This is a genomic window from Anabaena azotica FACHB-119, from assembly GCF_014697625.1.
In the GTDB taxonomy this organism is placed as follows: domain Bacteria; phylum Cyanobacteriota; class Cyanobacteriia; order Cyanobacteriales; family Nostocaceae; genus Trichormus; species Trichormus azoticus_A.
This window is the reverse complement of the sequence record NZ_JACJSG010000026.1, coordinates 1-57,305: the sequence shown is the minus strand read 5'-3', so window position 1 is coordinate 57,305 and position 57,305 is coordinate 1. Positions and strand designations below refer to the sequence as shown.

At 40.2% G+C, this 57,305-nt stretch carries 58 protein-coding genes and 3 pseudogenes (1 of these 61 running past the window's edge); 35 read left to right on the top strand and 26 right to left on the bottom strand.

Translation table 11 applies throughout. The features are described 5' to 3' along the window. On the bottom strand, window positions 1–260 hold the 5' portion of the coding sequence (locus H6G83_RS18990) for an RNA-guided endonuclease InsQ/TnpB family protein (protein ID WP_190475141.1). 952 nt of this gene lie to the left of the window's left edge; 260 of the gene's 1,212 nt are visible here — the first part of the coding sequence; the start codon lies at window positions 258–260; its stop codon lies off the left edge, out of view. Between the two features lie 59 nt (window positions 261–319). Here H6G83_RS18990 and tnpA point away from each other — a divergent pair, with 59 nt between their 5' ends. The 3 genes from tnpA to H6G83_RS18975 all read left to right on the top strand — a co-directional run bounded on the left by tnpA (window position 320) and on the right by H6G83_RS18975 (window position 3,187). Next, entirely contained in the window at window positions 320–712 is a 393-nt protein-coding gene (gene tnpA, locus H6G83_RS18985) for an IS200/IS605 family transposase (protein ID WP_190475139.1), read from the top strand. Window positions 713–1,068: 356 nt separating this feature from the next. Continuing rightward, window positions 1,069–1,362: a PepSY domain-containing protein gene (locus H6G83_RS18980; protein WP_190475138.1), complete on the top strand. Its 294-nt coding sequence runs from the start codon at window positions 1,069–1,071 to the stop codon at window positions 1,360–1,362. A gap of 187 nt (window positions 1,363–1,549) precedes the next feature. Next, window positions 1,550–3,187: an alpha/beta hydrolase gene (locus H6G83_RS18975; protein ID WP_190475136.1), complete on the top strand. Its 1,638-nt coding sequence runs from the start codon at window positions 1,550–1,552 to the stop codon at window positions 3,185–3,187. 212 nt (window positions 3,188–3,399) lie between these two features. Here the strand turns inward: H6G83_RS18975 and H6G83_RS18970 are convergent, their stop codons facing one another. Continuing rightward, window positions 3,400–3,837, bottom strand: coding sequence for a response regulator (locus H6G83_RS18970; protein WP_190475133.1), 438 nt, complete (start codon window positions 3,835–3,837; stop codon window positions 3,400–3,402). 1,005 nt (window positions 3,838–4,842) lie between these two features. Next, on the bottom strand, window positions 4,843–6,294 hold the full coding sequence (locus H6G83_RS18965; RefSeq protein WP_190475131.1) for a deoxyribodipyrimidine photo-lyase, 8-HDF type: 1,452 nt from the start codon (window positions 6,292–6,294) through the stop codon (window positions 4,843–4,845). A gap of 245 nt (window positions 6,295–6,539) precedes the next feature. Here H6G83_RS18965 and H6G83_RS18960 point away from each other — a divergent pair, with 245 nt between their 5' ends. After that, window positions 6,540–7,097 (top strand): 1,2-dihydroxy-3-keto-5-methylthiopentene dioxygenase, encoded by a 558-nt coding sequence (locus H6G83_RS18960; RefSeq protein WP_190475129.1) that lies wholly within the window; start codon window positions 6,540–6,542, stop codon window positions 7,095–7,097. A 65-nt stretch (window positions 7,098–7,162) separates the two neighbouring features. On the opposite strand, the gene H6G83_RS18955 is transcribed toward H6G83_RS18960, so the two are convergent. From H6G83_RS18955 to H6G83_RS18935, 5 genes are all read right to left on the bottom strand, one after another. Then, entirely contained in the window at window positions 7,163–8,482 is a 1,320-nt protein-coding gene (locus H6G83_RS18955; protein WP_190475127.1) for an ABC transporter substrate-binding protein, read from the bottom strand. Between the two features lie 168 nt (window positions 8,483–8,650). After that, the gene (locus tag H6G83_RS18950; protein WP_190475125.1) at window positions 8,651–10,099 is read right to left on the bottom strand and encodes a class I SAM-dependent methyltransferase; all 1,449 of its coding nucleotides are present in this window, start codon (window positions 10,097–10,099) and stop codon (window positions 8,651–8,653) included. Window positions 10,100–10,141: 42 nt separating this feature from the next. Then, on the bottom strand, window positions 10,142–11,107 hold the full coding sequence (locus H6G83_RS18945; RefSeq protein WP_190475122.1) for a glycosyltransferase family 4 protein: 966 nt from the start codon (window positions 11,105–11,107) through the stop codon (window positions 10,142–10,144). A gap of 532 nt (window positions 11,108–11,639) precedes the next feature. Continuing rightward, complete coding sequence (locus H6G83_RS18940) at window positions 11,640–12,548, bottom strand: S66 peptidase family protein (protein WP_190475120.1); 909 nt, start codon at window positions 12,546–12,548, stop codon at window positions 11,640–11,642. A 205-nt stretch (window positions 12,549–12,753) separates the two neighbouring features. Then, window positions 12,754–12,909, bottom strand: a complete 156-nt coding sequence (locus H6G83_RS18935) for a hypothetical protein (RefSeq protein WP_190475118.1) — start codon at window positions 12,907–12,909, stop codon at window positions 12,754–12,756. 344 nt (window positions 12,910–13,253) lie between these two features. Between H6G83_RS18935 and H6G83_RS18930 the strand changes: the two genes are divergently transcribed. From H6G83_RS18930 to H6G83_RS18915, 4 genes are all read left to right on the top strand, one after another. Continuing rightward, window positions 13,254–13,997, top strand: coding sequence for a class I SAM-dependent methyltransferase (locus H6G83_RS18930; protein WP_190475116.1), 744 nt, complete (start codon window positions 13,254–13,256; stop codon window positions 13,995–13,997). 541 nt (window positions 13,998–14,538) lie between these two features. Beyond that, window positions 14,539–14,826, top strand: a complete 288-nt coding sequence (locus H6G83_RS18925) for a hypothetical protein (RefSeq protein ID WP_190475114.1) — start codon at window positions 14,539–14,541, stop codon at window positions 14,824–14,826. A 389-nt stretch (window positions 14,827–15,215) separates the two neighbouring features. After that, entirely contained in the window at window positions 15,216–15,872 is a 657-nt protein-coding gene (locus tag H6G83_RS18920) for a class I SAM-dependent methyltransferase family protein (RefSeq protein WP_190475112.1), read from the top strand. 2 nt (window positions 15,873–15,874) lie between these two features. Continuing rightward, window positions 15,875–17,095: a glutathione S-transferase family protein gene (locus tag H6G83_RS18915; protein ID WP_190475110.1), complete on the top strand. Its 1,221-nt coding sequence runs from the start codon at window positions 15,875–15,877 to the stop codon at window positions 17,093–17,095. A gap of 88 nt (window positions 17,096–17,183) precedes the next feature. Here H6G83_RS18915 and H6G83_RS18910 read toward each other — a convergent pair whose 3' ends face one another. Then, entirely contained in the window at window positions 17,184–18,221 is a 1,038-nt protein-coding gene (locus H6G83_RS18910) for an isopenicillin N synthase family dioxygenase (protein ID WP_190475108.1), read from the bottom strand. A 197-nt stretch (window positions 18,222–18,418) separates the two neighbouring features. Here H6G83_RS18910 and H6G83_RS18905 point away from each other — a divergent pair, with 197 nt between their 5' ends. The 3 genes from H6G83_RS18905 (at window position 18,419) to H6G83_RS18895 (ending at window position 21,956) form a co-directional block, all read left to right on the top strand. Next, window positions 18,419–20,059 (top strand): FAD-binding protein, encoded by a 1,641-nt coding sequence (locus H6G83_RS18905; RefSeq protein ID WP_190475106.1) that lies wholly within the window; start codon window positions 18,419–18,421, stop codon window positions 20,057–20,059. Continuing rightward, a complete protein-coding gene (locus tag H6G83_RS18900; protein WP_190475104.1) occupies window positions 20,056–20,397 on the top strand; it encodes a 4Fe-4S dicluster domain-containing protein in 342 nt (113 codons plus the stop codon). Before H6G83_RS18905 ends, H6G83_RS18900 begins: the two co-directional genes overlap by 4 nt. 749 nt (window positions 20,398–21,146) lie before the next feature. Continuing rightward, window positions 21,147–21,956 carry an SDR family oxidoreductase gene (locus H6G83_RS18895; RefSeq protein WP_190475102.1) on the top strand — a complete coding sequence of 270 codons (810 nt, stop codon included), beginning with the start codon at window positions 21,147–21,149 and terminating at the stop codon, window positions 21,954–21,956. Window positions 21,957–22,584: 628 nt separating this feature from the next. On the opposite strand, the gene H6G83_RS18890 is transcribed toward H6G83_RS18895, so the two are convergent. Both H6G83_RS18890 and H6G83_RS18885 read right to left on the bottom strand, forming a co-directional pair. Then, window positions 22,585–23,058: a hypothetical protein gene (locus tag H6G83_RS18890; RefSeq protein ID WP_190475100.1), complete on the bottom strand. Its 474-nt coding sequence runs from the start codon at window positions 23,056–23,058 to the stop codon at window positions 22,585–22,587. Continuing rightward, window positions 23,036–23,287 carry a hypothetical protein gene (locus tag H6G83_RS18885; RefSeq protein ID WP_190475098.1) on the bottom strand — a complete coding sequence of 84 codons (252 nt, stop codon included), beginning with the start codon at window positions 23,285–23,287 and terminating at the stop codon, window positions 23,036–23,038. The genes H6G83_RS18890 and H6G83_RS18885 overlap by 23 nt, the downstream gene beginning before the upstream one ends. Before the next feature lie 86 nt (window positions 23,288–23,373). Between H6G83_RS18885 and H6G83_RS18880 the strand changes: the two genes are divergently transcribed. Then, a complete protein-coding gene (locus H6G83_RS18880; protein ID WP_190475095.1) occupies window positions 23,374–23,619 on the top strand; it encodes a hypothetical protein in 246 nt (81 codons plus the stop codon). A gap of 580 nt (window positions 23,620–24,199) precedes the next feature. On the opposite strand, the gene H6G83_RS18870 is transcribed toward H6G83_RS18880, so the two are convergent. Then, entirely contained in the window at window positions 24,200–24,715 is a 516-nt protein-coding gene (locus tag H6G83_RS18870) for a DUF1634 domain-containing protein (RefSeq protein WP_190475093.1), read from the bottom strand. A gap of 1 nt (window position 24,716) precedes the next feature. Further along, window positions 24,717–25,553 carry a sulfite exporter TauE/SafE family protein gene (locus H6G83_RS18865; RefSeq protein ID WP_190475091.1) on the bottom strand — a complete coding sequence of 279 codons (837 nt, stop codon included), beginning with the start codon at window positions 25,551–25,553 and terminating at the stop codon, window positions 24,717–24,719. A gap of 747 nt (window positions 25,554–26,300) precedes the next feature. Here H6G83_RS18865 and H6G83_RS18860 point away from each other — a divergent pair. Beyond that, entirely contained in the window at window positions 26,301–26,957 is a 657-nt protein-coding gene (locus H6G83_RS18860) for a hypothetical protein (protein WP_190475089.1), read from the top strand. A 295-nt stretch (window positions 26,958–27,252) separates the two neighbouring features. Beyond that, window positions 27,253–27,867: pseudogene (locus H6G83_RS18855) on the top strand (Uma2 family endonuclease). Between the two features lie 366 nt (window positions 27,868–28,233). On the opposite strand, the gene H6G83_RS18850 reads toward H6G83_RS18855, so the two are convergent. Together H6G83_RS18850 and topA are read right to left on the bottom strand one after the other, a co-directional pair. Next, complete coding sequence (locus H6G83_RS18850; RefSeq protein ID WP_190475087.1) at window positions 28,234–28,965, bottom strand: phosphatase PAP2 family protein; 732 nt, start codon at window positions 28,963–28,965, stop codon at window positions 28,234–28,236. Between the two features lie 322 nt (window positions 28,966–29,287). Continuing rightward, complete coding sequence (topA, locus tag H6G83_RS18845; RefSeq protein ID WP_190475086.1) at window positions 29,288–31,459, bottom strand: type I DNA topoisomerase; 2,172 nt, start codon at window positions 31,457–31,459, stop codon at window positions 29,288–29,290. A gap of 411 nt (window positions 31,460–31,870) precedes the next feature. On the opposite strand from topA, the gene H6G83_RS18840 reads away from it, so the two are divergent. From H6G83_RS18840 to H6G83_RS18815, 6 genes are all read left to right on the top strand, one after another. After that, entirely contained in the window at window positions 31,871–32,236 is a 366-nt protein-coding gene (locus tag H6G83_RS18840; RefSeq protein WP_190475084.1) for a hypothetical protein, read from the top strand. A gap of 27 nt (window positions 32,237–32,263) precedes the next feature. After that, window positions 32,264–32,437 carry a hypothetical protein gene (locus H6G83_RS18835; RefSeq protein WP_190475082.1) on the top strand — a complete coding sequence of 58 codons (174 nt, stop codon included), beginning with the start codon at window positions 32,264–32,266 and terminating at the stop codon, window positions 32,435–32,437. Between the two features lie 120 nt (window positions 32,438–32,557). Continuing rightward, entirely contained in the window at window positions 32,558–33,766 is a 1,209-nt protein-coding gene (locus tag H6G83_RS18830) for an RNA-guided endonuclease InsQ/TnpB family protein (protein WP_190475080.1), read from the top strand. A gap of 626 nt (window positions 33,767–34,392) precedes the next feature. Next, a complete protein-coding gene (gene rsmA, locus H6G83_RS18825) occupies window positions 34,393–35,268 on the top strand; it encodes a 16S rRNA (adenine(1518)-N(6)/adenine(1519)-N(6))-dimethyltransferase RsmA (RefSeq protein ID WP_190475078.1) in 876 nt (291 codons plus the stop codon). Window positions 35,269–35,328: 60 nt separating this feature from the next. Then, window positions 35,329–36,267: a 4-(cytidine 5'-diphospho)-2-C-methyl-D-erythritol kinase gene (gene ispE / locus H6G83_RS18820; RefSeq protein ID WP_190475077.1), complete on the top strand. Its 939-nt coding sequence runs from the start codon at window positions 35,329–35,331 to the stop codon at window positions 36,265–36,267. 121 nt (window positions 36,268–36,388) lie between these two features. Further along, on the top strand, window positions 36,389–36,703 hold the full coding sequence (locus H6G83_RS18815) for a DUF3082 domain-containing protein (RefSeq protein WP_190475075.1): 315 nt from the start codon (window positions 36,389–36,391) through the stop codon (window positions 36,701–36,703). Window positions 36,704–36,810: 107 nt separating this feature from the next. Here H6G83_RS18815 and H6G83_RS18810 read toward each other — a convergent pair whose 3' ends face one another. Further along, a complete protein-coding gene (locus tag H6G83_RS18810) occupies window positions 36,811–37,677 on the bottom strand; it encodes a response regulator transcription factor (RefSeq protein ID WP_190475251.1) in 867 nt (288 codons plus the stop codon). A 1,942-nt stretch (window positions 37,678–39,619) separates the two neighbouring features. On the opposite strand from H6G83_RS18810, the gene H6G83_RS36275 reads away from it, so the two are divergent. The 3 genes from H6G83_RS36275 to H6G83_RS18795 all read left to right on the top strand — a co-directional run bounded on the left by H6G83_RS36275 (window position 39,620) and on the right by H6G83_RS18795 (window position 41,264). Next, on the top strand, window positions 39,620–39,751 hold the full coding sequence (locus H6G83_RS36275; RefSeq protein WP_313936451.1) for a hypothetical protein: 132 nt from the start codon (window positions 39,620–39,622) through the stop codon (window positions 39,749–39,751). Window positions 39,752–39,798: 47 nt separating this feature from the next. Then, window positions 39,799–40,044: a HetP family heterocyst commitment protein gene (locus H6G83_RS18800; RefSeq protein ID WP_190475073.1), complete on the top strand. Its 246-nt coding sequence runs from the start codon at window positions 39,799–39,801 to the stop codon at window positions 40,042–40,044. Between the two features lie 371 nt (window positions 40,045–40,415). After that, the gene (locus tag H6G83_RS18795) at window positions 40,416–41,264 is read left to right on the top strand and encodes an indole-3-glycerol phosphate synthase TrpC (protein WP_190475071.1); all 849 of its coding nucleotides are present in this window, start codon (window positions 40,416–40,418) and stop codon (window positions 41,262–41,264) included. Between the two features lie 819 nt (window positions 41,265–42,083). Here the strand turns inward: H6G83_RS18795 and H6G83_RS18790 are convergent. The 3 genes from H6G83_RS18790 to H6G83_RS18780 form a co-directional block, all read right to left on the bottom strand. After that, entirely contained in the window at window positions 42,084–42,275 is a 192-nt protein-coding gene (locus H6G83_RS18790) for a hypothetical protein (protein ID WP_190475069.1), read from the bottom strand. Window positions 42,276–42,282: 7 nt separating this feature from the next. Further along, the gene (locus H6G83_RS35415) at window positions 42,283–42,612 is read right to left on the bottom strand and encodes an ABC transporter substrate-binding protein (protein WP_242044679.1); all 330 of its coding nucleotides are present in this window, start codon (window positions 42,610–42,612) and stop codon (window positions 42,283–42,285) included. Window positions 42,613–42,901: 289 nt separating this feature from the next. Further along, window positions 42,902–43,372, bottom strand: a complete 471-nt coding sequence (locus tag H6G83_RS18780) for a tetratricopeptide repeat protein (protein ID WP_190475067.1) — start codon at window positions 43,370–43,372, stop codon at window positions 42,902–42,904. 199 nt (window positions 43,373–43,571) lie between these two features. On the opposite strand from H6G83_RS18780, the gene H6G83_RS35965 reads away from it, so the two are divergent. Then, on the top strand, window positions 43,572–43,697 hold the full coding sequence (locus H6G83_RS35965) for a hypothetical protein (RefSeq protein ID WP_277876370.1): 126 nt from the start codon (window positions 43,572–43,574) through the stop codon (window positions 43,695–43,697). Between the two features lie 434 nt (window positions 43,698–44,131). Next, on the top strand, window positions 44,132–44,536 hold the full coding sequence (locus tag H6G83_RS18775) for a DUF2294 domain-containing protein (protein WP_190475065.1): 405 nt from the start codon (window positions 44,132–44,134) through the stop codon (window positions 44,534–44,536). Here the strand turns inward: H6G83_RS18775 and H6G83_RS18770 are convergent. After that, window positions 44,511–44,897, bottom strand: a complete 387-nt coding sequence (locus H6G83_RS18770; protein WP_190475063.1) for a response regulator — start codon at window positions 44,895–44,897, stop codon at window positions 44,511–44,513. The genes H6G83_RS18775 and H6G83_RS18770 overlap by 26 nt on opposite strands. A 485-nt stretch (window positions 44,898–45,382) precedes the next feature. Here H6G83_RS18770 and H6G83_RS18765 point away from each other — a divergent pair, with 485 nt between their 5' ends. Together H6G83_RS18765 and H6G83_RS18760 are read left to right on the top strand one after the other, a co-directional pair. Then, window positions 45,383–46,420: a FecCD family ABC transporter permease gene (locus H6G83_RS18765; protein ID WP_190475061.1), complete on the top strand. Its 1,038-nt coding sequence runs from the start codon at window positions 45,383–45,385 to the stop codon at window positions 46,418–46,420. Between the two features lie 24 nt (window positions 46,421–46,444). Next, on the top strand, window positions 46,445–47,224 hold the full coding sequence (locus H6G83_RS18760) for an ABC transporter ATP-binding protein (protein WP_190475248.1): 780 nt from the start codon (window positions 46,445–46,447) through the stop codon (window positions 47,222–47,224). A 110-nt stretch (window positions 47,225–47,334) separates the two neighbouring features. Here the strand turns inward: H6G83_RS18760 and H6G83_RS18755 are convergent, their stop codons facing one another. After that, on the bottom strand, window positions 47,335–49,884 hold the full coding sequence (locus H6G83_RS18755) for a PAS domain-containing sensor histidine kinase (RefSeq protein ID WP_190475059.1): 2,550 nt from the start codon (window positions 49,882–49,884) through the stop codon (window positions 47,335–47,337). 111 nt (window positions 49,885–49,995) lie between these two features. Beyond that, a complete protein-coding gene (locus H6G83_RS18750) occupies window positions 49,996–51,450 on the bottom strand; it encodes a site-specific integrase (protein WP_190475056.1) in 1,455 nt (484 codons plus the stop codon). Between the two features lie 165 nt (window positions 51,451–51,615). Between H6G83_RS18750 and H6G83_RS18745 the strand changes: the two genes are divergently transcribed. The 3 genes from H6G83_RS18745 (at window position 51,616) to H6G83_RS18740 (ending at window position 52,739) form a co-directional block, all read left to right on the top strand. Beyond that, the gene (locus tag H6G83_RS18745; protein ID WP_242044677.1) at window positions 51,616–51,951 is read left to right on the top strand and encodes an SLOG cluster 4 domain-containing protein; all 336 of its coding nucleotides are present in this window, start codon (window positions 51,616–51,618) and stop codon (window positions 51,949–51,951) included. After that, entirely contained in the window at window positions 51,932–52,111 is a 180-nt protein-coding gene (locus H6G83_RS35410) for a hypothetical protein (protein WP_242044675.1), read from the top strand. The genes H6G83_RS18745 and H6G83_RS35410 overlap by 20 nt, the downstream gene beginning before the upstream one ends. Window positions 52,112–52,220: 109 nt before the next feature. Further along, window positions 52,221–52,739 (top strand): GerMN domain-containing protein, encoded by a 519-nt coding sequence (locus H6G83_RS18740; protein WP_242044674.1) that lies wholly within the window; start codon window positions 52,221–52,223, stop codon window positions 52,737–52,739. Window positions 52,740–52,877: 138 nt separating this feature from the next. Here H6G83_RS18740 and H6G83_RS18735 read toward each other — a convergent pair whose 3' ends face one another. From H6G83_RS18735 to H6G83_RS35960, 3 genes are all read right to left on the bottom strand, one after another. Further along, window positions 52,878–53,144 (bottom strand): CopG family transcriptional regulator, encoded by a 267-nt coding sequence (locus tag H6G83_RS18735; protein ID WP_190475054.1) that lies wholly within the window; start codon window positions 53,142–53,144, stop codon window positions 52,878–52,880. 225 nt (window positions 53,145–53,369) lie between these two features. After that, the gene (locus tag H6G83_RS18730; protein WP_190475052.1) at window positions 53,370–53,960 is read right to left on the bottom strand and encodes a ParA family protein; all 591 of its coding nucleotides are present in this window, start codon (window positions 53,958–53,960) and stop codon (window positions 53,370–53,372) included. 204 nt (window positions 53,961–54,164) lie between these two features. Continuing rightward, window positions 54,165–54,293 carry a hypothetical protein gene (locus H6G83_RS35960; protein ID WP_277876368.1) on the bottom strand — a complete coding sequence of 43 codons (129 nt, stop codon included), beginning with the start codon at window positions 54,291–54,293 and terminating at the stop codon, window positions 54,165–54,167. 46 nt (window positions 54,294–54,339) lie between these two features. Here H6G83_RS35960 and H6G83_RS18725 point away from each other — a divergent pair, with 46 nt between their 5' ends. Together H6G83_RS18725 and H6G83_RS18720 are read left to right on the top strand one after the other, a co-directional pair. Further along, window positions 54,340–54,657: a hypothetical protein gene (locus tag H6G83_RS18725; RefSeq protein ID WP_190475050.1), complete on the top strand. Its 318-nt coding sequence runs from the start codon at window positions 54,340–54,342 to the stop codon at window positions 54,655–54,657. Next, window positions 54,654–55,022 (top strand): aspartyl protease, encoded by a 369-nt coding sequence (locus tag H6G83_RS18720; protein ID WP_190475048.1) that lies wholly within the window; start codon window positions 54,654–54,656, stop codon window positions 55,020–55,022. Before H6G83_RS18725 ends, H6G83_RS18720 begins: the two co-directional genes overlap by 4 nt. A 185-nt stretch (window positions 55,023–55,207) precedes the next feature. Here the strand turns inward: H6G83_RS18720 and H6G83_RS18715 are convergent, their stop codons facing one another. Then, window positions 55,208–56,329, bottom strand: coding sequence for a DUF6236 family protein (locus H6G83_RS18715; protein ID WP_190475047.1), 1,122 nt, complete (start codon window positions 56,327–56,329; stop codon window positions 55,208–55,210). A gap of 144 nt (window positions 56,330–56,473) precedes the next feature. Between H6G83_RS18715 and H6G83_RS18710 the strand changes: the two genes are divergently transcribed. The 3 genes and pseudogenes from H6G83_RS18710 to H6G83_RS36530 all read left to right on the top strand — a co-directional run. Beyond that, window positions 56,474–56,785, top strand: a complete 312-nt coding sequence (locus H6G83_RS18710; protein ID WP_190475045.1) for a hypothetical protein — start codon at window positions 56,474–56,476, stop codon at window positions 56,783–56,785. A 246-nt stretch (window positions 56,786–57,031) separates the two neighbouring features. After that, window positions 57,032–57,133 (top strand): annotated as a pseudogene (locus H6G83_RS18705) (orange carotenoid protein N-terminal domain-containing protein); the annotation flags it as partial. Between the two features lie 99 nt (window positions 57,134–57,232). Beyond that, a pseudogene (locus H6G83_RS36530) lies at window positions 57,233–57,305 on the top strand (IS200/IS605 family transposase); the annotation flags it as partial.

The window sequence follows — 57,305 nt, the reverse complement described above, 5'->3', positions numbered from 1 at the left end:
GCAGATTCTAAATTCTTGAGTGACTGTTGCAGAACGGCAGCAGTTGGTTCTTGCAACCATTCATAATCAGCCAGTTTCTTCAACTGGGTAAGGTCTTTAGCCATCTGGCAATAAGTCATGCCCTTACCTGTTTCTTCATATTGAGCATTAGTTTTATTGAGGTAGAAATTCCAAACAAAGCGGGAGCATCCAAAGCTTTTGACTAGGGATATTTCTTGCTCTTTATTTGGATAAATTCTGACCTTCAGTACATCTAACATCAATATAATTTTGAGAAACTTATGGTAATATACTACTTACCGCTATCTCTTGTCAATATATGTACCATCATGGTTTTAGGTCTATTTACAGACTTAACGCTCATATCGTTTTGGTTGTAAAGTACCGCAAAAAAGCTATTAATACAGAAATCCTAAACAGGTTAAAAGAAATAATCACGGATACTCTTAAAAAATGGGATTGTGAACTGTTAGAGTTTAACGGTGAATCAGATCACGTTCACATATTAATTGACTACAAACCTGATAAACCTCTCTCAACTCTGATTGGAAATATCAAAACAGTGAGCAGCAGGTTAATACGTAAAGAGTTTCCCTGGTTGGCTAAAAAATACTTTTACAACAAGCCTTACTTTTGGACTGGTGCGTATTTTGTGGCTAGTTGTGGAGGTGTCACAGTTGAGCAATTAAAGAATTACGTTGAGAACCTTTGAACTTCCAAAACATTGATTCGCGCTTGCCAGTTTTATATTGGTCGCAATTCATCATCCCGTTAAGTCTTCGACTGTAACGGGATGATGAATTGCTCCATTAAGATAGGGGTTAAAGATGAGAGGATAGTGATTTTTTAGGTACACACAAGATAGTATAAAAATCTTGTTCCTCAAGATTGATTTGCTTAATCTAACTCAAGGTTATGTTGATGTAAGTAAAAATAGTTTATAAACATTTTAGCTTTTATTTCTGAGAAAGGTGTTTTTATACAAACCTAGAAAAAACTTCCTCAAGTTGAAGCAAACGATTATTTTACACTAAGTTTTTTGTTTACTGTGGCGTAAGTCCTAACAATATGAAAAAGTTAATTTATTTAGGAGTCCAGTGCTTGTCTGGAGGCTTTGTGCTTTCCCTATGTCTGGGAGGAATTGCATTGGCTGATAATGATCGAGACGCTACCCCTAATGAACAAAACAAGATAGCAGAGGTTTTGAAAAAAGAAGGTTGTTCTTCCTTTGATGATGTTGATTTTATCTTCAAAACCAATCTCTATAAGGTTGACGATGCTATCTGTAATGATGGTAAGAAATATGAAATATATCTTGACAGAAACTACAAGATTGTCTCTAAAAAGGAAGACAGCGACTAATGGTTTTGGTGGGTATTGCCCACCCTACATATACTTTGCTTATAATTACACAACAAAATGATAAAAATATTTCTTGTATAGCCTCTAGCCTCTAACCCCTATTTTTACTTTTCTTAGACAAAAGTGGCTAAATACATTGATATTAGCTATATTCCCGGAAGTATAACTTGAAAAAATAGATACTTATATGAGAATCAGTTGGAAAAGTATTAAAGTTTTGACAGGTATTTTCTGTACACTCACCTTTACACAGCTTTTGACTACAAATACTCCTGTACAAGCAGCCGAGACAATTGTCGTGCGGTTTGGGTTGTTTGCCGAATCAATTCCTGTAGCTGACTTACAAAAGGCGGCGCAGACTGGGGAATTTCCTCAAAGTTTAAACCTGTTTACCAGCAGATTATCTCAAGGACAACGCCGTAGGCTCATCAGAGCGCTGAGGACAAGAGTACCTTTAAATGTAGTTACCATCAATAGATTATTAAATACTCAAATTGGTACAACTGTTCTCAATGATATCGCTACAGCTGTGGCGCGGAAAGACCAAGCAGGTGCAACAGCTTTAAGAGCTAGTTTAGTTTTGGGTGCTAATGCACCAGAGGGACTTTCTGTTCTCAGCGTTCTTAAAGCTTACCCTAGTAAAAATTTAGAAATCAACCTACCCCAAGCTTTACAAGTGGTGGGGAGTTTAAATAATAGTTTCTGGCGGACACAACAATATTTGCTGTCAATCAATACTATACTTGACACCAGAAAACCGCAGATTTCCTTACCTTTTGACCCTAGCGAACCGGGAAATGCACAAGTACAGGTACTCAACTTGAATTTGCGTGATCAAAAACGCAACCGTCAAATTCCCGTTGATATATACTGGTCAACGGCTGCAACTCAGGAAAAACCCGTCATTGTCTATACGCATGGTATGGGTTCAGTCCGCACAGATTTGCGTTATCTAGCCGAACATCTAGCCTCTCACGGTTATGTATTTGTCGCTTTAGAACATCCAGGTAGTAATCAAACACATACCGATTTAGCTATCAAGGGTAAAACTCGGTTTTTACAACCCCAAGAATTTTTAGATCGTCCTAGAGATGTGAGTTTTGTTTTGGATGAATTGGAAAAACTCAACCAAACAACGGGTAATCCTCTACAAGGGAAACTGGCAACTAGTAATACAATGGTTATAGGTTATTCTTTTGGTGGCGGTACAGCTTTATCACTGGCTGGAGGCGAGTTACAAATCACCGCCATCAAAGAACGTTGTCAGAAGAAATTAGCCTCTTTGAGCTTAGGAGAAACTCTGCAATGCGTTGCACAAGAATTACCAGAGAAAAGTTATCAATTACGGGATAACAGAATTAAACAGGCGATCGCTTTAAATCCTACCACTTCAATTATGTTTGGCGAAACTGGTTTAACTAAAGTGCAAATCCCGACTTTAGTTGTCGCCGCTTCCGCCGATAAAACTACCCCAGCCTTAACAGAACAAATCGCCGCATTTAGTAAAATCCCCTCACCAAAATGGTTAGTAGGTATCATTGGTGGTACACATTTGAGTGTCAAAGACCCCAGTACTACCTTAGACCAAGTAAACCAACCCAATACACCCTTTAGTGGTGGGGAAATTGTTGGCGAACAAGCAGCCGATGTTCGCAGATTTATGAAAGCGATCGCCTTAGCAATGGCTGCACAACTCACACCAGAAGCCCAAAAATACGCTATCTTCCTCACCCCAGACTACGCTCAATTAGCCTCAACCAAAGCCTTCCCCTTCCGCATAGTGACAGAACTCCCGCGTCAAGCCGTTCCCGTCGGGACGCGGTAGCTTTGGGGGAGTGGGGGAGTGGGGGAGATGAGGGAGTGGGGGGAGATGGGGGAGATGGGGGAGTGGGGGGAGATGGGGGAGTAACCCACCCCTAGCCTTTCCCTGGAGGGGAACGGGGAGATGGGGGAGTAGGGGGAGAAAAATTAATATCAACTGTCAACTGACAACTGACAACTGACAACTGATAACTGATAACTGATAACTGATAACTGTCAACTGTCAACTGTCAACTTGAGAATTTCTGCTATGAGCATATTAGGATCTAAAGGTTTATTAACATAGCCTTGAAAACCTGATTTCAACGCCATTTTTAAATCTTCTTCTGAACCTAGCGCAGTGAGAGCGATCGCTGGAATATTCCTATTTTCTGTAAGTTCATTATTTCTAATTTGCTTTAATAATGTAAATCCATCCATATCTGGCATAGCAATGTCAAAAATTAACATATCAAACTTGAATTTTTCAACTATCTCTAGCGCTTCTGCTCCTGATGTTGCTGTTGTTACTTGCACATCATAACTTTCTAAAACGCAGGTAGTTAAAAATAGACTATCGGCATTATCATCTACTACTAAAATATGCAACCCATCTAAAGAATTATCTGAATTTGTAACGTTTTGTGGATGCTGTTCTTCCGAGTTATTTGACACGCTATAGTGGCCTCCCTAGTTGCCCAAATCAATTACGGAGGAAGTTGTACCAACAGCTAGTAGCCCCTAGCTGTTTGGTAAACATCTGTAAATCAAACTATCACAACCTGAAGGACAGATCATGTCAATTTTCACACTTATAATTTTGTGGGGGTAGGTAATTGCTAGTTGATCATATAGGAATCCGATTTGATTTGTGAAAAACTCTTAGTACCTGTACGGTCGGCAATGCAGCGCCTTATCAAGGTTTTGTAAGGCAGAGCCGCTACCTACGTATATTTCAAGAATTAAGTATAAATCCTATATTAAAATAATATTACTAATTAGCAATCATTCATCAGCAATCAAAATCTTGATTAATTAGCCGAACTTTTTATTAATTCTATTTAGATAAAAATAATTTAACTAAAAACCTCGGTTTATAACCGGAGTGTAGAAATATAAGCTAAACCTCTTTTAACCACACAGTGAACAAAACATTGATGCTTGGGGTAATATAACTTGCATCAATAGAAGTTCTTTTCTGCCTTTTTGTATATAACTTTATCTATCAAAAGTCAGAAATGCTTCAATAATATTGATATAAACAAGTTTTAGCTAGTTGGATGCTCTTAACTTGCACTTTGTCAAGAAAAAGGTGGCTCCCTGCGCTCCCCACCCTATTAACTAGCCTCTAGCCTCTAATTTTTATAGGACTTACGCAACTGGCAGATTTTTTCTGTAGGGTGTGTGAGGAGCGATAATATTTGAACGTAGTCATGAGACTTGTAGCGTCACGCACCAACCACCAATTGTGACACTTGCGTAAGTCCTGTTTTATTTTTGATCTGCCAAGAAACTTAGATATAGCACTGACTTTTCACGGGATCTGGAAAACCTGGCTTTGCACCTGTTACCCTCCGGGTTCGCCAGTTCCCAGGGCGCGGGAAACCCCTCCGGGTTCGGCAGTTGCCTGCGGAGGGAAACCCTCCCGCAGCACTGCACTCACCGCCTACAGGACTGGACTCACCTGTCCCCTGCTATGGTAGTAACTTTTTGCTGTTGATAGCGTAGTTTAAATTGCTGTTGCTGCTTTTTATGATCCACAATTGGTTGAGGATAACCAACAGCACGACGCTCTAGAGGCGTAATCTTACCAGTTACTAAATACTCTGTATCTATTGACCTCAATTCAGGTAGCCATCGACGAATATACTCTGCATCAGGGTCAAATTTTTGTGATTGGCTAGCGGGGTTAAAAATTCGCACGGGTTTAGGGTCCATACCACTAGAAGCACTCCATTGCCAGCCGCCATTGTTGGCAGATAAATCACCATCAATTAGCTTCTGCATAAAATACTTCTCTCCCAATTGGGGATTAATTAACAAGTCTTTGGTAAGGAAACTAGCAACAATCATGCGACATCGGTTGTGCATCCAGCCGCTTTCATTCATCTGCCGCATAGCTGCATCAACAATAGGATAACCTGTTCTGCCCTCACACCAAGCCTGAAAATGTTCTTCGTTGGTTTCCCAAGGAAAGCTTTTAAAAGCTTCGCGGTAAGCGCCGTCAGCTAATGCGGGGAAATTATACATAGCTTGTTGATAAAATTCCCGCCATGCTATTTCTTGTTGCCATGTGCGGATACTGGCGGTAGTTTCTTCGCTACGACTATTTTCTAATGCTTCTAGAGTTGCTTGCCAAACGGTGCGAATGCCAATTACACCAAATTTCAATGCCGCACTCAGTTGTGATGTGCCGTCAACGGCGGGGAAATTACGCTGTTGTTGATATTCAGTGATGGCTTTGGCGGTAAATTCTTCTAACTTGGCTTGGGCTGCGGCTTCCCCAGGTGCAATTACCAAACCACCATCCCAAAAAAATCCTAAATCTTTGGCAGTGGGTAAAGGTTTGACTCCAGCTTTTTGGGCAATCTCTTGTTCAGTATCTGTTAGTCCCTCGACGTTTTGCAAGGTTTCCACTGGTTTAGCCTTGGGTTTGCTACTCCAATTTTTCCAAAAGGGGCTATAGACAGTGTAGGGGGTATTGCTACCCGAACGGATTTCTTCTGGGGAATGGAGTATCTGATCCCAATTGTGGGTGAGAAATTCGATGCCTTTGGTTTTTAGGGTATCAATAATGGTGCGATCGCGTATCTGCGAATATGGTTCTACATCCCAATTCCAAAACACAGCTTTAGCATTCAACGCCTGGGCTAAATTCGGGATAGCTTGCACCGGATTGTCATGTAATATTAACAATTCGCTCCCCGCTTCTCGATATCGCTGTTGCAATGCTTGCAAACTGCCAATCATATAAGTTACTCTAGCAGGCGCAACATCATCCCTTTCTAAAATATTCGGGTCTAAACAAAATACACCCACTACTTTAGAACTTCGCCCTCTAGCCGCCGCCAGCCCTAAATTGTCAGCAATACGTAAATCGCGGCGATGCCAAAATAAAACTAAGTCAGACATTTGCTAATTTATATAGTTCCTTTGTACTAGACTAAACTCTAGTACTACCATTGAACAACATTCTGGGGACTGGGTATTGGGGACTGGGTATTGGGGACTGGGGAGATGAAGAGAATAAGTCTTGACTATGGACTAATGACTAATGACTAATTACTCCACTATGTCTATCGGAAAAAGTGGATTATTGACTTATTATGGGTTAAAGTTAAGTATACTCTTCTTAATACATAATTACTTATTTTGTCATGGCGACCTTGTTACTGGACGACGGCACAATTGAGAGCAATCTAGATGAGATAGCCCGTGAACTTGCCCCGCTTGGTATTCACATAAAGCACTATGATCCAGGTACAGCGCTGTTATTTCCCCATCTCTTAACACAAGATGTTTTAACAGACGGTGAAAAGCGCCACATTGTAGATTTGCACAATAGTGTCTTTGAATTTATCCAGCAGGAAAACCGCTATCTTTGGTGTGATTTGCTGAACGTGCATCCAGGTTCGCCTAATCTGCAAACTTTAATTACTACCTACAGCCAGTATCACACTCATACTGCACCTGAACCATTGTATGTTTTAGCGGGCGAGATAATTTTTGGTTTTATCAAGCCAGATGGTAGCCAAGTACAGCTTTTAGTCCAGTCCCAAGATTATCTGCATATCCCCGCCGGCGTAGAACATTGGTGTAGTCTCACTGCATCGTTAAATTTCAAAGCAGTACGCTATTTCACAGCAGCAGATGGCTGGGTTCCCAACTATACAGGTACACAGTTGAATGATCAAGACTGGGGACTGGGGAATTAGTTAACACTTAATCTGTCAACTGTCAACTGTCAACTGATAACTGATAACTGATAACTGTGAACTGACTAATTACCATTCCAAATTAGTTCTAAACGTTCTTGTGCTGATTTGAGAGCTTTTTTGGGAGACTCACCTAACAACGTAGCCTCAATTGCTCTGCCAAGACTGTCAGATAGACGACTATATCCAGCAATAATTGGTCGAGAACCAGCCTCAGACATCTGTTCCATAAACACTTTTAATACTGGCTGCTTGCTGATGAATTGCTGATAAGCTTCACTCTCAAGAGATTTTCTATTAACTGGTAAAAAACCCGTTCCTATACTCCATTCTGTTTGGAATTCTTCACTCAAAACATACTCTAAAAATTTGAGTGCAGCTTTTTCTCTAGCAGGTGTTGTCTTCATCAAATACATAACACCCGTGGCGGTAACTGTAGCAGGCTTAATCTTTGCTGGTATGGGAAACACCTGATAGTCAACATTTGACTTCATGATATAAGTCCAAGGCCCTGTAATTTGCATCGCCACTCGACCTGAGACAAAACCATCCTCCTCATAACCACGTTCTGGAGGCGAAAGAGTTGCTGAACCATCTTTGATCAAGTTCTGCCAAAACTGTAAAGCATCAATAGCAGCCTGATTCGTCAAATTTGGTCTATTATTGTCTACGATGTCGCCACCAGCGCTTAGTAAAAAAGGGAACCAACTAAAAACTGTCCATTCTTGCTTGCCTAAAGGCAGTAACATCCCATACTGTTCAGGTACTTTATCACCATTACGGTCAATAGTTAACTTTTTTGCTACTTGCCTTAATTCTTCCCAAGTTTTAGGTGTTTCCGTAATTCCCGCAGCTTGAAAAAGTTTTGGTCGATAGAAAATACCAAGATTAGCAGTGTATAAGGGTATTGACCAGATATGGTCATTTAATCGTAATTCTGTAAATAAATTGGGTAATACTTCCGACTTTATCGGTAATTGTTCTAGCCACTCATCTAAAGGTTGAATTGCCCCTAATTCGGCAAACTGACCTGTATTTTGTGGGTCATAGGCCAAAATATCTGGAGGTACATTTCCCACAACTGCTGTTAAGATTTTTGGCAATTGTGGCTGACCAACAAAAATAGATTCTACTTGAATATCAGGATGAGTTTGATTAAATTTCTTTACTAGTTTTTCAAACACTTCTCGATTTGCCGGAGGATTAATTGATTGCCATAAGCTTATACGAATTACTCCGTCAGTCTCAGCAACTGTTCCTTGACAACCGGATAAAAGTATTAAACATAGACTCAGCATAATTAACAGCAATGAAAATTGCCAAGCTGATTTTCTCCAGTTGCGAGATAAAGTATTTATCTGGGATTGAAAATAAATAAAACTCATGACCAGTGTTTAAACAACTGCGCCCCTACCCAAATATTGTCGCATTCTTTTGTTTTAAATTGGTAAGCTAATCGTCATTAATTTTTCAAGGCTTTAGTTCTGGGTTTATGCAACTTAAATGTTCATTAGCTGATTGACGTGGGGTGGGAAATGCCCACCCTATAAATGCTATATTAATTCGCCCTTTTTAAACCACACCCCAGTATAATCAATGCGATTGAGGGTAAACTGCTCTCCTCTCAAACGTTCAAAATCATGTAATGCTTTTCTACAACCATCCCAATGACCATAGTCATCGACTTGAATGCTAGCATTAGGAGCAACGTTGTCATAGAGGTTATTGAAGATATCCATTGTTGATTCATACCAGTCGCCATCAGCATGGAGAAAGGCAATAGTACCTATTGCTGATTTATATTTGGGTAAGGTTTCTGCAAATAAACCCTTCACAGGGATAACAATATCTTCGACATTTAATATTTGAGAAATCTTTTGGATATTTTCTGTAATTGGAGCTTTTAAAGTACCAACTCCAAATCCTGTATCATTTGCTGGTATGCCATTGTGTATATCTATTTCTGTTGGGTCGGGCATTCCTTCAAAAGTATCACAGGCGTAAACTAAGCGTGGACGGCGGCTATACTTCTTAACTATTGCGCCTAATAATGCTGCTGATCCTCCTTGACAACTGCCACATTCAACAAAGTTACCTGGAATATCATCTAAACAAACTTTCCTCGCTAGATTGTAGAGGGAAAATAACCGTGCTTCACCTAATAAAGTGTAAGGTTGAATAGTATTCACTAGTTCCTGAAAGTCATTGAAGACATCAGTTGATAATTGACTCACTTGATAGTCTTGCAAATGTTCTGGTAAATACCAATCCATTTGAGGGTCTGGGTGATGTTGCACTGGTTGAATATTTCCCCGCCAAGCAACTCCCATAATTTGCATTGTTTGATAAATCATTGTGTTCCAACCCTGATTTTTTAAGTAATCTAAACCTTGGACAACATCAGGGCAAGTTAAATCATGGAACAAAATTAAAGCATCGTTCTCGGCAAATTTTTCGCAAACTATCGCATCGTTTAATGGGCAGGGCGCATCATGAGAACCATCAATGAAAAAGAATGACCATTTGCGCTGTAATTGTTCTGCTAATTCTTCTACTTTTTGAGGGCTATAACCGCTTACTAAATTAACTGTTTCCAGAACACCTGCATCTCGCAAAGAATTAGCGACACTTTCGTAAATATCTGCTTGATCTAACAGAGGATCAATCACATCTAACTCTACACCTGCCAAGGCTATATGACAAGCAGACCAACCATACCAACAGCCAATTTCTAGAGCTTTTTTATCTCTAAACTTGAGGGCAGTATTATAGAGAATATGAGCTTCATCTCGACTAACAAATCCTATGTATTTGTGTCTTTTATCTACATACCAGTTATGGGATATATCGTGCCTGAGATAAGGCCAATTAGATATAGTGGTATCTTCTACAATCATATTGGGGAAGCATTTGTCAGGCTTAATAACTTCCAATCCAGGGGAAACATAATCTTCGGCTGGCAATAATTCTCTACTAATAATTTCTACCATTTCTTTATTCATGGTTGATGCCCTCAATCTTCTGGTATTAACAACTAAATAGAATTAAGCAAAATTTCTAAATTCATCAATAATTTGAATATAGTTCTTCATAAGATAACTATAATCAAAGTTATGTTTGGCATATTCTACAATTTCCTGACGATAAGATTGATTCTTTTCTATCATCTCCAAAATTGTCTCAGTAATAATTTGTTGATTTTCTGGAGAGGCTTTGCTTAAGATGTTATCTGGCAAAACTTGAATAAATTCTTTGGTATGTAAGTTGGCACTTGCTGATTCAGAAACCACAACACATAAACCTGCGGCTAAAGCTTCGAGTACAACTAGGGGTGCAACTTCACCATCACTAATTAAAACTAAACAATTATAATCTGTCAGGTTGTGATAAACCTGTTGTAAGTTCCAAATGCCTAAATATTTGCTTGTAGTACCTTCTCGAAAATCAGGATCATCTAAAGGTCCGACGAAATCTAGAGGTACTTTTCCATCTATACTTTCTGCTAATAATCGCTGTTGTTTTCTTGGTTGAATCCAACCTAAACAAATGGCTTTATTATTTCCTGTTGCTTGGACACGAACTTTATTTGTATTTACACCGTTTGGTTGGACTTTAATAAATCCTGAATATCCTTTGCTAATAAAAAAATCTTTTGTAGGGTAGGATGCGGCAATTATACCAGGTGCATCTAGATAAAATTTAAACGCTTCTTGGAAATCTTTTTCCCATTTATTTTCTTTGAATAGATAGCCATAATGACTTGTGAAACAATATTTTTGTTTGAGTTTTTTATTAAATTCGTTGACAAAGTGATAGGCGTGTAAATGCACAAAGTCATAATTGCTGTTGTTGATATATTCTATGGATTGATCAACATCTTTCTCATTGATGATATCTACTTCATAACCAAGTTGATTTAAACAACATTGGTAGTCATACATCAAGGTATAAATAGAATTTGATAAGGGTGGTTGAGGATTATAGCCCCAAGCTACGATCGCAATTTTCATAGTAATTCTTAATCAGCAAAAAATTCCTCCTCAAGATAGCACTAATTTATTTGAATGGCAATTTTTTCGGCAACTTATCGTAGTTAAGTGCCAATATAGCCAAATGTTTTGGTTTTCATAATTATCTACATTAACAAACTATCCCAATTGGCTATTATTGAGAAGGTGCAGATATTAGATTAAGTGATTTTTTTCAGAGACATTTCAGAGTATACAGCAAAAGGCTTGAACTTCTGCATCAGCATATTCTCAACGAAATTATCTGAGCGCACAATATATATTTATCTTTGAATAAATAATTTTGTCATCCTGATCAGCACTGTAATTTAGGCTGGAGATGATTCACGTCGCAGAACAATTTATGATGTTTGGGTGAATGTTGTGAGTGTTGTAAATATTTATTGAAAATCTACTTATATATACCCAATTAATGTAATATGAACATAACAAAAAAGGTAGTCCCTGCGGCTTTTAGCTTAGGGATAGCGGGCAAAAGCAGTTTGCCCTTCTCGGATTACTCCGGGTAAAGTAGCTATTTAGGATATTTGTCCATAAATCTACTAACTGTACCCTGATCTGCATCTAAAGTTACGACTACACCAACAGGTAAGGCGGCATTGGGATGGTCATGACCAAATGGTAAATTGGAGACAATGGGAATACCCAAATCAGCCAAGCGATCGCCCAAAACTTCCTCTACAGTAAAACTAGGGATATTGGCTGGCGCTTCGCATTTGGTGAAGCCACCCAAAGCAATACCTTTGACTTTGGTGAATAACCCACTCAAACGCCACTGTGTCAGCATTCTATCAATGCGGTATGGTGCTTCTGTCACATCTTCTATGGCTAAAATTACGTCATCAAAGTTAGGTAAAATTGGTGTACTTAAAAGATGGGTAGCCACCGTCAAATTACCGGGAAGCAAAATACCCCTAGCCACACCACCACCCCAACCACAACCTTTCAAGGGTGCAAGCGGTCTTCCTTCCACCAAATCGAACAGACGTTGAATTGACCATTCTGGTTCATCAGCTAACGTCGTCAGCACAGGGCCATGAACGCCGGATATACCTGCGTTATAAAGACTCCACAACAAAGCAGTGATATCAGAAAAGCCAATCAACCATTTTGGTGTGGTATTTGGCCAGTGCCAATTTTCTAAGATGCGTGTGCTACCAAAACCGCCTCTAGAGCAGAGAATACCACGGCAGTCTGGGTCTTGCCAAGCAGAGGCTAGCTGATGACGACGAATTTCATCTTTGTTAGCTAAGTATCCCCAACGCTGGTCAAGATCATGACTAATTTCTACAAGATAACCGCGCGATCGCCAAATTTCCACACTCTGCTGCAAAGCCGCAAATTCTCGCAAAGCACCACTAGGCGCAATAACTCGCAGTAAATCTCCTCTTTTGAGAGGTTCAGGTAAGATTGCCGATTTCATCAATGTTGTTGCAAAAGTCAAAATTTAGGATAGCCCATAGCTAGGGTTTATACCAAGGTGTGAATTAAATGAGGTTGGGGAGTGGGGGGAGATGGGGGAGCAACCCACCCCTAACCCCTCCCAGGAGGGGTTAGGAGCAGGGGAGAATAACAAGTGTCACCTGTCACCTGATAACTGATAACTGATAACTGATAACTGTTAACTGTCAACTGATAACTGTTATGAGGTATACTGCGAGGAGCTTTTTACCGAGATAATCCGAGCGATCGCCTATGGTATACCATAAGCTATGCCAGATTGACACTCCTCGCTCTAAAGAGACGTTCGCGTTAGCGTCCCGGAGGGAGGATTCTTGCTTCATCCGTCCTCTCTAGAAATCTGAATACTAGTATTCAACTTTCTCCGTTTGGATACGTCCACAAGCTCACACGGACTGCCCGACCGCGTTTGAAAAGGTTTTTAATTTCTGCGTTTACTCCCACATTTGTCAGCCACTGCGTTGGACGGGTTTCCCGGCATAAAGCAAGTGGCGGTACAAGATGCGCGGATTTATACTACCTGTCTTTCCGGATCAGGAGCAGTCCGCTTGACCTACTTCGTCTTTTATTTGTGCGCTTTACCGCTATTAGTTATACTACCACAAAAGCCGCCCTTCTAGGGCGGGGCTTTAAACCCAGTTTTTCGGTAAAAAATAATTCAACTTTTATGAGTACAATATCAGCTCCATCTTTCCTAAAACCTTATTTGGATAGTTCATTTAATTTAAAACAACATCTACAAGGATTTCTGCATCTAGATGCAGAAACTCTAGAGATGAAATTAGCAACTGGTCAAACACAACTAACCCAGTTGGGTCAAGAAAATTTTGATTGGGAACAGGCTACTGCTTTTTATCGTGACAGAGTAGGGGAGCTTTATTTATTTGAGTTGGGAGCGTGGCATTTAAGAAGTTCTGACTACATTGAAGATACAATCAGATTAATTGCTGACCATGCTCAAGGTGTGGTGTTAGATTTTGGCGGTGGTATTGGCACTCATACTATCGCTGCTGCTCTTTGTCCTCAAGTCGAACAAGTTATTTATTGTGATCTTAATCCTGTAAGTCGTGATTTTGTACGTTATCGCTCAGAGCAACTAGGACTGAGCAACAAAATTGTGATTACTCAGGAAATTCCCCCAAATCAGAGTTTTGATACTATTGTATCTTTTGATGTTTTAGAGCATTTGCCTGACCCTAGTCAGCAACTTTTACAATTCTATCAAATTCTACAACCAGAGGGGAAAATGATTCTTAACTGGTATTTCTTTAAAGGGTTTAATCAAGAGCATCCCTTTCATCTAGATGAGCCTGAAGTAGTTAATACTTTCTTCAAGACCATTCAGAGTAATTTTTTAGAAGTTTTTCACCCCTACTTTATCACAGCTCGTTGCTATGGTAAATGGGTTTGAAGATAGTTATTAGTCATTAGTTCATAGGAAGGGGAAAGGGTAAAGGCTGCTCTGACTTTTCACGGTATCTGAAAGACCTCTCTGTTTTTAGCAAAGAGGCTTTGATTACTCCCCCTTCCCTTGAACCTAGTATAAAATTTATTATAATCATAGTTTTTAATAATGATGGTAATGTTCTTATGTGCTGTTAATTGTGCCACTTTAATTATCAGCATACCCTGAGCTATGACATCGCTAATTCTGCGCCTAATACCAATTCTTTATGAAGCTGCACCCAATAAATAATGTAGAGACGTTGCACGCAACGTCTCTACGGTGCAGAATAAAGTGCATCTTCATGAAGAAACGGTATAAGCTTTTCAAGCTTCTTATATGGTATGTCTGAGACTTTAAGCATCTGAAGTTATCTGCAAGGTCTATTTCTTTAAAAATAATTTGTATTTGCTGTAAATTTTTGATTTTTTGCTATTAAATCAGTTGTGTAATTAATTGGATCAAGTTATTTTGGGGTAATAATTAATGTAACTTATGAGGCATGGTCATGAATCAAATACAATTAACTTTACTTATTAGCTATTTACTGATGACTTGCTATTTTTTTACTAACTGGGTAAGCTTTGCTCTGCGTCATCCTACTTCCTCTCCCGAAGATAAGTTTTTAAGCTTTGTAATGTGTTTAATCACAACTGTTTTCTGGCCTTTGATTGTGCCAATGTCTCTAATTGAAATCTTTAAACAGCGTAAATTAGAGGTTAGTACTATAATTCCTGTTCTGTTAGTGATGTTTGCTGTAACTCTTTCTTACGTAATATCAGAATTATCTGCCTAAGTTAAAAGTTTGCTTATTTTTGATTGCTGGCAGTAGGCTTTTAGCTGTGATGGGTAATAGTCGGATTTTGCCACCTGGGAAATGGGCGATCAGCTACGCTGGGCGCTTGCGCCATCGCACTAGCTATGGTAGATGACCTGAATTATACAGTACTTTGCCATTAAAAACTACATATTTAATATAATAAATTTTATAGGGTAGGTATCTTGCCTACCCTATAAATATAAGAGACGCTGCAAACCTGTTCTGCATCTGGGCGAAAAACTCAGTAGCCTTGATTTTATGCAAATATCTGTGATACTCTGCCTTTATCCACAAAATACTGTTAATCGACTGATTAACCGTAGTTTATAAATACACAGTGTGCATCAAATTGGAAATCACCGCTTATGCCAAAAGATTGGTATGAATGGCACGAACTCTATAACACTGAGCCAACATTGCAGCAGCGTCTAGAAATCGTGCGGGAATTTATTGCTTATAGCTTGAATGCGTCCCCAAATGGCAATATTCGGGTGGTGAGTGTTTGCGCTGGTGATGGCAGAGATTTGCTGGGAACCTTAAAAAATCACCCCCGCAAGCAAGATGTTTCTGCAAGACTGGTGGAACTCAACCCCCAATTAGTTGAACGTGGACGAGCAACTATAGAAACTTTAGGTTTAGCCAAGCAAATTGAGTTTATTAATGGTGATGCTGCGATCGCCAATAACTACATCGGTGCAGTACCAGCAGATATTGTGATTGTTTGCGGTGTCTTAGGTCATCTAGCTGATGATAGAGAACTCAAGCGCTTAATAGATAACTTAAGTTATCTGAGTAAAACAGGTGCTTTTTTCATCTGGACTCGTGGACATACTAACGGTATTCCTTACTCTGATAATGTGCGAAAAATTCTCTTTGCATCTCAATTTGAGGAAGTAAATTTTCAACTCACAGCTACAGGAGATATGGCTGTAGGTCTTCATCAATACATAGGTGAAAACTTACCTCAACCCAAAGAGCAACAATTATTTGTGTTTTCTGGCGTTCCTAGTAAAGCGAGGTAAAAATGTCTATTCATACAATATCCAGTTGGGAAGAACTATTAGAAACTGCGAGAAAAAATACCCCAGCGCGTAGAGTTAAAAGACCTGGACAATCTCCTTCCACTGCACCAGTTCCCAGCAGCTTACATAAACTTCCTCCAAACACAGAACCACCAGTTCTGCTATATCGAGATACTAACTCTTGGTGTCCTTTTTGTGAGCGAGTTTGGTTTGCATTAGAAGAAAAAGAAATTCCCTTTGCTACCGAGTTTATTGATTTAAGTAATAAACCCAAATGGTACACAGACCTAGTTCCCACAACCCTTGTCCCGGCTGCAAAAATCGAGGGAAAGTTAATATATGAATCCAAAGATATTCTGTTAGCTTTAGAAGCAAGATTTCCCACTCCTGCATTATTACCAGAAAATCCCGAAGAAAACGCTGCTGCAAGACAGTTAGTAGAAGAAGCCGAGACTAACGGGTTTAGAGATATTGCCTATAAATTCTTGCGAGAAGCACCAAGCGATGCTGATGAATTGGCAAAGTTACAAACAGCATTTGAAACTAAATTAGATGAACTTGAGCAAACTTTAGCTAAATATCCCGGCCCCTTCTTCGTCAGTACATTTAGCTTAGTAGATATTATGTATAGCCCGCATTTAGATAGATTAGCGGCTAATTTACCTGTGTATCGAGGCTATCACCTCAAAGGAAATCCGCGCTTTCCTCGAATTAATGCTTGGTTTGCAGCACTCAATCAACGTCCTGCATATCACAGAGTCAAGTCAGATAATATCACCAACAATTTACTGTTGCGTCGTCGATGGGGAGTGGAACCAATTGGAAATCCTTTACCTCTGGATGCAGCCGATAGCGAGAAGATTGAATATCGAGCCGAAGCAGCCGAGAGACTGAGCGATAATCGAGAAGTGGCGATCGCAGATATTATCAAAAACTCTGGAGTTCAAGCATTAGCCGCAGATGGTGATTTTACCACAGTCAAGGAAGCCGTTGATTTTCACCTGCGACAACTGGCTGATTATCTCATTCATAGCAATGGGCAAAATTTACCGGGTGGTCGGACTGGTGGTAAAAATAGCAATATTGATCCTGTCTTCGCTGCTGTGGGGGCGATTACTTTAGCGTATCTCAGAAATCGCATCTGTGCGCCTCGTGATATGAGTGCTGGTGCAGCCACAGCATTCCGCGCCGCGATAGATAAGTTGTTGACATCGGTGTATTAGGAGTTATCAGTTATCAGTTAACAGTTAACAGTTGTTCTCCCTCATCTCCCCAGTCCCCAGTCCCCAGTCCCCAGTCCCCAGTCCCCCCCTAAAACACTGTTTGACGCAACTGAGGGAATACCTTAGACACCTTGTTTAACAGATAATCGCCGTATGTACCGCGAACGTGAACACTGGCTTGATAAGAGCGATCGCTTTTATCATCATTCACTACTATGTCATTGAGTGCGATCGGTTTGACTTCAACATGAAAATTGGGGTCAAAGAAGAACGGGAAAGAAAGACGATGACTTGTGGATAGGTTGACAACGCGGTGGGCTGTTGAGCGATATAGTCCTTGAGTCATGCGATCGAGCATATCCCCGATGTTGCAGATAAAGGAACCAGGAATAGGAGGAGCATCTATCCAACCAGACTTTGATTTGACTTGTAATCCACCTACATTATCTTGTTTGAGAATAGTTAAAACTCCATAATCAGTATGCTCACCAACACCCCATTCAGAACTAGGTAACGATGACTTAGGAGGGTAATTAAAAATCCGAAATAATATCAATGGGTCTTTTGTATAACGGTCGGCAAAGTAAGACTCTGTTAATCCTAAACTCAGAGCAATTCCCGCCATGATTGTGTGTCCGAGTTGAGTCATCGACTCCATATAAGCAAGCACAGTTTCCCTAAATTGGGGAATATTAGATGGAAAAAGATTGTGACCGTGCATTGGCACACCAGCTTGCACCAATGGGTGATTTTCTGATAGTTCTGCACCAAAGTAAATGCCCTCTTTTAAGTCGGGTTTACCTGATGTTAACTCGTTACCCACAGGAAAATACCCTCGCCAAGCTCTACCACCAAGAGCCATACGCATCTTCAATTTAGTTTCCAAATCTTGTTGAAAAAACTGTTGACTAAGATGTTCTAACTGATTTTGTAATTCTTCATCAACTCCATGCCCAACTATATAGAAAAAACCGTAATCCTCACAGGCTTGTCTGATTTGTTTCGCGACTAAATCACAATCTTGTGGTGTTGTAGGTGAAGAATTTATAGTTTGAGAAACCAGCGCACTAATATCAATGATGGGAACTTGTGAAAACTTTTCGTCCACAATTTGTAAGGCTGTCATATTGAGATTCTCCTAATTGAAGTGGACTAGTAACTAAATCATAAAAGAATTGTATTCCTGAATCAAAACATGAAACATCAAATTAACTTTTATTTTTCTTTGTGACTTTGCGCCTTTGCGTGATGCAAATTCATATTTTCCATCAGTAACTCCAAAAAAATTATATCGATAATGCAGAAGATAAGGAGGACAGGCAATTGGTAACATATAAGGAAAATGAACTACAATTAACTGCTGATGTGCTAGTAATTGGTGGCGGCCCCGCCGCCGCATGGGCAGCATGGGCAGCCGCAGCTCAAGGTGTGAAAGTCATCATTGCTGATAAAGGTTTTTTGGGTACAAGCGGTGCTGCTGCTGCAAGTGGTAACGGCATCATGGCTCCTTCTCCCGAACATTGGGACAAAGTTCTACAGGAACGTTATCGCATAGGCAAAGACCTTGCCAACCTACGCTGGATTGAACGTGTCATCGAAAAAACTTGGCTGAGTTTGCTTTTAGTAGAAAATTGGGGCTATCGTTTCCCCAAAGAAAACGGCGAATCGGTGCGTCAGAGTTACTATGGCCCTGAATATATGCGGGTACTTCGTAAAAACCTCTTGCGTGTTGGGGTGCAAATTCTCGACCAAAGTCCGGCGCTAGAGCTTTTATTAGCTGATGACGGCTCAGTAGCTGGAGCCAGAGGGATACAGAGACAACATCATCGCGCCTATACTGTTCGTGCGGCGGCGGTAGTTATGGCGAATGGCGGTTGTGCATTCTTGAGTAAAGCCTTGGGTTGCAATACTAATACAGGTGATGGAATGCTGATGGCTGTGGAGGCTGGTGGCGAACTCTCCAGTATGGAAGCTTCTAATCACTACGCCATCTCAACAGCTTTCAACGCCACGGTGACGCGGGGGGTTCCTTTTGGCTGGGCTAGTTATACTGATGAAGCAGGGAATGATTTAGGTGGCTATGTCAATGGTCGGCGTGATCCCGCTTTTCTACCTCATGCCTTGATGAAAGGTTCGGTTTATGCTCGTCTGGATAAAGCCACGCCGGAAGTTCAAGCAGTGATTGAAAAGTCTCATTTCATCGCTTTTCTACCCTATAAAAAAGCTGGCATTGACCCCTATACAGAGCGAGTCCCTGTTACCCTGGTTTTGGAAGGTACAGTTAGGGGTACAGGTGGGATTCGGATTATCGATGAAACTTGCGCCACAACAGTCCCTGGTCTTTACGCTGCTGGTGATGCTGCATCACGGGAATTTCTAGCAGGTTTAGCTTCTGGGGGTGGTGGCCCCAATGCGGCTTGGGCAATCTCCACAGGGCAATGGGCTGGAGAAGGTGCAGCAGCCTTTGCCAAGAGTTTGGGCGCTCATGCTAATGAACGGGTTGCCCGTGGAACTGGTCAGGTGGGATGGCGTTCTGCTTCTCCCACTGCGGAAACATACGATAATGAGGCAATTGTACGCGGTGTACAAGCTCAGATGTTCCCGTTGGAAAAGAATTATCTGCGTTCTGAACAAGGGCTTTTGGATTCTCTCGCCAAGTTAGAAACGTTGTGGCAACAGGTACAAGGTAAGCCGAAACAGGAGACAGTGCGCGATGTGGAATTTTCCCGTCGAGCGGTGGCGCTAACGGCTGTAGCAAGGTGGGCATACTTTAGCGCCTTACATCGCACAGAAAGCCGCAGCGAACACATCCGCGTAGACTATCCCGAAACCGACCCCAATCAGCGTTATTACCAAGCCACAGGCGGCTTAGACAAGCTCTGGGTTAGACGTGATTGGATTACAAAAGCTGTTGCCACAACACCAGTATTCACCTATTCAAGTCCTAGCCGGAGCGGATTATGATTGAGCTTGTCAGCCATAAACTATGTATCAATTGCAACTTGTGCGTCCAAGTTTGTCCTACCAACGTCTTTGATGCAGTTCCTGACGAACCACCTGCGATCGCTCGCAAGGAAGACTGTCAAACTTGTTTTATGTGTGAGGCATATTGTCCTGCTGATGCCCTCTACGTTGCGCCTGAGTCTCATACCGAGATTCCCGTTAATGAGGATGAGTTAATTGCAAGCGGCATTATGGGCGAATATCGCCGCATCTTGGGTTGGGGATATGGCAGAAAAAACAATAGTGAACAAGATACTGCCCATAAACTACGCCAGTTACCACGCCCCTATCAAAGTTAATTGGCTACCCAAAATAAACTTGCCTTGAGATATTAAATTTCATCTATCGCGTGCCTTAAATGGGAGTGGAGAAACACCGCTCCTTTTTTCTTTTACCAAATATTTATAGTAGGGGACAGGTAATATCGTGTCCGGTAAAAGACTTATCATTAAGACTGCAAGGGGGCAGGGGGAGAAAGACTTTTCACCTTTTTGCACAGATGCACCGAATTACAACTAATTAGGCGGACATGATATAACAGGTTACAGGTAACAGTCTTTAAAGCCTGTTCTTATAGGCATTTTATGCTTAGTCGGTGTCCTAACCTATCAGGGGATTGCTATAAATCTTATATTTTTATCTTAACTAATATAAATTGGTTAACAACACCACCAAAATTTTGTTTAAGCGTTCGTAATAAAGAATCTATCACACCAACACTAGTAGCACTTTTAGAAGAGTTTTTAGAAAAAGAAATGGGTCAACCTTTTATTAATTTGCTAATGGTTGCCATACTTTAATTTATATATTAAGTCTAGAGATAGATGTAATAAAAATTAGCTCTCGATAAGGTGGTCGTGATTATTTTGATTGATAAAAATACAAACATTAGTTAAACCCTGACGAAAATTGGCAGGTTGATTGTTTTGCAAGTTAAAACTCGATACTAGTAATTGTGATGGCAATTCCCTCGCCCATCACAGCAGGACAAAATTCTCCGCATTACCCAATAAGACAGAAATTAGTTGATTAATAAAGGAAAAATGCTATGAAAGGATTAAAAGGAAAAAACGCATTGATTACAGGTGGAAGTTCGGGAATTGGACAAGCGATCGCGATTCGTTTGGCTCAAGAAGGTTGTAATATTGCTATTAATTACCGCAAAGATCCCGAAGCGGCGGAAGATACCGAAGAAATGGCAATGGAAAAAGCCTGTGGCGATGTCAATAACTGCGGTGTTCAGTCTCTACTGATACAGGGTGATGTCTCTAAGGAAGAAGACATTGTGAACATGATCAATTCTGTAGTTGATAAATTCGGCAGTATTGATATTTTGGTCAATAATGCTGGCATTCAAATCGAATGTCCATCCCATGAAATCAAAACAGAAGACTTTGATAGAGTCATTGGGGTAAATCTGCGGGGTGCTTATCTATGCGCCCGTGAAACTATAAAATATTTGCTATCGCAAAATCAAGCGGGAATCATCATTAATGTTTCCAGTGTTCACGAAATTATTCCCCGACCGATGTATGTTAGCTATTCTATCAGCAAAGGCGGAATGGAAAATCTGACGAAAACTCTAGCCCTAGAATATGCAAATCGGGGTATTCGCGTCAATGCGATCGCTCCAGGCGCAACTATCACTCCCATCAACGAAGCTTGGACAAACGACCCCGAAAAGAAAGCAGTTGTCGAAAGTCATATCCCAATGGGTCGTGCGGGAACGGCGGAGGAAATGGCCGCAGCCGTCGCTTTTTTAGCATCCGACGAAGCCGCATATATCACCGGACAAACTCTATTTATTGATGGTGGATTAACACTCTACGCCGACTTCCGCGAAACTTGGTCTGCGTGATAGGGACGATTTGGGTATAGGACTGTAGGTCGGCAAAACCCTTATACCCGTAATGCCAATAACATCTGCTGAAATTGCTTCTTTTCCCAGCTTCTAAGTGACTAGGCTGCTGATTCTGAGGGAGTTTGAGGAGTTTGTAACTATTTTTTTACAAAAATTACTTAAGTTTTGTGAAGAAGTATGTTATTTTATTAATTGGTCTTAACTATGATTAGCTTTGGTATTTTCGAGCGAGCTGACAGCGATGGCGTTCCGCCCCCCTGTCGGCGATCGCTTTTATTTATTAAGAGAAGTTAAATCAGCAACTGGCTTACTCCCAGGGGACAGGGAACAGCTTTAAAAGGCTTTTTGTATATGGCTTTGTTCTGTTAGCTGAAATCTGCTATGTTTGTGCGATCGCTTATCAAAATTTAGGATGGGCTGGACAGCCCATCCCACAAATATGCAACGCCAAAAAACTACATAGATGACTATGCTGACTTTTCACGGGATCTGGAAGACCTCACTTCCATTCTTCTCTCCTACAAGGAGAGAGGCTTTGATTTCTCCCCCTTCCCTTGTAGGGAAGGGGGCTGGGGGGTTAGGTCTGACGGAGCGCTTTTCCACATAACGTGAAAAGTCAGGATGACTATGGACTAATAACTAATGAAGAAAATAAATCAGGTGCATCAAGAATTTTCAACTGAATTAAGGCGACAATCACCAGAGTATACACAGTTGAAGATATCAAACCAGAAAAGATTTCCTTTTTGAGGTTGCGTTCTTTAGGTTCTTTTTGAAACATATCCTGAGACCCAAATTGCATCATGAGAATACCTATCACATTCGATATCCAATAACCAGCAATTGCAGAAGGTATGAACAACTTCGGGGAAAATAAACTGCATACATAACCAAAACCGTAGGCGATGGGCAGATTAATTATCAAGTCATTCCACCAACATAGGGGAGATAAAAGGTATCCCAATACTAGGAAAAATCCGCCTCTGAGTTTTTTGAAAATGTCTGTTTTGAGTTCGTCAGGAATAGTCTGTTGTGACTGTTCCTGTCTGCCATCTTCTACTATGCTTAACTCTTGCTCAACTTTTTGGACGCTTTCCATAAAAACCCACCAAACCTACCAACTTAGCGTAGTTTAATATAAAAATTATCCAAAAGTCTAGTACATTAGCTATACAGTTGGGAATTTTACTACTTTTGGTTTGTTGTCTACCTGATGAGGATAGCTGCGCCAGAGGGCAAAATAGCCAAATAATTCTAGGATAACGCTTTTTTTGGTGTAATTGTTGGCGATCGCCTCCAGATGCGCTGCGACTGCTGATAAATTTCAACCGCGTTGTTTTATTGCCGAACGATTAATCTCAGATTGATAGTTAAAATAGCTATAATAAAAATGGCGAAATGATTTACTTAATAAATGACTAATTTACCTTTAACTAATTATTTATTAATAGCTGGAATTGCCTTTCTTTTTATTGCTGTTTTAGGACAAATAAAACTAGGATTTGCGGAAATCAATCCTGGTTGTTTCGGGAGAACCTTAGCTTTATTTCTAGGACTTTTCAGCTTATTATTTGCTTTGGGTATGGTTGGTTTACCAATGGAGACTTTCGATTTAATCAGAAGCTATTTAACAGAGCAAATTCAACAGTATTTGGGCTAATCTCACAACAAAAGTAGAGAGCAACCTTTTCCAACTTCATGGCGTATTATTTAACTCAGTTGTTCACTACCAACTGAGTTAAATGCTTGCTTTTACTTTATCTAAAAGTTGTTTATCTAATTCTGTAATCTCTGGTAAATTTCCTTGCCATTCTAGGAAAAATTGCTTGTCTAAGACTCTAACTTTTCACGTTAAGTGGAAAAGCCAACGTCAGACCTAACCCCCCAGCCCCCTTCCCTACAAGGGAAGGGGGAGAAATCAAAGCCTCTCTCCTTGTAGGAGAGAGGAATGGAAGTGAGGTCTTCTAGATGCCGTGAAAAGTCAGGTCTAAGACTAACTGAATCCCAAAATTATCGATGAGGTAGCGTAAGTCTATATCTTTTACTGGGAGTGTTTGCGCCATTTTTTCGCTATAATATTTATTCCAAAAACCTTGACAATACATTTATTTAGGACTTACGTAAGTGTCATCATCAAACTAACTGTAGGGTGCGTCAGCCCCAATAATTTCGTACAGATTCAAGGATTTTCCACATCTGACGCACCCTACCCCAAGTGCCAGTTGCGTAAGTCCTGTATTTTAAAAATAAGCTCCTATAAGACTATAAGTTAAACTTGCTAAGACTAATGAAGTAATGATGACGTAAATAAATTCGCGCTTTAATAGGAAAGTTAATAAAGATATAATTACCCTGAAAATAGGGGTGGCAATTAATAATAACATTCCCAGTTGGATGATGCCACGACGGCTACCTGATAAGACTGCACCAAATACACCGACTGGTGAACAAAATTCTGATGGTGTGCCATGAAAGATGTGATAGTCAGCAGGCTCACTACCATGATGAATTAAGTACAGTATGCCGCCTAGTAGGACAAATGCACTAGCTAGTAAAACTCCATATTTTAAGAGGTTGCTGAGTAGATATTCTAATTGCTGCTCGGTTGATGTTTTGACACCAGTTTGGCAATTATTGGTGACTTCTTGTGCTGCTATTTTGACATCATTTGTTTCTTGAGGCGGCACAGAGATAACCACAGATTCACTATTTGGTTGTACTGTTTTCTGGTAAATGCCAGTATTATATTCATACATTTTACAGCCCTCCCATTAGACTGTTGTAAACCATTTTTAAAGCCATTACCACTAATACCAGACTGAAAATTATTCTCAAAATATGTGTTTTAGCACCTATCAAAACTCGCGCACCTAAAAAAGCTCCAGGTAATACCCCCAACATTACAGGCATTGATAAGCCTGGATCTATGTAACCTCTAGCTAAATAAACTCCGGCTGATGCGGCGGCTGTGACACCGATCATAAAGTTGCTGGTAGTGGTAGAAACTTTAAAAGGTAGACGCATGGCCTGATCCATTGCTAGGACTTTGAAGCCTCCCGAACCGATACCCAGTAACCCAGACAATACGCCAGCTATTAGCATGACGCTAAATCCGGCTGGGACTGCGTGGACTTGATAAGGTACTAGTCCATCGGGGGTTGGGTAGGTGCTGTTGAGTTGCAGGTAGTCGGCGAGGGGATCGGGGGGTTCATTTTCTATTTGCTCAATTCTAGGTCGTTGTGAAAGGTAGGCGGAATATATCAGCACGATCGCCAATACAATGGTTAAGGCTTTGACTGAGACAAATGTAGCAATAATTGCGCCGGCGATCGCGCCAATTGTCGTGGCGACTTCTAAAAACATTCCCAATCGCAGATTTGTATAACCTTTCTTAATATATGTAGATGCTGCACCCAGGGATGTGGCTATTACAGATACTAGGGAAGCACCAACGGCATATCTAATATCAACACCAAATATAGAAGTTAATAAGGGAACTATGACGACTCCACCTCCTAACCCAGTTAGCGCACCTATAAAACCAGCGCTAAATGAGCCAAGCCAAACTAATAGAGAAAATTCTAATATATTCAAATTGCTTACCTTGATTTATAAAATTAGATTATCTCCTATTTAAAATAAAGGCGATATTTCTTCATTTAATAAGTTGAGCGAAGTCAAGAATCTGTAAAGAATCTGATGGGATGATATTTCTTGTTTCATGACTAGTTTCTCTATTTAAAAATGGCACACATATCGATGGGGTTTTGGGTAATTCTGTTATTACTTTTGAATTGCCCAGGCAAGCGATCGCCAATTTACTACTTGCAGATATCTATATATCTACCACTGGGACACCTGTTTTTTAAGTTATATTCCTTTAGATAGATTTCATCCTACCTTATGTATTTTCTACAATCAAGTATAAGTGATAAATAAAATCTAATTTTTCTTAAAAATTATTAAATTTGATAAATGTATCGACGTTTAGGAGAATTTATTTTAATAAATCAATATGATAATTTTTCTTTGATGATAGTTACAAAAAATACGCACACAAGACGACGGGAATTATTGTGTTTTAAGCTTGTGTAGTAGTGAGTATATTGAATAAGGGGATTTTTGTTTGATCAATTACGGAAAAATAAAAAGTATAAAATAAAATCAAGCAAATATTGTTGTAATTGAGAAATTCTCATGATATGTGAAGCTTAAATTGGCATTTAACAAAGCTAACATAGCAGTATTTTTATAAGGTCTTGAACGTGATAGGTTCGTTATAATATTAACAACATTGCTAGATAGTCATAAGCTGCAAGTTGTAAAAATTGGAACGCAAACATGAAAACCTTTAAATACTTTTTGATGGTGGCGGTCTTTGTTACAAGTTTATTATTCGTTCAACCTGCTTCATTAGCAGACCGCCCAAAAATTACCAAAAACCCTGATTACATTACCTTGACAGAACAAATCAAGAGTTTAAGAAAGTCCCAAGAAAAACAAGTTAAATTGGCAGATTATACCCCAGAACAAATTGAGCAAAAAATAAATGAGTTAGAGTTGCAAAAATATGCTCTGGAATCAGGAATTGACTGGGGACAATGCAGTAATCAGACAGGTAAGACTTTAGCTATCTACGGGCCAGAACCAAATTTAGATGACGATGAATATTCTGAAGGCGCAGCATTGTATTTTTTAGGTGATGGTCAGACCACTGAGGATAGATGGAATTGTAAGGGTGTTTATTTACCTAGTGATGTCAATGCTGTAGCTATCAATTCTGATGGTCAAGGTAAAGAATTTATTGGTGGCGTTGTCATCAAAGTTCCTGTTGGTACTAACTTAGTTCTCAAGACAGATCCTGATACTGGCGCGATTGAATTTAATCAGGCTGGAACTCAAGTTGTGAAATCTGATGAGGTAAATTGGTTTATTCCTAATGTGTCGCAAGCAATTGTAGATGCACGAGTTACTAATGCACCTACGAAGAAGGCGTAAATAATTAAGGTTTGTAGTGAGGACTTTAGTCCTTTCTTGAGGACTAAAGTCCTCACTACGAACTTGAAAACTACTCCATCTGCTTGTAGGTGGAGTTTTTTATGAAACTAATTGGTGATGTACCAAAATAATGATAATTCAGTGCGTTTTCATCAAGAACTGGTATAGTCAAAACAGACTGATACTGTTTCTTGATAAAGATGCACTTTATTCTGCGCTGTAGAGACGTTGCATGCAACGTCTCTACATTGTTTATTCGGCGCAACTTCATGGAGAATTGGTATGAGGTTTTGATATGGCTCAATCTTTACCTAAACTATTGACTTTTGCAGAATTTGTTGAATGGTTGCCAGAGAATAATGGCAAGCGTTACGAATTACATGATGGAATAATAGTTGAAAGGCCTCAACCCACTGGCAAGCATGAAAAAGTGATAGGATTTTTGGCAGGGGAAATTACTGTTGAGTATAAAAGATGGCAATTGCCATAATTTATTCCCAAAACAGCGTTAGTAAAACCGCCGAGAAAGTCATCTGCTTACTTACCAGATATAGTTTTAATTAATGATGCTAATCTACATAATGAGGAATTGTGGGCAAAAGAATCTACTGTAACTCAAAGTGCATCTATTCCTTTGGTGATTGAGGTTGTTAGTACAAATTGGGAAGATGATTATTACACCAAGTTAGGGAATTATGAGGCAATGGGGATTACCGAATATTGGATAGTTGATTATGCAGCTTTAGGGGCAAGAAAATTTATCGGTAATCCCAAGCAACCTACTATTTCTATTTATCATCTAGTTGATGAAGAGTATCAGGTTGCTCAATTTAGAGGTTCGGAACTGATTATTTCTTCTACTTTTCCTGATTTGAAATTGACTGCTAATCAAATTTTTAATGGTCAATAGTCAATAGTCAACAGTCAATAGTCAATAGTCAATAGTCAACAGTCAATAGTCAACAGTCAATAGTCAATAGTCAATAGTCAACAGTCAATAGTCAATAGTCAATAGTCAATAGTCAATGGTTAATATGTTACACCACTCTTTTATTGACAAAATAACAAGCCCAAAAGCTGATTATTTCGTAGGGTGGGGAGTGGGGGGAGCAGTGGTTCTCTGCGTTCCCTACGGGACGCTACGCGAACGCGATAGCGTGTCGTAGACAGACGCTAACGCGAACGACTGCGCTCACCAACCGGAACAGGGGAGCAGAGGAGAAAATATTCATCATCACTGTCACCTGTCACCTGTCACCTGTCAACAGTTATTCTCCTAAGTTTCTTCAGGTAATAGGGTGGTTTCTTCTTGAGTTTGGTCGCCTACTGCGGTGGGTTTGGTTAAGTTTGGTTTGATAATTATACTCACACCTATTGCCCAAGCGATCGCCACCATCCAACCTGCAAGAATGTCACTAGGGAAATGTACCCCCAAATAAAGGCGAGTCCAGCCAATTACCAAAATATATAAGCTACCTACAGTCAACACTAACCACCGCCAAGAGGTAGCCCAAGTGAGAATTAACAACATAGCTACCAGGGTCATACTCGTTGTAGCATGACCGCTAGGAAAGGCAAAATCGAACTCCGGCGCACCAGAAACCCATAACTGGGGACGGACTCGGTGCATTAACATCTTGGCTGTGCGGTTGATGATGGTGCTTCCCAAGGCTGTGGTTAATAGATAGGCTAGCGATCGCCAGCGTTTTCTCTGCCATAATACTATAGCGATCATTCCTAAAATCGGACCCACAGTCCAAAATGACCCGAATTTAGTTAACACCACCGCCACTATATCTAATGCAGGTTGTGCTGTAGAGTGAACCGCCAACAGTATTGGTAGATCCCAAGGGAACCCTGCTTCATACTGCCATAACTTCACTGCCAATAACTCAAATATCTGCAATGGTAAGTATACCCCAGCTAAGAGGAGTAAAAGCGATCGCCAACGGGCAACTAAAATATTTTGGATAAAGGAAATAGGTGCTGGGCTTTGTTGATTAGTCATCTTAGAAAATAGAGGCTAGACAAAAAATATTTATAATGGTATGAACAGGTAATATCATGTCCGCTTAATCACTGATCATATCTTCGGGGTTGGTAATTGGTAATTGGTAATTGCTAATGGTAGAAAACAATTACCTATTAGCTATTACCCATTACCGACCAAAACAACCATATTATAAGTAATTAGCCGAACTTGATATAACAGGTAACAGGTGACAGAGTTAAAAGTCTTTTGCTGTCTAAGCTATTGCTATATTATAGATGTCTCTATAAAACCCTCTTTTCAACTCATCAAACCTCCCCTTCCTCTGCGTTTAAAAACCCTACCCTTGCAACTCCCCAAACTTAGGACTCCACCAACCCTTAGCCGTACTAAAATAAGCCACATCCTTATGCTTTTTATCAGTGCGAGATTGAGAGGCGGAACAACGCAGCATAGTTTTTTTCTGTCCATCTTTCGTATAGGTGTACTCCTCCAAAGGTTTTTTACATACTGGGCAAGGGTAGGCACTCAACTTAGCGGAGGGTATAATTTTATCTTGACTATTCTCGGCGATTTTGTCATCTTTCGTTCGGGGTGGTTGCCAAGCCTTACTAAATTCACTCCAGAAGAGGACGGTATTTTCACAACCACTGGTGCATTTGAGGAAGTATTTCTTCTTTAATTTACTACTAGGTATCTTGCTGAGGAAGTTGTTGCAGTCAGGACAGCGAGTCCTGCTAGTATCGTACTTACGCTCAGGAAAAGTTTTCTCTTTGTGGGCTGTATCGACAACTAGAGTCTTAGCTTTTACCAAAGCTGGGGCAAAATAATTCTGATTCCAGGTGGTTAAATATTGCTGCCAAGGTTGTTTTCCATCGGCGATCGCATCGAGGGCATTTTCCATTTTGGCAGTAAACTCTGTCTCTAGTAAATCAGGTAAAGCTTTTTGTAAGAAAGTATCAACTTCTAACCCTAGACTGGTTGGGTGTAAGTTGTCTTTTGTCAGTTCGATATAACCGCGTTTCTTGAGGGTGGCGATGGTGGGAGAATAGGTACTAGGACGACCAATACCTTTACGTTCCATGAGTTGAACTAACTTCGGTTCGCTGTAGCGTGGTGGGGGTTGGGTTTGTTTCTTCTCGTGACCAGCATTTTCTAATGTCAGCATTTGCCCTTGCTGTAGGGCTGGTAAAATGGTATCTTTGCTGAGGTTAGGCCAGTAACGGGTATAACCCAAAAACTCGACTACTTGTCCTCTTGCTGAAAAGAGAATTTCCCCAGACTGGATAATTACCAAGGTTTTCCGCAACTGCGCTGGACGACATTGAGAAGCGATCGCTCGTTTCCAAATCATCACATACAAGTTAAACTCATCAGTAGGTAGTTCTATGCGTAACTCTGCCGAAGGTTTAAAGACATCTGTGGGACGAATTGCTTCATGTCCTTGTTGCGCCGTTTTACTACTACGATGTCTCGCCACTTGCGTCGGTACATTTTGCGGGTCATTTTGTTCCAACCACTGACGCGCACTCTCACAAAACTCTGGACTCAACATTACCGAGTCCGTCCGCATATATGTAATTAACCCAGCCTCATACAACTTTTGGGCTAGCTGCATTGTCTTTTCTGGCGCGAACTTCAACTTAGAACCAGCCGCTTGTTGCAGGGTGGAAGTAATAAATGGTGGTGGTGGTTGGCGGTTGACAATTTTCCCTTCATACTGTATAACTTGGTGAGGATGACGACGTGCTTCTTCCACTAAACGATTTGCTTCCGCTTCGCTCAACACGCGGGTAGACTCTGGTGCAGTTGTCTGATTTCCCGCCGCATCATCATGAACTTCCACTTCCTGTTCTGGTGAGTCTGGACGACTGTTAACAGTACCCTTGTAGAAAGCGCGGAAACCCTCAACATAATCAACCCAAACACTCCAATAATCTTGCGGGACAAAGGTTTGAATTTCTCTTTCCCGTTGACAAATCAGGTGCAGTGTAGCACTTTGCACTCTCCCGACACTTTTCGCCCCATTATTCAACGCCCATACTAACGGGCTACCCTTATAACCTACCAACTTATCTAAACAGTCTCGACATAATCCCGCACCGACTAAATTCAGGTCTAACTTCCGGGGATTGGCGATCGCATTTCTTACTGCACTTGCTGTAATCTCTGTATAGACTACCCGTTTCGGTTCTCTCAAACCTAGCACTTCTTTGAGATGCCAAGCAATGGTTTCTCCTTCCCTATCTGGGTCAGTAGCCAAGACAACTTCACTCACCTGCTTGGCTGTGGTCTTCAACTGCTGGATAGTTTCTTGGGAACGTTGGTCACGCGCTACGTATTTGCATTGCACCTTCCCATCTTCCATACTGAATCCCAAAGAATCCTCACCCTCATCACTGAGTTCGCGGATGTGTCCACAAGAAGCACGCACTATCCACTCTGAACCCAAAATTTGACTAAGCTTTTTAACTTTCCCTGGTGATTCAACTACTAGAAGACGTTTCGCCATAAACAATTATAGGAGGCAGGAGGCAGGAGGCAGGAGATAGGAGGGTTTAGTTATTGCCAGTTTCTTAACATAGACCGATTTTCTCTCACTGACTTACTTAATGAATTTAGCTTTCAGCACACAATCTTTTTGAATGCTGGATTTAGCATAAATTATACCACCCTTTAGTATCTGTGTACTATAAGAAATGTTTCATTTATTGAAGAACGGAAGCAGAGGAGTAGTAGAGAAAAACTGTGGACTGTTGACTATGGACTGTTGACTATGGACTAATGACTATGGACTAATGACTATGGACTAAATTCCTTGATTCTTTCTGTAGAAAGTAGTTTTCACCTTGGCAAAAGTTTACTATGTGACTACTGATATAGATGTCATGTAGACTGTAGAAGGGGATATAGGTGACGAGAAATGAGCAAACAGCAAATTACCTATCCACTAGCGCAAATAAGTCATAACACAGACGAGTTAAGCATTATTCGTAGTCGCCGCGCCGTCAAGCGTTTGCGAATGCAGCAGGATTTTGCTTCATATCTGTTTAAAACTATTACAATTACTTCTATCGTGAGTGGTATCTTGTTGGGTGTAGGTGCGATCGCTTGTTGGAGATTAGAGATAAATAGTCAACCAATTCCCACCATTAATAATAGACAAGATTGGCAAACAAGAAAGCAAATATGTTTAGGTTGGATGCTGTTTTCATTTTCTAGCTTGATTGCTAGTGCTTCGTTAAGTAAGAAATCTCAGCATTTGACAGCGCTGGAAAAGTCTGTATAAGTTATCGATTTTGAGGATAAATTGAGGATGACATTACCTATTAAAGAAATTATCCTCGCACCAGGACAAGGAAATCATCTACAAACAGGTAATAGCGAGGTGATATTCAAAGCGGTTGGTGCTGATACCCACGGTCACTTGGGTTTATCTAACCTCCGTAAGAAGACTCTCGCCACAGTCGCAGACTTGGCGGCGAGATGAATTGCGGGTCAAAAACGAAACACTCTCCGACCGAAATTGAGCGCAAGCGAAATCAGGGAGGAGGGTAGTTGAGTTTTTGACAACATGATATAATTGTTTATGTCAAGATATATAACATAAATGCTGGTATTCGAGGCAAAACTTGAGGGACTTGACGAGCAGTATCGAAAGCTGGATGAAGCTATTCGGACTGCTCGCTTTGTTCGCAACGCTTGCCTTCGATACTGGATGGACAACAAAGGTGTTGGGCGTTACGACCTCAATAAATTTTGCGCCGTTCTTGCTGCCGATGAGAGTTTCCCTTGGGTGTCCAAGCTTAACTCGATGGCTCGTCAATCTAGTGCTGAAAGAGCGTGGAGTGCAATTGCTAGATTCTTTGATAACTGTAAAAAGTCTAAACCAGGAAAGAAAGGTTATCCAAAGTTCAAGAAAGAGCAGACTCACGGGAGTGTTGAATATAAAACCTGTGGGTGGAAGCTCTCTGAAGACCGTCGCTACATCACTTTTAGCGATGGCTTTAAGGCAGGAACTTTCAAGCTTTGGGGAACCCGTGACTTGCATTTCTACCAGTTGAAACAGTTCAAGCGAGTACGAGTTGTGCGTCGTGCTGATGGGTACTACGCTCAGTTCTGCATCGACCAAGACAGAGTAGAAAAGCGAAAACCAACGGGTAAAACTATTGGTTTGGATGTGGGACTGAATCACTTCTATACCGATAGTGAAGGCAATCAGGTTGAAAACCCCAGACACCTGCTAAAGCGCGAGAAGTCTTTGAAACGTCTGCAACGGAGATTGTCTAAAGCCAAAAAGGGTTCTAAAAACAGAGCTAAGGCGAGAAATCGCTTGAGCAGAAAACACCTGAAAGTAAGTAGGCAACGTAAAGACTTCGCCGTGAAGTTGGCGAGGTGCGTAGTCCAGTCTAACGACTTGGTAGCCTATGAAGATTTGCACCTTGCGAACATGGTCAAGAATAGACACTTGGCTAAGTCGATTAGTGACGCAGCGTGGACTCAGTTTCGACAATGGGTTGAGTATTTTGGTAAGGTGTTTGGCGTGGTAACTGTGGCAGTTCCACCACACCACACCAGCCAGAATTGCTCTAACTGTGGTGAAGTGGTGCAAAAATCGCTTAGTACAAGAACTCATGTTTGCCCTCACTGTGTACATACTCAAGACAGGGACTGGAACGCTGCACGGAACATACTTGAGTTAGGACTACGTACTGTGGGACACACAGGATCTCAAGTCTCTGGAGATATCGACCTCTGTTTGGGTGAGGCAACTCCTCCAAACAAGCCGAGTCGGGGAAAGAGAAAGCCCAAAGAGTGATCTTTGGAATCTCCCGCTACACCCGCAAGGGTTAGCGGTGAGAGGATGTCAAGTTCTGTCCAGGCGGAGAACGTGAAAAGTATTTTGCAGGTTTAGCCGAACTGCTTAAAGATGGACAAACCCCAGACCGTGAAGCTTTGTTAGAACTGATGCGACAATTTGACCAAGAACCTGTGGAAATGTAAGTGTAGGGAACAGGAGACAGATAAGGGACTTTCAACTAAAAAAATATGCAGTTGCAAGGGGAGAAGGACGAAAGAATCTTATAATTATCTTCTCTCTCAAAAATCAATAATTTAATTTTTGTCAGTCCCAAAAAAATCCTCATCTATGAACTTCGTGTTCGTAGTAAAGGCTTTAGCCTTTTCTTAGGACTAAAGTCCTGACTACAAACTTGAATTATTTACACTGTTCTACCTAAAACACAGATGGGTAGGAGGAGAATATTGAGGTATTTTCATTGCTGATATCTCTGGGCGATCGCCTAATTCATATAGCATATAAAATCTCTAAAGTCAATATGTAACCCAACAAAAAGCCCAGAAATCTCATAGTAAAAAGTAAGAAAAAAGTAAGAAATGAATTTTTTGTAAAATGCTAAAATGTAGATATAGTAAGGAAAATTGATGGTACGACCGCGCAGGGTATTTGCTCAACATTGGCTCAAAAGTGACAAGGTTCTCGACGCAATCGTCAAGGCAGCAGATTGTAGTACAAATGACCGCATTCTGGAAATAGGCCCCGGTACAGGCATTCTGACTCGGCGTTTATTACCTCTGGTAAAGTCATTAGTAGCAGTAGAAATTGACCGAGATTTATGTGAATTATTGGCGAAACAATTAGGGAAAAAAGAGAATTTTTTACTGTTACAAGGGGATTTTCTGACTCTAGATTTAGCGGCAAATTTAGGAGCATTTCCGCAGTTTCAACAGCAAAATAAAGTAGTGGCTAATATCCCCTACAACATCACCGGGCCGATAATCGAAAAATTATTAGGAACCATCGCCAACCCTAACCCTGAACCATTTGATGCCATTGTTTTATTAATTCAAAAAGAAGTCGCGGAAAGGTTATATGCTAAAGCAGGGTCGAGAAGTTTTGGTGCATTATCAGTCAGAGTGCAATATTTAGCTGATTGTGAATTAATTTGTCATGTTCCGGCCAGTGCATTTTACCCACCACCAAAAGTAGATTCCGCAGTCGTGCGCTTGCGTCCAAGACAGATAGAAATTCCCGCACAAGAGCCAAAAAGATTAGAGAATTTGGTAAAATTAGGATTTAGCGCGAAACGCAAAATGCTACGCAATAATTTGCAATCAGTAGTAGAGCGCGATCGCCTAACCCAATTAATGGAACAATTAAACATAGACCCCCAAGCCAGAGCAGAAGATATCAGCACTCAGCAATGGGTAGAATTGGCTAACTTGGTGGGAGTTGGGAGTCGGGGAAGTGGGGGAGATGAGGGAGATGAGGGAGATGAGGGAGTGGGGGAGAAAAGCTAGTGATAACTGTCAACTGTCAACTGATAACTGATAACTGATAACTGATAACTGACCAACCCCATGAAACTAATCGCCCCTGCTAAAATCAACTTGTATCTAGAAATCATCGGCAACAGACCAGATGGTTATCATGAGTTAGTGATGATATTGCAAAGTATCGACCTAGCTGACGAGATTGAACTACACTCCATCAGCGATGAAACTATCCGCGTTCATTGCAGTCATCCACAAGTTCCCACAGATAAAAGTAATTTAATCTATCGCGCCGCCGAATTGATGGCGACAAAATTTCCCCAAGCCTTGGCTAAACATGGCGGTGTGGAAATTACCCTCAACAAACATATTCCCGTAGCGGCTGGTTTGGCTGGAGGTTCGACCAACGCCGCCGCAGTGTTGGTAGGGATAGACTTACTCTGGAACTTAGGACTCACCCAAACCGAACTAGAAGATTTGGGTGCTATCCTGGGTTCTGATGTCCCCTTTTGCGTGGCTGGTGGTACAGTCATCGCCACCGGTCGAGGTGAACAACTTTCCCCATTACCCAGTTTGGATCATATATATATAGTATTGGGTAAATATCGCAGCTTAGAAGTTTCCACCGCTTGGGCCTATACAACCTATCGTCAAGAATTTGGCAGTACCTATCTTCAAGATACCAATGATTTAGCAGCCCGTGCCGCCGCAGTGCATTCAGGGCCTATCGTTAAGGCTATTTTAGAAAAAGATGCTGTAGCGATCGCCCAAAAACTGCACAATGATTTAGAGAAAGTAGTATTACCCTCCTATCCCCAAGTCTTGCAGTTGCGAGAACTGTTTGCATCTCAACCAGGCGTAATAGGAACCATGATGTCCGGTTCCGGCCCCTCAGTATTCGCCCTTTGCGAAACTCAACAACAAGCCGAACAAATTCAGCAGCAAGTCAGACAAATAATTCCCGACGAAGATTTAGAATTATTTGTAACTCGCACAATTGCACATGGGGTGAAAGTTGACAGTTGAAAGTTAACAGTTAACTAGAGAGAAGAAGAGACAAGGGAGACATTAATAACTATGGACTGTTGACCGATGACAACTGACAACTGACAACTGATAACTGATAACTGATAACTGACAACTGACAATGAACCAAACTCAACCAACAGATACGCCGACACAAGTTCCGCCGACTCCCTTACGCTGCATAACTGGGGCAGCTATTTCTGGCGGATTAGGATATGCTTTATATCTATTAATGATATCTATTGCTACAACCTTTGCGAAAAAACCTATCCATTCTGATAACCAGTTAGTTATCAGTTTGACCTCCGCCGTGCGTACCTTGGTAGTTGGTGTAGTAGCTTTGGGGATGGGAATATTTGGTATAGTGACGATTGGTTTATTGGCTTTGGCTGTACAATTGTTAATCCAGCAGTTGACAAAGCCTAAAAACAATTAGGGACTTCCAGAAATTAAACTATGCAATGAGTGAAAGCTTAGAAGCTGAATAATATTCTTCCTCCCCATCTCCCCAAAGTGATTGTATATTTTTTAGTTGGAAGTCTTTTAACCCCGGCTAGCTATTAAGTATTTTTCCGGTTGAGGATAACTGTGATTTAGTTGAGGCTTTAGGTGTCTACCAGACAGGAGAGACTGTTGCTGTTTTCTCCAGGCTTTGGGGGGTAAGCCGTGATACTGACGGAATTGACGAGAGAAATGGCAAGCATTCTGATAACCTAACTCTGTCGCAATCTGTTCGATGGTTTTGTTGGTATTCTTCAGTAAAGGACGCGCTGCGGCCATACGTCGCTTCAGTATCCAACCGTTAACTGTATCTCCCGTTTCTCTGGAAACTCTACTGGTGAGGTAAGCTGGTGAATAACCAACAGCAACAGCCACATCTGATAATGTAATCCCCTGATGATAATGAGCTTCTATATAATCGAAAACCTCTTTGAGGTGGGGAATAGTGGGAAAAATTAACTCAGAGTCTACAACCAGCGCCTCTGAAAGTTGACCAGATGTAGTCGCATACCAATATCTTAGCCTAGCTTGCTTTTCTAAGCGAGTGGCGATCGCTTTGAGGATTTCTTCTATAGTAGAAGGTTTAGTAATATAATCATCCGCCCCTAACTCCATCCCCTTACGCAAACTGGCCTTATCATTGTTCCCAGTCAGAAAAATGAAGGGAATAATCGTTGTCAGAGGGTCTTGACGGAGTGTATCTAAAACACTGTAACCATCCATATCAGGCATTATAATATCGCAGATGATTAAGTCTGGTAGATGTTTTTGTGCCTGTTGAATACCAGCAACACCATTTTCAGCCACTATCACATCAAAACCATTAGCCTCAAGCACCACTAAAAAGAGATTGCGGGTATCAGCCTCATCTTCAATCACTAAAATTGTTTTTGATGATTCGTTGAGCATTTTTTCATCACTAATATTGGTGGTCATTTCAGTTACCAATTACAAACTACCGGTTATACAGAAAAATCCTATGTCTTTAACCCAGAAGTAGCAGATACCACCTAATTCCGTAGGAAAATATTCAGTCTTAATTTCCAGGTAAATTGAAATATCTTTTCAATGAGCATCTTTTTATTCGCTCCTACTATTCGAGCAATCGTACTGAAAATTTTCTAAATGGAAAGGATATTTTAAACAAGAAAATCAAAAGTTAGCAATTTTATTAAAAGTAACCTTGCCTTAAACAATTAAACCAAATATTTTATCCTTAATTGCGTCAAGTAAATAATATTTACATTTCCTAGAATTATTTTATCTTGCTTTTGATATGGCATTTTTAACTACTCCATGATTTCGCATCAATCATAGGTTCTCCAACTCCTGGGTCAGGTCTGATTTAGGTAAGCAAGCGAGAGAATAAACCAAACTATATTGCCAAATATAAATACCTTGAAAGCTTTACAACCTATCACAACTCCTACCAGTTTTATTTAGACATAACCACATATTACCAGTATGTTTTACTATCAAAGAATAGTCAACGAGTCGGTTTTACCTATTTACTGAGTTTCTCTGACTTCCAATACTTGATTCAATATTCTGGACAAAAAGAGTTAGCATATCTAAATAATTTTATTAGTTACTTTTTGATTAGGTACAACAGTTTATAATCAATCAACTAGTTTTACTTTAATATTAATTAATAATGGAATTTATCATTAATGTTTAATTTATAAAATTTACTTATGATATTTCCCTTCACTGAGATTAAACTACGAAATAATAGTCATAGTCATCTGTCAGTAGGAGTACCTTCATTAAATATCATCGACCAAAGTATTTATTGCCTATCTCTCAAAAGAAATAGAAATTGTTAATTTTTGATGTGATCAAGAATACAAATATGGCAACGAAAGGTTGATGAAGCGACAAAAAAGATAATAGAAATATACAGCAGCAATTATGTTAATAGATATTTACCCAACTACAATGCGCTACCTCCGCCATAGGCGATCGCTTAGGATGAAATACTCCTATTGTAGAAAAAAGATTTAGATCCAACAAGCTGATTTATAGTCCTCAACTTATAAAGGGTGCATACTCACATTTCTCCTCAAGGAGAGGTGGCTGAGACGAATGAGAAAAGATATCTAATTAATATAAGTTTGGTTAATTACTAGGGAGATATAAAACCAGAAATAAAAAAGTTTTTTTGTCTCTTATGTGGTATAATATTAACCCATCACTACATCATCAAAAATATCAAATCGTCAAGTCAAAACAAGACAAAAAATTAAATAAAGAAAAAAGAGATATGTCTATCAAAAAATAGATCGTATATCTATTGCCAAAGATTGAGTAATCTTAGCTAAGAAGTTGCTTCTGCAAAACGGTTCATTTTTTAGGGGCTAATTTAACTAGAGATTTATGAGGGAAACCAAAATGCTAAATAGTTAAATTTACCCCTCTTTTCCAGAACTGTAGGCGATAATCTCCGAGCGATCGCAGGTCATCGCACAGATGTTTTGTACTGTTTTACCTGTGCTGTAGTGTCAAAGTTCTTCTTGTTGAGGATAGTGGAATAGCAATGGCTGCGTACCAACGTAGAGTTGACGCTATACTCCCGCCAACACACACAAAACAAAAGACTATGATTTGTGAATCCCTTACTTACACAACCCTTGGGAACCTGCGCGTAACTCGCAGCACCAGCCAAGTAAAGATGGACACTGCACTAGATGAAATTCTCTTTCACCTCAATCAAGTGCGTGGAGGCTTATTGACCAGTAGTTACGAATCGGGGCGATACAAAAGATGGGCAATTGGATTTATCAATCCCCCATGACAACTGACAACAAGAGAAAACGCATTTACCATCTCTTCACTCAATCCTCGCGGACAGGTGCTACTACCAACCTTGTTTCAGCGTTTATCAGCCCAATCCCAACTACAACAAATCAGCCTCAATCACGACTACATCACAGGTGAAGTTTCTCCAATTCAAAAACGTCTACAACTAAAACTCCTGTTATAAACTCGATTTTTTACTGTCGTTATCAAATAAAATCATCAGGGAAAATTATGCGTCAGCAAGACAATTACAATTCACAAAATGTTAAGAAAATCAACAATGAACAAGTAGACCAAATTATTAAATCAATTATTGCTGGTAAATATTCTTGGGCCTGCGTTTTACTACTGCGCTACTCTGGTTATAATCCCATAGATTACATACCATACCGTACTTATATTCGATTAATCAAAAATAACTGTCTAGGCAGTGAAAATCAAGAAAGCAGAAGGGATAATCAAGAAGTACTGATTTGAAACCCGCCGGGATTAAAGCTAAATATGTAGGCATATCAACCTAATTCGCTAAGTGAAATATAAGATTCATAGTTGATTTTTGAGATAAAAGTAGGGTAGGCATTGCCCACCAAAAGTATCATAATGTGGCATTACCCACCCTCAAAATGCTGAGATTTTTCAACAATCAAATAGGATTCCTATATATTCTGATAAATGAATACAGTTAGGTTGCATACTTGAATCCTTGTTGTTGGGAAGAAGTAAAAAAATTCTCACAACTTCGCATCGAATGTATAGGAATTGGGTATAAGTGCATAGTGAATTATAACCCCTACACCCCTATGCCCTTATGCCTTTTTTCGTTACCCCATCCAGATTTGTAGCAGGTTATGATGTACCCCAGTGCTATTTATACTAATCGTCTGCAACCAATTATCAGAGAAATTGTATGGCAGAAAAAGCAAGAAGTTGCACAACTACATAAACAAATGTCATTGGCTTCTTTACAACGCCAATTAACGGCTGCGCCAACCGTGCGCGATTTTTTAACAGCCTTGCAACAAAACCTTTACAAACCTAGCCTAATTGCCGAAATCCAGAAAGCATCACCTAATCGTGGTATGATTCGGGCAGACTTCGATGCAGTCGCGATCGCCAAAGCCTATCAACAAGGTGGTGCAGCTTGTCTATCAGTAGTTACAGATAGCTCACTTTTCCACGGCAGTTTTGAAATTCTCCGCAGCATCCGCCAACGAATACCATTACCGATACTCTGCAAAGAGTTTATCATTGACCCCTGCCAAATTTACCTAGCCAGAGCCGCCGGAGCAGATGCCATACTCTTAATTGCTGCTATCCTCACAGACAGAGAAATACAAGACTTTTTGCGAATAATTCACTATTTGGGGATGAATGCGTTAGTAGAAGTCCACAGTTTGGCAGAACTAGACCGCATACTTAAATTAGATGACATTCGCCTCATCGAAATTAACAACCAAAGCTTAGAAGACTTAACCACGGATATCAGCACTACACAAAACATATTAGCAGCCAGGCGATCGCAACTGCAAGATTTAGGTATCACCGTCATCAGCGAATCGGGAATATATACACACCCCGATTTAACCTTAATCGCCCAAGCCGGCGCAAATGCTGTGATAGTAGGAGAATCTTTAATTAAAGAAGAAGATATAGAGATGGCTGTACACCATTTACTCAGGGGTGGTAGCCTCAAGTAACAGAGTTCCAACTAAAATAGGACTTACGCAACTGGCAGATTTTTTCTGTAGGGTGTGTGAGGAGCGATAATATTTGAACGTAGTCATGAGACTTGTAGCGTCACGCACCAACCACCAATTGTGACACTTGCGTAAGTCCTGAAGACATAAAAAATATTATTTGCGCTCAAATACAAGAACAACTAGTGGGACTTAGACAAAAAGTAGGCTGAAAAAATCATCAAACGTATACACCAAAACACTTTGATATCGTTTTACCTAGTTGGCGTAGATATAGCGAAGCTGTTACCTGGGGCAAGATAGGCTAAAAGTATTGCTATGAATGACTTTCAGACTATAATAATCTCTGATTAATAACGCTAGTATTTTTAGATACATTCACCCCGTCTCAATTGGCAACTTGACATTGAGAGCCAAACGAAAAGTACCATAGGGATTAACGTGACCTTTCACCCATTGAATAATTTAATTTCTAGAAGTCTCTAAAAACTCAAAAAAAGAATTTCTTGTAATTCTCAGGAATAGGCTGAGGACAAATTGTAGAATCAATTACTTATCTCAGCGAAACCCTAACCCCTGGCGCAACCAGGGGTTTTATTTTGATAGGGGATAGGGTAGAGGTAACAGGTAATAGGAAATAGTTTTGAAAGTCTCTTATTGTAGAGGTTTTAGCTTATGATGTGTAATTCCTACCTATTACCTGTCCCCTGTCCCCTATTCCCTATACCCTGCGGTAATACTCTCAAATAGCGATCGCCACTTTTGCTCACTCATGGAACCGATACCTTGGGTCTTGGCTACATCAGATACAATGATTCCCTATTTTTGCAGCTTTTGTAGACCGTAAGCGAGTTGTTCGTCTGTCATTTCTGGATTATCTTGTTTAATTAGTTGATTACCTGGTTGGGGATTTTCTAAGTAACTATACCAAAAGACCCCTACGTCTATACGTAGTATCAGTTTCAGTCGGGGTTTAAATCCCCGTCTGTTCGCGTAGCGTGCCGTAGGCAAAATGTCTTTAATGCGCGAATGCGTGAATGCGCGAATTGTTAACAGGACGCTTTTGTTCGTCCGTAAAACCATACTTAGCTTTTAATAAGGGCCAAAACGTTACATTAGCAGCCGCAGAGATATAAATCGGTTTGCCTTTGAGGTCGGCTAAAGTTTTGATTGCTGGGTTGGGATGGGTAAGGATACACTGCGGGTCTTTTTGGAAAATTGCTGCTACTGTAACTTTGGGTATTCCCTGTGCTATGGCGTTGATGGCATCAATACCATAACCCATGAAAAAGTCTACTGCACCACCTACTAACAATTGAGTGCCACTAGGTATTTGTGGCCCACGCATTTTAATTGTGACATCTAGCCCGTGGTCTTGTAAATTCCCGTGGCGATCGCCCCCTAAAATCCCCCTTGTTCTGCTTGGGCTAACCAGTTAGTCCCAAAAGTAACTTTATCTAACTTTGAGTTAGAGGTTGATGCTTGATTAATATTGGCACAAGCAGCAATCATACTACTACCAATGCAATCGACGGCGACTAGGGCGATGAACAGGTGGTGGATACATAAAACCAGAAAATGTACTTTTTTAGAGGTAAAATCAGTATTTCAGGATGCTGAATCCCTCTCATCAAGTTTTAGCTGAGTCTGAAAGTACATTCTAAAATCAATTTCTGGTTTACCAAAGAGTATGGCTGTATTTCTAAGGCACGCTTAAAGGCTTTGATAGCTTTAGCGTACTTGCCTAATGCTGCATAACACAAACCAATCCCATGCAGTGCGCCAAAATGTACCGGATTAATTTGGATCACCATCTGACAGTCAGCCAGAGACTTTTGATATTCTCCCATACTGTAGTAGAGAAAAGCCCGGCGATTCCAAGCTTCGGCAAAATCTGGTTGTTCATGAATTAACTGTGTCAGCATTGCCTCAGCTTCAGTAATTTCCCCAGCATCTAGCAATTTCTGACTCTGATCAATTTTTTCCAGTCCATACACTCCCTTTTGCTGGAACCATATCCGCCAAAGTTTCTTTGTTGCTTGTTCCCGTACTAAAGCATCAGGATTTTTCAAGTCTTCAAGTAAAGAGGTAATTGATGAAGAATCCATGAATTTGAGAATGATGTTTGTCAGTAATTGTCTCTTATTAACAAGGTATCAACTTTCGTCGGAAATTGCTTAAGGCAATTTTAAATTCCTCATAAAAATTCTTCTGCGATCGTGAAAAAATAGCAACTTCTAGCAAACTTTTGTATTAACTAATACTATTGAGCCAGGAATTGACAGTTACAAGCTTACGTAATTGGTCATGGAAAGGTCAACCTCAGTATTTGTCACAGCCTTGGTAGCTAATGGTTTATCAAATCATTACAAAACAGAGGAGCGATTAGGGGTTACAGTCATTCTGGGAGGAACATCTGATATGAACGTGTAAACATCCCAGTCCCTTCACATACCACAGCCAGAGGATATATTCTGCTGGCGATCGCTTGACAAAAATTCCCACTTACGCCACAAGGTTGTCTGGGAAAATTGGGTGTAATTACCTTTGTCTAACCGTTTTAGCTTAACGCACCCCTACATGATAACTTCTTAATTTTATCTAAAGAAATTACCCTATTTGACTTTAAGTCTTACTACACAGTAAGCATTTAATTAGATAGTTGGGGTTTTCTGTCGCCTGGATTTTTGCCTTCGTTCACCCGCTATTTAACTCCATATAAAGATATGGAAATAACCGCACTTCGGATAAAAGTATAGAGAATAAATCGTGATTTTTACCAAGAAATGTATTATGATATCGAAGGTTTATACCCAACAATATTAAATATTTACAAAAAGAAAAACTTTGATTATTTTTATAAAGTAATGGTAAACCCAACTATTGGAGAACTCGAAAGAAAAATTTCCCAACGTGTTAGTACTCTATACAACGAGAAAATAGGGCGACGACCCACCCAAATTATTTGTCACTTTTTTGATTCTGAATTAGTAATATCTCTAGAAAATTCAGTCAGCCAAATTGAGCAAACTTTGTTAGCAGCAGGGCATGAAGGCTTGGCAGAACAAATCAGAACATTGCTTGATAAAATTATTAAACCACAGCTAAAAATCATCCTTGAGGAGGTGATTGGTAAACCTATTACCGACTTAATGAGCAGTACCAACTTGGTCACAGGACGTACAGGAATAGTAGTTGTTTTAGACCAATTACCAGAAGTGCGTAATCCAGAATCTATCCCGAAAGCTAACTGGAAGAATTCAGCAGATTAAGATGGCGGTAAATCAAACTATTTAAGTAATTAAAATTGTATGGTTTAGTAATATATTCCTCCGCACCTGTAAGGAAGAGGTAGTCTTGATTCTGCACCAGAATAAAAGGTAAAACAGCAATAATTGGAATTTTCGCTGTTTTTGTGTCTTGCTTAAGGTAATTAATCACTTGACTACCACTTAAATCTGACACCATCATGTCTAGTAGAATCAGGTCAGGTTTTTGGGTTTGTGCCAGAATAATTGCCTTAACTCCTTGTTTAGCACAAATACAAGCGATTTTTATCTTTTTCAAGTAAGAGTTAAGCAATTCTAAGTTATGTAGATGTTCTTCTACAACTAAAACTAATGGTCGATACATAAGTGAATAATTACCTTCTATGAAAGGCTATACATCCAAAATTTATTAGGCTTTTCGCTTGTCAGTTGTTTTTTGGCTCAGGCTTAAACCACTGACCACTAACCACTGACAAAACTCTATCCCCTTGTGGGTGGAGTTATGATCTAGTTCTGGTAAGTGTTTTGACGGATGTACGAGGCTGCTTTCATGCGGCGGCTTGCGGCTTGATGTGGACTGGCTCGTATGTACTTAACTAGGTTGGATGTTTACGCTAATGTTGGGGGTAAACCGTAACAAGCTAGTAAATATACCAAGGTAATATCTTCATACTAAATTTATACTTAGTCAAGTGCTAATCGTCAATTCTTTATATAGCAGTCGCCAAGACAGTTAGGACATGAGGAAATGAAAAAACTTAGACAGTCCTGATAAATTAGATTCTTGCCAAAGCGATCGCTCTTAAAGAAAGATAAGATTGATTGCAGGAATAGCCATCAGCAAAACACATGAATCTCAGGCAGCGACAGGAAAAAACTGTCAGGAACATTAACGCTGCTTCTAGAAACGAAGCCAAGATACTTTTAGCCACCTTATTCTTACTTATCTTCCTAGTTTTGGCAGTAGGCGCTTCCCTATCCTTTGGTGCAGTCGCCATCACACCCGCACAACTGTGGCTAGCACTGTGGCGCAGAGGAGAACAACTCAATCAAACTATCCTCTGGGACTTGCGCCTACCCAGAACCATAGCAGCCATTTTGGTAGGTGCAGCTTTGGGAATGTCGGGTGCGCTGCTGCAAGGAATGTTACGCAACGGACTAGCCGACCCATTCTTACTAGGTATTTCTGCGGGTGCGGGTTTGGTAGCGATCGCCATGATTAGTTTAGGGGTATTCTTAGCTTGGGTTCCCCTAGCGGCCTGGGTGGGGGGTGTACTGACAACGGTGATAGTCTATTTTTTAGCCAAAACAGGGGATGGGATATCTGTAGAACGGCTAATTTTGGGTGGCGTAGCGGTAAGCGCCATGTTTGGGGCAGTACAATCGGTCTTACTATTGTTAAGTGAGGATGGAAGAATACAGGCGGCTTTAAACTGGCTAATTGGCAGTTTGAATGGCCGGGGATGGACAGAAGTAACTACAGCCGGTGCTTATATTATTGTCGCCTTGGGATGGGGATGTTTGTTAGCGCGATCGCTAAATTTATTAAATCTAGGCGATGAGTTAGCAGTGAGTTTGGGGGTTTCTTTGGGGCGATCGCGCATTTTCATCGGTGCAGTTGCTACACTATTAGCCGCAGGTGCTGTGAGTATTGGCGGTTTAATTGGTTTTGTCGGCTTAATAGTACCCCACGGTATCCGTTTACTAGTAGGTACAGATTATCGCGCCATCTTACCATTGAGTGCATTAGGAGGTGCGATCGTCATGACAATTGCAGACTTACTTTCCCGCTTAGGTGCTGTAGAACTTCCAGTTGGTGCAGTCACAGCATTACTCGGTTCCCCCCTCTTCATTTGGTTACTCTACCGCCGCCAAAACGGAATCTAAACTTCCCAAATACCAATGATTAATATGCCTCTAGAAACGCAAAACCTAACAGGTGGATATACAAATAAAACCGTAGTTAAAGATATATCCTTAGTCATCGAAAAAGGCGAGTGGTTGAGTTTAGTAGGTGCTAATGGTTCTGGTAAATCTACCCTCCTAAAACTCATGAGTCGCCTATTAGTTCCCCAAACAGGAACCGTCTTACTAGATGGAAAAGCAATTCATACTCAAAGCGCCGCCATTGTTGCCCAAAAATTAGCCTTATTACCCCAGCAGCAAGCAATTCCTTCAGGCTTAACAGTCAGGCAATTAGTATCATTAGGACGCACCCCACACCAACCTTGGTGGCAATGGGAATTAAACGCAGAAGATAGAGAAAAAGTTGCTGAAGCTTTGCATTTAACCCAGATGGAAGATTATCAAGAACGACTAGTAGAACAACTTTCCGGCGGTGAAAGACAAAGAGCATTTTTAGCACTAGCTTTAGCCCAAAATCCCCAGATTTTACTATTAGATGAACCCACAACTTATCTAGATATTCGCTATCAGTTAGAACTACTAGACCTTTTAAAAAATCTCAATCAAAAGCCGGGAATCACAATTTTAACAGTTCTGCACGAAATCAACTTAGCTGCTAGATATAGTTCTCGTATAGCCTTACTCTATCAAGGAAATATTATTGCTTTAGGACAGCCAGAAAAAGTTCTCACACCAGAAAATTTGGCTCAAGTTTTAGGAATAGAGGTTGCAGTTCTCAATACACCAGTAGGATTGCAAATTTGCCCCCTCAAGCCAATTCATTAATACAGTCACAATTACACTTATAGCAATGACCGTAAATATAGAGAATTATCTGGGGAAGACATACTTCCAGGCTTTGTTCTCAATTTGCAGATACTTTGGTAAATAACAATTCACTGATAAATAGGAATTTCAATCACAAACTCTGCTCCTTGTCCCAAAGTTGAATTACAGGACAATTTCCCATTATGTCTATCCACAACAATTTGATAACTGATAGATAACCCTAATCCAGTTCCCTTACCTACTGATTTAGTAGTAAAAAACGGGTCAAATAATTTTGTTAATATCTCTTGGGGAATACCCACACCATTATCAGCAATAGTAATGCGTACCCAATTATTAACAACTTCACTCCGAATAGAAATCTTCGGCGTATTCCCTAACAACCTACCCCTGCTAACTGACTCTTCTAAAGCATCAATAGCATTACTAAGAAGATTCATAAATACCTGATTTAATTGACCGGGATAACAATCAATTTTTGGCAAATCACCATAATCCTTAATAACCACAATTTCTGGATGGTCTGATTTGGCTTTCAACCGATTATGTAATATCATGATTGTACTATCAATACCTTCATGAATATCTACTTGCTTAAATTCAGCTTCATCAAGGCGAGAAAAATTGCGTAGCGATAGCACAATTTCCCGAATGCGTTCAGTTCCCACCTGCATAGACTGAAGGAGTTTCACCAAATCTTCCTTAAGAAAATCTAAGTCAATATCTATAATCAGTTCCTGAATTTCTTCTGGAGGATAGGGAAAATGGAGTTGATAAAGTTCTACTAAGCGTAACAAATCTTGTGCATATTCACAGGCGGGAATGAGATTACCGTGAATAAAGTTCACTGGATTATTAATTTCATGGGCAATACCTGCAACCATATTCCCAATAGAAGACATTTTCTCACTATGGATAAGTTGAGTTTGAGTACGCTGTAATTTCCGCAGAGTATTTTCTAAATCCTCGGCTTGCTGCTGCAATTTAATTTCTGCTTGTTTGCGCTTGGTAATATCTAAAGCTGTACCCACCATGCGGTAAATTTTACCATCACTGTTTTTTAGGGGATTAATTTTAGTTAAAGACCAAAATTCTTGATTATAGAAAGTTAAACACTCTTCGTAAGAAATACTAGTACCAACTTCCACACAATTTTTGTATCTTTGACTAACAGCAGCACCTTCAACATCACCCTGCACTTCTTTAGGAGTTTTACCAAGAACATCAGCTTGTTTAATTCCTGTGAATTTTTCTGCTGAAGAGTTCCAACCAGCATAACGAAATTCGTGATTATCTAAAACATCGACCACAAAGATAATTTGATCAACACCCTCATAAATACTGCGTAAAAACTGCTCTTGTTCTTGGAGTAATGCTTCTACTTGTTTACGTTCGCTAATATCCAGTAGATAACCATACCAAGTAATTTCACCTCCAGGGAGGCGTTCTGGTTTGGAGGTAGCTTTTACCCATTTCTTCTCTCCAAAGGGGGTGGTCATGCACCACTCAGCTTCAAAGTTTTGCAGGGTTTGGGCAGATTTGGCCATCGTCTGTTGTAAACCGATAACATCCTCAGCTTGAATACCAGCAAAGGGTAGTGAAGCATCATTTTCTATTTCTTGGGGATCTAGTCCCATCAGTTCTCTACACCCAGAAGAAACATAAGGATAAAACATCGTCCCATCAGGCTTAAGGCGAAATTCATAAAGCATCCCTGGGACATTATCGGCTAGTCGTTGTAACAATACTTCTGTCTGCTGTAAGGCGAAAGTGCGTTCAGCAATTCTGGCCGCCAACTCTTCATTTAATCTGTTGAGTTCTGCTTCTGTTTGCTTGCGTTCAGTAATGTCTAACAGGACTCCACAAAAAATTATTTCTCCAGTTTGACTCTTTGTGGGAGTTGAGTCACCTTGCCACCAACGAATTTCACCGTTAGGCTTGATTAAACGTCCTTCATAGTGCCAAGGAGTGGCATTTTCTACCGCCTCGACTACTGATGCAATATAACCTTCAAAATCCTCTGGATGGACAAGCGCAAAAAAGCAACTTAAATCTGCCATCATTTCTTGGGGGGTAATACCTGCCAGTTCCCAGATAAAATCGCTGATATAGTCTACTTGCCAGCTACCATGACGATTGATAAACTGAAAGATAGCTCCCGGTATATTAGCGGCGATATCTCCTAAACGCCTTTCACTATCACCAAGAGCCGTTCGTGCCTGTCTTTGCGCCGTAACTACCTCAGAGAATACCGCTAAACCACCCACCACCCCAGATTCTTCATACCAAGGATTTATTTCCCACTTCACCCAATCAATTGTGCCATCTTTGCGGGTAAGGATGTCTTCTTCGGATTTCTCTGTATTTCCTGCTAAACAATGCTGAAAAATTCTTTGCCAACCTAAAGTGGTGTCAGCACAAACTTCTTCATGACAACGACCGATAATATCCTCATCAACTAAGTTATAGTCCTCCCGCCAGCGACGACTAGCCAGCAAGTAGCGCATCTCGTGGTCAAATATAGCGATCGCCGCAGGTGTATATTCAAGATATAACTCTGGGGTTAGAGTCTTTGCCACTCGCTGACGCAGTTGAGTCAGTTCCTGTTGCAAAGAATTATAAGTCTCTTTATCTATAGTGATGATATGGTCACTCATAGGTATGCTAATTACCAGCGACGAACTTGAAAATAACTTCATTTCCTATGATGCCCAATCCGCATCCAGCAATATCAATTTTCAGTCATTAATCATTCCTCATGACCATTTTCAACTCAGTAATTCCCCCAATTGATGCTGAATTAATAAACCTTTTATGGTAGAATTTTCAGCCTTCAAAGCCCTATTCTCTGCTTCTAATTCCTGAATCCTCTCCCTCATCGCCTCCTTAGTAGTACCATTTCTGTGAATCACTACCTCTCTATAAATCTCTAAATTAGTATCTTCATTCATCCATCTTTGATAAGTTTTGGTATGCTCTTGCACCGAATGCCCCATATAATCTGCCATCGTCTTGATAGGCACTCGTAAACGATGACCACGAATAGCATAAGCGTGACGTAAATCGTAAGGTCTAAAACCTATATCTGCATTTTTAAATTTGATATACAATTTGGCAGTTTTATTACTCAATTTACCTTCGTTATAGGGCAATCTAATCTTCTTTAAGTTAAATAAATCAACCCAATGAGGATGTAAAGGAGGAATACCACAACTGCGTTCTCCTGTTTTAGTTCCTTCTGTCAAACTGGGATTGAGTGTTACTAGGTGAAAAGTATTTTTGGGGTCGATAAAAGCCTCTACATCTACAGCAAATAACTCATGGGGTCTTAAACCATAAGTAGCCAGCATCCCATAAGCCCATTGCCATTGTTCGGGTTGGGTGAGATTTTCTTTACTCGTGTACACTGATAGCGGGACACCTATTTTTTCAAAACCTTGGATAATTTCCTCATCTACAGGAATTTTGCGGATAGTAGGATGAGGTTTAGGAGTTGCATAAGCATAAATTGTTTTAAAATCATCAATGCCACAAAACTCACAAAACTTTTTTAACTGCCATACCATAAAAAACCTAGCTGATGTATTAGGTTTAGTCTTTTCTAAAGCTATTTCTAATGCTTGAGCCGAGATTGGTAAATCTGGCGGCAGTTTTTTCAGATGCCTCAGATAATGAGTTTCCCAAGTCCGAATACCGCGCCTATTTTGCTCATGAGTTTTCCAAAATTCCCGCTCATATTCTTGAATTAATTCCCCAATCAGTTTTCCAGAGTATTTCGCCTGGGGCAATTCTATCTTTTGTGCCTGTTTACCTAATAACTCCGGTGTCCATTGGAATTGTTTGGTAATTAATAATAAATCCAACTCTCGCGCTTTCAAAACAGCCATTTTTAACCCAGCATCATTAGCCGTAAAGCCGCAAGAAATAGTATATTGTTTATTAGGACTGCCCTGTTTACCCACATCACCAGGTCTACAAGGAAATGTACCTTGTAAACCGATGGTTTTTGGGCTAGTTAGTTTCAATTTAATCTTGATTCTATCTAAACTCAAAGCCGCGTTCGCCTGTTGGAGGGCGTGTTTAATTCGCAAATATTCCCGTTCTAACTTAGCTTGTTCATCGGTTTGTTTAGCTTTCCATTGCTTCCATTGAGAAGGTTCCCATTGGTCAATTAGCTTACCTTCCCATACCGATATACGAGGGTTAAAACTATTTATAGCCATAAGCTAGTCTCAAGCGCTGTCTTTGTATAATTAATAATAGCCAACAAGTAAAGTTAACTCATACTTGGAAATACAAGTATGGTAGGCATGACCTACTATATTATGTTTTTGGTGAACAATGCCCACCCTAAAATTAAGCTAAATGTACTTTATGGGTGCAAGGCTATGAACAAAATTGTCATTGGAGTGATGGGGGCTGGGGAAGGCGCAACAGCTAATGATGGTGAAAACGCCTATAAATTAGGCGAATTAATTGCCCAAGCTGGATGGGTTTTGCTGACTGGGGGGAGAAATGTAGGCGTGATGGATGCGGCTTCTCAAGGGGCAAAATCAGCTAATGGTTTAACTGTAGGAATACTTCCAGGGACTCAAGCCGAGGGCATTTCTGTGGCGGTGGATATTGCCATTTTTACAGATATGGGCAACGCTCGTAATAATATTAATGTGCTTTCTAGTCATGTAGTCATTGCCTGCGGAATGGGTGCTGGTACTGCTTGTTGAAATTGCCTTAGCTGTGAAGGGAAATAAACCGACGATTTTGTTAAATAATGATGCCGAAAGTCAAGCCTTTTTTCGGAAATTATCAGCAGAAAAGGTTTATATTGTGGAAAATGTAGAGGATGCCATCGCCACAATCAAAACCATCCTCGCCAACAGTTAAGTACAGACATTGGTCTACGCAGCCTGAGCAAAAATGAACAGCCAATTTATACGGAATGAGTAGCCGTCATACTGAAGTTAACTAACAGATAGATCAACCCATTAAACGTATGAATAACAGGTGCTTTTTACTATTGACAATGGTAGCGATCGCTAGCCTTAGCGGTTGTACTTCCAACCCTACCAACACAACCACAAACGCAATTTCTTCAACACCCACACCAAGCATAGCTCGACTACGCGCTAAACCTAAAACTAGCGAACCGAAAGCTATCTCAGGTAAAACAGTTAACGTTACCTTATATACCAGCGATATCCAGTGTCAAGAATTCGTACCGCAAAAAGTCACTTTACCAGCCACAACACCTGTAACTAATGCTGTAGGCAAAATCATACAAGAACAAGACACAGCAGACTTTAACGTATCCGGTTATCGCGTCAGAGTCAGAAATGGCGTTGCTACAGTTGATTTAAGACTCTCACCCCAATCAAAACGGCAATTTGCCTCACTTTCGAGCTGTGAACAGTTTGCCCTATTTGGCAGCCTCCGTAAAACCCTAACCAGTAACCCCCAGTGGAAAATTAAAGATGTCCGCTTCACCGAAAGAGGTGAAGATATTGTGCTTTAGGCAGTTATCAGTTATCAGTTATCAGTTATCAGTTATCAGGTGACACTTGTTATTCTCCCCTGCTCCCTCATCTCCCTCATCTCCCTCATCTCCCTCATCTCCCTCATCCCCCTCATCTCCCCCCACTCCCCATCACTGTCAACTGTCAACTGTCCCCAAGAGCCACTTCTCCACAAGTTCAGTCACAATATCGCTCATTTGGCGTTCTTGAGAAGCTGCGGCGGCTTTTAGTTGTCGATGTAGTTGTTTTGGTAAATAGATAGTTGTACGAGTATAAGACGGGTCTGTGCTTTTGCTTTGGGAAGTCGGTTTATCTTCCGTTGACGGTGGCTGATCTCGTTGTTGACGACTGCGGGCTGCGTCAATTAAATCATCAAAGCGACTGGTCTTTTTCCTATTAACCAAGTAACACCACCTAATTTTACATTACAAATTACACCATGACTTACACAAGTGACACTTGGGGTAGGATGCGTCAGATGTGGAAAATCCTTGAATATGTACGAAATTCTTGGGGCTGACGCACCCTACAGTTAGTTTGATTATGACACTTGGGTAAGTCCCAAGGACAACAGATACAACCTTGAAAAGTCTTGGTAAATCTGGGTTTATTAATTACGTAGGCAATAATTAGTCTAATATTTCTTTTCCCACCTCAGCGTAACATCGCCAAGCAATTTGAGCATAAGGGTCTTTCACCGCGTTGACTGGAACCCCTTCTAAAGCAGCACGTTGGAACACAGCCAAGCGGCGAATACCTGATTTAAATACAGGAAATCCGGCATTTATGATAGTTGTTCTCGCTTCTTCTCCTGCTTTATTGGGATTTGGTGGGATGATAGTTAGCAATATTTTATACTTAAATTTAATTTTTTCTAGCAAATCTACCATGTGAAAAGTTGCAGCTAAAGCGATCGCATCTGGTGTTGTGGGAATAACTAACAAATCGCATCCTTTCGCCAAAGTTTTCAGTTCTTCCGCATCTGGGCGGGCTGGTGTATCGATGACTATATGCTCATAGAGCCTCGCTAGGCTCACCGCCTGCTGCTCATCAGCCACCTTAAAGGGTAAACAGCCTCTATTTGACCAATCTAAAGCACTGCGGTTTAAATCACCATCTACTAACAGCGTGTCAGCTTTGCTTTGCAGGTAGGTAGCTAGGTGCAGTGCAGTCGTAGATTTACCTACCCCACCCTTAAAGGCGGCTACAGTAACAATCATTTTCCATACATAGGTAAATAATTTCCAAATTTTACCGTATATATGAACATCTAGACATTTATTAAATGTTTAAATATTTAAACATTTAAAATAATTAGTGTAATTATGTTTAATATACGTATTGATAAGCTACTTAATTTAAGTATAAAAAGCATATTAAGTAAATCGAGGGATAAATGTATAAAATGATAAGCCTTACTTTGGCTATATGATGGAAGTAATTGTTAACGATTGGGAACGAGCTTTTCGTTCTAAACATATCCACTGGACTGAGGCAGAGGACGATCGCTGTTGGAAAATCATGAGGGCGTAGGCTTTGCCCACCGCAGGCATCGCTTTATAATAGAATATGAAAAATAAATCTCCATCATGTAAAAATATGACACACTCTTCACCCGAAAGAATAGTGAGACGTGGAAGAGTATTCCCGGAAATTCAGTGGACAGAAGCACAAAAAGCCCAAGACAGAGCCAGAAGACAAGCATTTTATGAGCGTTGTTGGGCGATTTTTGAGCGTTTAAAACCAGAACTTCTAGATAAATATTATGGCTGGTATATTGCCATTGAACCAGATAGCGGCGATTATTTTATTGATCAGGATCAAGAAGTAGCCAGTAAAATGGCTAGGGAAAAGCACCCTCATGTGATTCATCATATTTTTGGCATTAACGAAACAGGTGTTAGTGGCAGAATATGATTGAGGGAAGATTTGGAGATAAAGGCCAAGTTTACTTTGAAATAGATTTAATTGGCGGGGATGGCTTGAGTTTTCCTGTAGAAACAATGTTAGATACAGGATTCACTGAGTTTTTAGCTATGAACAAACAAGATGTACAAAGTCTTGACTGGTCTTTTTTACGGCAGAATAAATTGAGAACTGCTCAAGGAGAAACTGAATTTGATGTTTATAGGGGTAGAGTTATCATAGATAATCAAGAATGGGAAATTCCTGTATTTGCTGGGGATGAGATACAGGAAATTTTATTAGGTTCTCGATGGTTGAAATCATTTATTTTAGTTGCTGATTATAGTCAAAATAGAGTTACATTAGAGTACATATAAAATTTGTTGTGTGGCGTTAATGAATAAGAGGATGAATTAACTTAGTACGATTTGGCGAATTGCGTCCACGGTCACAGTCTTAAATTGCGAACGCACTTTTGCTCAGTACTGGCGAGGAAAAAGAATGCTGGGTTTCCTGTCCTCAACGCAGCCTACGACGATAAGCGATCATACTAAAATAATTATTAATTTAGCCATTTATATTTTAATTCTTTTTCTGCTACAAGAAGGTATGAAAAAGGATTTTGTCTCAAAGAGTTAGCTTTATCACAGTTATACAAAATAGCTGAGGCTGTTAGGGAAATACCTGCGCCTACTAAAAGAGAAAGGGGTACAGATAGCCCAAGTACTGCAAGTGGCAAAGATGCAGCCCCTGTAGAGAAAAAAGTAACTTTAAGAAAATTTTCTGCGACCCATCTTATTCTTTGCTCTGACAAAATGCGCTTAAGAGTATTTATTTCTGGCTGAACCTCATTCACATACAAGTCATTAATTTGTTGGTGCAGCCTAGAAAATGATGTATCGTTAGAAACACTCTCAGTAAGTTTTGCAATCTTGACTCTAAATCGACCTAGCTCATCAGCATATCTTCTTCTAAATTTAATAATTTCAATAACAGGCGTTTCAGGATCAATTTTAATCATTTCAAGAATTAGATCGGCAAGCATACCTTGTGATAGAGAAATTGGCATATTTCTATGGCTTCTATGATCTTCATAATCATATCTATGTCTTCTAAATTTTGGTAAACTTAGTTTGGCATCAAGTTTAGCTGAATTTGCCAATTTATTATTCCCTGGAATATCAGTCAATAAACCTGACCCAACTTGATCTGAAAGCCGAGTTGCTAGAAGTGTCATGTAAAAACTTGCAAAGCGTTTATCGACAGTAATCCATCCGTCTCGTTCACTACGCAATCCCACTTTTAATTCTGCTCTTATTTTCTCTGGTAATTTATCTGGATGAATCTCAACTAACTCTCTAATTTCATTAGATATTTTGTCAAAGTGAATTTGATGGGTTTCACTAATTTCTTGTGCAAGAAGTACTTCTATACCCTCTTGAGAATCTAGATACTTATATACATCATCAGTCAAATCACGAATCTCTGTCATGCTGGATTGCACTTCAAATGGTGATAACAAGCCCTCATCAAGTAGTTCTAGGGATGTACTATTACTGTAAGGATTCTCAATTGAGATTGGCACAATAGTTTGTACATGATCCCAATATAAAACTGCATTCTTTAGCCATCCCTCATCTTTTATATCAACCCAAGGATAGTAAAGTGCTTTTGTGAAAGCCATACTTAATTTCATCCTGTCAATTTAATCTAATAAGCTTAACTCATTTTTATTTAAGTGTCATTCTATCTGATTTAGTTTCAACAATACTCACACAAAGCTTTGTTCTTGCTCCATTCCTCCTGCGCCAACTTGCCAGAAATTACAGTGTCTAACAAAATCTTGACACCCATTGCAATAGATAGCAGTGGATTACGGCGCGGTCTAGCCCACCAGCAGAAGCCAGCCAAGCAGAATGTCAACTTCTGTGCAGTAGAAACCACCTTAGCTTATCCGCATTTAATGATAGATAAGCTAACAATGAAAATAAGTAAGGTGGGCAATGCCCACCCTACTAATGGGGAATATTTTAACGTATTAATAATTTCTTACATCGGCGTTTATCGGCGGTTCATTTCCTCAGAAGAAACAGTATTAAAATTTCTGCTGAAAAAAGCAATATTAGTGACTGATTTGTAATTAGCCACTCCACGCAATTCTGTTGCGTGATTTCAGGCAATCCCAAATGATGCAACAATGTGGGGACTGTTGACTTTTGACTAATGACTAATGTAATAATTACATCTGCCGTAAGCTACTGTAACCATTTCTACCCATAGTGGGGTTAATCTCCATAGCTCAATTTATAAGATTTTGTGAGTGAGGTGAGTTTAGAACCTCAGTAATTTTCAATACACAGTTCTTATTCAGCAATCGGAGATTCCCATGACTTACGCTACCGATGAACGCACCCAAAAAGCCATAGACCAGTTTCGCGGCTTTGATGTGGACACACAGTTGGCTTTACTATGGTTTGGCTATCTTGATTTCTTCAAGCCGCACACTCGTGACTTCGAGTCATGAGTTAGGCGCTCTATATTTCCATATTTGGTTTTACACATGGTTACGCACATGGTAAGATAAAGTATGGAAGTAAAACACGGAAGGGGTTATGTTTATGCAATTGAATATCATATTGTATGGTGTGTTAAATACAGGC

What these genes read in the sequence shown, in the direction of transcription:
- tnpA (WP_190475139.1), top strand. Translation starts at nt 320, where the DNA reads ATGTACCATCATGGTTTTAGGTCTATTTACAGACTTAACGCTCATATC.
- H6G83_RS18980 (WP_190475138.1), top strand. Translation starts at nt 1,069, where the DNA reads ATGAAAAAGTTAATTTATTTAGGAGTCCAGTGCTTGTCTGGAGGCTTT.
- H6G83_RS18975 (WP_190475136.1), top strand. Translation starts at nt 1,550, where the DNA reads ATGAGAATCAGTTGGAAAAGTATTAAAGTTTTGACAGGTATTTTCTGT.
- H6G83_RS18965 (WP_190475131.1), bottom strand. Translation starts at nt 6,294, where the DNA reads ATGTCTGACTTAGTTTTATTTTGGCATCGCCGCGATTTACGTATTGCT.
- H6G83_RS18960 (WP_190475129.1), top strand. Translation starts at nt 6,540, where the DNA reads ATGGCGACCTTGTTACTGGACGACGGCACAATTGAGAGCAATCTAGAT.
- H6G83_RS18955 (WP_190475127.1), bottom strand. Translation starts at nt 8,482, where the DNA reads ATGAGTTTTATTTATTTTCAATCCCAGATAAATACTTTATCTCGCAAC.
- H6G83_RS18950 (WP_190475125.1), bottom strand. Translation starts at nt 10,099, where the DNA reads ATGAATAAAGAAATGGTAGAAATTATTAGTAGAGAATTATTGCCAGCC.
- H6G83_RS18945 (WP_190475122.1), bottom strand. Translation starts at nt 11,107, where the DNA reads ATGAAAATTGCGATCGTAGCTTGGGGCTATAATCCTCAACCACCCTTA.
- H6G83_RS18940 (WP_190475120.1), bottom strand. Translation starts at nt 12,548, where the DNA reads ATGAAATCGGCAATCTTACCTGAACCTCTCAAAAGAGGAGATTTACTG.
- H6G83_RS18935 (WP_190475118.1), bottom strand. Translation starts at nt 12,909, where the DNA reads ATGAAGCAAGAATCCTCCCTCCGGGACGCTAACGCGAACGTCTCTTTA.
- H6G83_RS18930 (WP_190475116.1), top strand. Translation starts at nt 13,254, where the DNA reads ATGAGTACAATATCAGCTCCATCTTTCCTAAAACCTTATTTGGATAGT.
- H6G83_RS18925 (WP_190475114.1), top strand. Translation starts at nt 14,539, where the DNA reads ATGAATCAAATACAATTAACTTTACTTATTAGCTATTTACTGATGACT.
- H6G83_RS18920 (WP_190475112.1), top strand. Translation starts at nt 15,216, where the DNA reads ATGCCAAAAGATTGGTATGAATGGCACGAACTCTATAACACTGAGCCA.
- H6G83_RS18915 (WP_190475110.1), top strand. Translation starts at nt 15,875, where the DNA reads ATGTCTATTCATACAATATCCAGTTGGGAAGAACTATTAGAAACTGCG.
- H6G83_RS18910 (WP_190475108.1), bottom strand. Translation starts at nt 18,221, where the DNA reads ATGACAGCCTTACAAATTGTGGACGAAAAGTTTTCACAAGTTCCCATC.
- H6G83_RS18900 (WP_190475104.1), top strand. Translation starts at nt 20,056, where the DNA reads ATGATTGAGCTTGTCAGCCATAAACTATGTATCAATTGCAACTTGTGC.
- H6G83_RS18895 (WP_190475102.1), top strand. Translation starts at nt 21,147, where the DNA reads ATGAAAGGATTAAAAGGAAAAAACGCATTGATTACAGGTGGAAGTTCG.
- H6G83_RS18890 (WP_190475100.1), bottom strand. Translation starts at nt 23,058, where the DNA reads ATGGAAAGCGTCCAAAAAGTTGAGCAAGAGTTAAGCATAGTAGAAGAT.
- H6G83_RS18880 (WP_190475095.1), top strand. Translation starts at nt 23,374, where the DNA reads ATGACTAATTTACCTTTAACTAATTATTTATTAATAGCTGGAATTGCC.
- H6G83_RS18870 (WP_190475093.1), bottom strand. Translation starts at nt 24,715, where the DNA reads ATGTATGAATATAATACTGGCATTTACCAGAAAACAGTACAACCAAAT.
- H6G83_RS18860 (WP_190475089.1), top strand. Translation starts at nt 26,301, where the DNA reads ATGAAAACCTTTAAATACTTTTTGATGGTGGCGGTCTTTGTTACAAGT.
- H6G83_RS18850 (WP_190475087.1), bottom strand. Translation starts at nt 28,965, where the DNA reads ATGACTAATCAACAAAGCCCAGCACCTATTTCCTTTATCCAAAATATT.
- topA (WP_190475086.1), bottom strand. Translation starts at nt 31,459, where the DNA reads ATGGCGAAACGTCTTCTAGTAGTTGAATCACCAGGGAAAGTTAAAAAG.
- H6G83_RS18840 (WP_190475084.1), top strand. Translation starts at nt 31,871, where the DNA reads ATGAGCAAACAGCAAATTACCTATCCACTAGCGCAAATAAGTCATAAC.
- H6G83_RS18835 (WP_190475082.1), top strand. Translation starts at nt 32,264, where the DNA reads ATGACATTACCTATTAAAGAAATTATCCTCGCACCAGGACAAGGAAAT.
- H6G83_RS18830 (WP_190475080.1), top strand. Translation starts at nt 32,558, where the DNA reads ATGCTGGTATTCGAGGCAAAACTTGAGGGACTTGACGAGCAGTATCGA.
- rsmA (WP_190475078.1), top strand. Translation starts at nt 34,393, where the DNA reads ATGGTACGACCGCGCAGGGTATTTGCTCAACATTGGCTCAAAAGTGAC.
- ispE (WP_190475077.1), top strand. Translation starts at nt 35,329, where the DNA reads ATGAAACTAATCGCCCCTGCTAAAATCAACTTGTATCTAGAAATCATC.
- H6G83_RS18815 (WP_190475075.1), top strand. Translation starts at nt 36,389, where the DNA reads ATGAACCAAACTCAACCAACAGATACGCCGACACAAGTTCCGCCGACT.
- H6G83_RS18810 (WP_190475251.1), bottom strand. Translation starts at nt 37,677, where the DNA reads ATGCTCAACGAATCATCAAAAACAATTTTAGTGATTGAAGATGAGGCT.
- H6G83_RS18800 (WP_190475073.1), top strand. Translation starts at nt 39,799, where the DNA reads ATGCGTCAGCAAGACAATTACAATTCACAAAATGTTAAGAAAATCAAC.
- H6G83_RS18795 (WP_190475071.1), top strand. Translation starts at nt 40,416, where the DNA reads ATGATGTACCCCAGTGCTATTTATACTAATCGTCTGCAACCAATTATC.
- H6G83_RS35415 (WP_242044679.1), bottom strand. Translation starts at nt 42,612, where the DNA reads ATGCGTGGGCCACAAATACCTAGTGGCACTCAATTGTTAGTAGGTGGT.
- H6G83_RS18780 (WP_190475067.1), bottom strand. Translation starts at nt 43,372, where the DNA reads ATGGATTCTTCATCAATTACCTCTTTACTTGAAGACTTGAAAAATCCT.
- H6G83_RS35965 (WP_277876370.1), top strand. Translation starts at nt 43,572, where the DNA reads ATGGAAAGGTCAACCTCAGTATTTGTCACAGCCTTGGTAGCTAATGGT.
- H6G83_RS18775 (WP_190475065.1), top strand. Translation starts at nt 44,132, where the DNA reads ATGGTAAACCCAACTATTGGAGAACTCGAAAGAAAAATTTCCCAACGT.
- H6G83_RS18770 (WP_190475063.1), bottom strand. Translation starts at nt 44,897, where the DNA reads ATGTATCGACCATTAGTTTTAGTTGTAGAAGAACATCTACATAACTTA.
- H6G83_RS18765 (WP_190475061.1), top strand. Translation starts at nt 45,383, where the DNA reads ATGAATCTCAGGCAGCGACAGGAAAAAACTGTCAGGAACATTAACGCT.
- H6G83_RS18760 (WP_190475248.1), top strand. Translation starts at nt 46,445, where the DNA reads ATGCCTCTAGAAACGCAAAACCTAACAGGTGGATATACAAATAAAACC.
- H6G83_RS18755 (WP_190475059.1), bottom strand. Translation starts at nt 49,884, where the DNA reads ATGAGTGACCATATCATCACTATAGATAAAGAGACTTATAATTCTTTG.
- H6G83_RS18750 (WP_190475056.1), bottom strand. Translation starts at nt 51,450, where the DNA reads ATGGCTATAAATAGTTTTAACCCTCGTATATCGGTATGGGAAGGTAAG.
- H6G83_RS18745 (WP_242044677.1), top strand. Translation starts at nt 51,616, where the DNA reads ATGAACAAAATTGTCATTGGAGTGATGGGGGCTGGGGAAGGCGCAACA.
- H6G83_RS18740 (WP_242044674.1), top strand. Translation starts at nt 52,221, where the DNA reads ATGAATAACAGGTGCTTTTTACTATTGACAATGGTAGCGATCGCTAGC.
- H6G83_RS18730 (WP_190475052.1), bottom strand. Translation starts at nt 53,960, where the DNA reads ATGATTGTTACTGTAGCCGCCTTTAAGGGTGGGGTAGGTAAATCTACG.
- H6G83_RS35960 (WP_277876368.1), bottom strand. Translation starts at nt 54,293, where the DNA reads ATGCCTGCGGTGGGCAAAGCCTACGCCCTCATGATTTTCCAACAGCGA.
- H6G83_RS18725 (WP_190475050.1), top strand. Translation starts at nt 54,340, where the DNA reads ATGACACACTCTTCACCCGAAAGAATAGTGAGACGTGGAAGAGTATTC.
- H6G83_RS18720 (WP_190475048.1), top strand. Translation starts at nt 54,654, where the DNA reads ATGATTGAGGGAAGATTTGGAGATAAAGGCCAAGTTTACTTTGAAATA.
- H6G83_RS18715 (WP_190475047.1), bottom strand. Translation starts at nt 56,329, where the DNA reads ATGGCTTTCACAAAAGCACTTTACTATCCTTGGGTTGATATAAAAGAT.